The organism is Dyadobacter sp. (assembly GCF_017744695.1).
GTDB lineage: Bacteria > Bacteroidota > Bacteroidia > Cytophagales > Spirosomataceae > Dyadobacter.
The window spans coordinates 461374-519044 of the sequence record NZ_JAGIAS010000003.1; the positions used below are offsets into that span (position 1 = coordinate 461374).

Here is a 57671-nt window from a genome sequence, read left to right on the forward strand (position 1 = left end):
ACCTCTTTGCGGTAAATGATCGGGATTTCGTTCGTCATCACATCGCGAATCACGCCGCCCATGGTAGCGGTAAAAACGCCCATTATCACAGCAATCTCCGGTCGTACGCCCAAATGCAAGGCCTTTTCAGTCCCTACCAATGTAAATAGCGCTATTCCGAAGGTATCGAACAGGAACAGCGTTTTTCGCAGCCTGAGCAGGAATTTGTAAAAAACAAATGTGACAATTATACCCAGGATAATGGCGTGGATGATCGTGATATCACTGATCCACACCAGCGGGTAACTATCCAGCAGCACGTCGCGTAGCGTACCGCCCCCAATGGACGAAATAAAGGCTGTGAAGCTCGCACCAAACCAATCCTGATGCTTTTGATCCTTCACAGCCAATGCGCCGGAGATCGCGAATGCGAACGTCCCGACGATTTCTAATATGTATTGAATACTCATCCCGCGACGAATATTACACCGCTACCGGGGCCTTGATACCCGGCCATGGGTTGTAATTCCGGAGTTCGAAATCCTCAAAACGGAAATCCAGCACATTCTTCACTTCCGGGTTCAGTACCATTTGTGGCAATTCGCGCGGCTCGCGACTGAGCTGCGTTTCTACCTGCTCCAAATGGTTCAGGTAAATATGGGTATCACCACCGGTCCAGACGAAATCGCCCAGATCGAAGTCGCATTCGCGGGCGATCATCATCGTCAGCAATGCATAGCTGGCAATATTGAATGGCACGCCGAGGAAAACATCCGCGCTACGCTGGTAGAGCTGGCAGGAAAGTTTGCCTTTCGTTTCACCAGCCTCCGTATCGGGCGGCGCCACATAAAACTGGAACAATGCATGACAGGGATGCAGCTTCATTTGCGGCAACTCCGCCGGGTTCCACGCCGAAACGATGATACGGCGTGAGTCGGGCGAGGTTTTGAGTTGTTTCAAAACTTCCTGCAACTGGTCCACCGATTTTCCGTCCGGGCCTGCCCAGCTCCGCCATTGCTTGCCATAAACCGGTCCCAGGTCGCCATTCTCGTCGGCCCACTCGTCCCAGATCGACACGCCGTGTTCCTTGAGGTAACCGATGTTGGTATCCCCCTGCAAAAACCACAACAGCTCATGGATGATCGATTTGGTATGCACCTTCTTGGTCGTCACCAGCGGGAACCCTTTTTTGAGGTCGAAACGCATCTGGTAGCCGAACACGCTGATGGTGCCGGTGCCCGTCCGGTCGGTTTTCCTGACACCCTCTTTCAGTATGTGGCGCAGCAGGTCTTGATATTGTCGCATATTATTTAAGCTGAGGCGATTTCAACGTCGTAAGTAATGGTCGCCAGCGCTTCCAGTTGAGCGGTTGCGGAGCAGTATTTCTCCATCGAAAGGCCGATTGCACGCTGGATCTTAGCCTCGTCGAGGTTGACGCCCGCAAATTTGAATGTAAGGTGTATCTTCCGGAACGGCTTGCGCTGGGTATCCGGCTCCTGTTCGCGGTCGCCATCGGCAACGATGCGAAAATCGGTAATCTCCTGGCGCTGTTTTTTGAGGATCAGCACCACATCGATGGCGCTGCAACTTGCCAGGCCCATCAGCAACAGCTCCATCGGCCTCACGCCGAGGTTCTGGCCACCGATTTCAGGCGAGCCGTCGGTATGCACTTTTACTTCGGAGGAACCTGTGCCTTCGAAATGGAAGGCGTCATCTACGCGGACTAGTTCTACTTTCATAATGGTTGCCTCTTTCGGAGGCTGTCTTTAATTAAATGAATGGCGCGAAGCTCCCGCTTCGTGCCCGCTATGCGGAGGCCTCTGGCCGACCAGCTCATCCGCCGCACACAATCCCTAACGCCTTTGCTACCGGCCAAAGTTCAAATATACTCGATCGGTATGGAATCGGCCAGATTAACATTATATTCGTTTCCGGAAACCAGTTGGTAGAACATGGTTGGCATAAGTATTTTGGCAAAAAACAGCACATCAAAATAACAGAAACCATGTGGCAGGAAGAAGACAATAAACTCAAAAAAAGCTTTTCGTTCAAGGATTTCCGTACAGCTTTTGCTTTTATGAACAAAGTGGCCGATGTTGTGAACGAAATGGACCATCATCCGTACTGGACCAATATGTATAACAAGGTCAGTTTTGAATTGAATACCCACGATGCCGGCGACACCGTAACCGAAAAGGACCATAAGCTGGCCGCGGCGATCGACCGGATTTATAACGCATGAAACTTTACATAGTACCCACGCCGATCGGCAACCTCGAAGACATTACATTAAGGGCTATCAACGTGCTGAAAAGCGTTGATGCGGTCCTGGCGGAAGATACCCGTACATCGGGGAACCTCCTCAAACACCTGGGCATTTCCAAGCCTTTGCAAAGCTATCACATTCATAACGAGCACCAGACCGTCGCGCGCGTGGTGGAGCGCATCCGCAAGGGCGAGACGATGGCGCTCGTATCCGACGCCGGCACACCCGCCGTGTCCGACCCGGGCTTCCTGCTCGTGCGCGCCTGCATTCGCGAGGGCGTACCCGTAGAATGCCTGCCCGGGCCTACCGCATTCGTGCCCGCGTTGGTCAATTCCGGCCTGCCGAGCGACCGGTTTACGTTCGAGGGTTTTTTACCCCATAAAAAAGGAAGGCAAACACGCCTGCAAAACCTGGCCGGCGAAGAACGCACAATGGTTTTCTACGAATCGCCGCACCGTCTGGTGAAAGCGTTGCAGCAATTCGCCGAGCATTTCGGGCCCGACAGGCAGGTCTCCGTGTCGAGGGAATTAAGCAAAATGTTTGAAGAAAATGTACGCGGGACTATCACGGAAGCCATTGCGCATTTTGGCGACAAGCCTGTAAAAGGCGAAATTGTGATCGTGGTGGCTGGCAAGGCCGACGAAAAGAAAAAATCCAACGACGAAGATGAGGATTGAACATTTAAGATTAGCCCTATTAATCTGCCTTTTCTGGCTTACCATGCCGTTCGCTTCCTCGGCGCAGTTTGGAACCCTAAGCCCTTCCGCCAAAATCAGTCTGGTAACCGTGGCCCCGGGAACGGAGCTCTATTCCGGTTTCGGGCATAGCGTACTTTGGGTTTACGACCCCATGACAGGTGTCGACCGGGCATTCAATTACGGTACATTCAGTTTTCAGGAGGGTAATTTTTACATTAAATTCCTGAGAGGTACATTGCCTTACAGCCTCTCTGTATCACCACTCTCCTATCAGGTTGCGCACTATCAGGAAGAAAACCGCTCTATTTCCGAGCAGGTTTTGAATCTTTCGGTCCCCCAAAAGCAAAGACTTTACAATTTTCTCGAGAACAACTACCTACCGGAGAACCGCGAATATCAGTATAAATTCTTTTACGACAATTGTGCTACCCGCATGACCGTCGCATTGAAAGCGGCTATGGGCGACAGCCTGATTTACAATGGTTATACCAAAGAGAAACGGAGCTTCCGCCAGTGGATTGATCTGTATGCATTTAAGCAAAACCCCTGGGCCGATTTTGGCATGGACCTGGCCATAGGCGCACCGTCCGACGAAATTGCGACACCCGAACAAGCCACTTTCCTGCCCGATAACCTCGCCGCCGCATTTGCCGATGCGAAAGTAAAAACCGCTACCGGTACCGCGCCGCTTGTTTCATCTACCCGTCCCATATTTACTGCTACCCCATTTCCGCCGCCAAGCCCCCTAACGCCTACCGAGGTATTCTGGTCGCTGGCGATCCTGACACTGGCATTTACCTACTGGCAAATCAAGGCCAACAACATCAATTTTGTATTCGACAAGGTGTTGTTCGGTATTGCGGGTATTGCAGGCTGGATTTTGCTATTGCTATGGTTCGGTACCAACCACGGCGTGACGAGTTGGAATTATGATGTACTGTGGGCATTTCCGCTTTGGATGCCGCTCATTTTCTCGCTTTCAAGAAAACGAAAACCCAGCTGGTTTCAATTTCTGTTGATTTTTTATGCATTCCTCTTACTTTGCGCGACGGGTAATCTCGCAAAGCATAATCTGGTGTTAATTCCCATCCTGGCGATGCTGATCATCAGGGTTTACTATATTAACAATTCACTTTCAAAAATTCCCCAAAAGGAAATTGCGTATGGATCTGGAGTTGCTGACACAAAAAACCATTGAAATAGTAAGGCAGGCGTCCTCATTTATCCAGCAGGAAGCTGCCCTTTTTTCTCGTGACAAAATCGAGTACAAAGACCTCAACAATCTCGTTTCCTATGTGGACAAGGAAGCCGAAAAGCTCCTTGTAGCCGGCTTGCAGGAAATTTTGCCGGAAGCCAGCTTTATTACCGAGGAAGGCACCACCGGCCAGGAGCCCGATCCTGCCGCATTGAACTGGATCATCGACCCGCTGGACGGCACGACCAACTTCATCCACGGCATTCCTGTCTACTGCGTAAGCGTGGGCCTCGCGCGCGGAAAAGAGCTGCTGCTGGGCGTGATCCACGAACCCAGTCTGAATGAAATGTTTTACGGATGGCAAGGCGGCGGCGCATGGTGCAATGGAAAGAACATCAAAATATCGACAGTGCCGCAACTGGCCGACGCTCTGGTAGCCACAGGCTTCCCGTATTACCGCTTCGAGAAACAGAAACGCTACATGTATATCCTCGAACTGCTGATGCAAAAAACGCACGGCATCCGTCGTATGGGGGCAGCCGCAGTTGATCTCGCCTATGTGGCAGCAGGCCGCTTCGACGGTTTTTACGAATACAATCTGAATTCCTGGGATATGGCCGCTGGAACATTGCTCATCAAGGAAGCAGGCGGTATTGTAACGGATTTCAATGGCGGCGACAATTACCTTTTCGGAGGTGACATTATCGCTGCAGCACCCGGCGCGCACCCCGAGCTCGTTCAGGTCATAAGCGAAAACTTCTGAACGCCGGCAAGGCAGGAAGTTAGGAAGTAGTCAGGAGGTCAAGAATAGTCAGGAAGTAGTCAGAAGATCCAGAAATAGTCAGAAGGTCGATGACGGAATATTGGCATACAATACATGACCCATTCTGACCACACTTGACTATCCCCATTCACTCATTCACTCATTCAATCATTCAATCATTCAATCATTCAATCATTCAACATCCCCCGCACCATGGACCTAAACGAACTCCGCTTCCCCATCGGTAAATATCGATCGCAAGAAAGCTACACACCCGCTGAAGTCAAATCAAATATTCAGATTATCAGCGCATTGCCTTCAAAGTTTATCAACCTGCTCGGCAATTGGGATGACCATCGCCTCGATACCCCCTACCGGCCTGATGGCTGGACGGTGCGCCAGTTAATCCACCATGTGGCCGACAGCCATATTAATGCCTATACCCGTTGCAGGCTGGCATTGACAGAAGATAATCCGACGATCAAGCCTTACGAGGAACATTTATGGGCAGAATTGCCGGATGCCAAAACTGCACAGGTCGAATTATCGCTGCAACTGTTGCGTTACGTGCATTTACGCTGGGTGTTGCTTCTCAATTCCCTCGATGAAAACGATCTGGCGCGGACCTATTTCCATCCGGGCTCTCAAAAGTCGTTCCGCCTGGACGAGGTAATCGCCAACTACGCGTGGCATAGCGAGCATCATTATCAACACGCATTCAGGCTGGCCCAGCGGAACAATTGGCAGTAAAATACGGTTAAACAACCATGGAGCAGCAAATCATTATTTGGGCATTATTTCTGATCGCGGCGGGCTATATGGGCTGGCGGATCTGGAAAGCATTCGACCGGCGTAACAGCGGCGGATGCGCCAAAGGTTGTGGCTGCGCTGCGGATAAAGTGCATTCGGTTAAAATCAAATAACGTTTGTTTTAAAATGGACGAAGGTCTGTTTTGAAACGCAGGAGGCCCCGCTGGGGCCTTTTTTATTCGCCATTCCGCTGATGCTACAAACAGGGAACCGCTCGGCGGTTGTGTCTGCGCATACCAATTGAGGGGACTGCGGGAACGTCACGCGATCAAACACTATCCCAAAAACGATGCCGGAGGCATCTCCTGTTTCTAGAAACTGAGGCGTCCTAAAACAACAAAAGGCCCCAGCGGGGCCTCCTGTCAAACATCAAATATCGAAAATCCTATAATGCACCTGACTTGATCTCCTCCACAACCGCAGGATCGAGCAAAGTCGAAGTATCGCCCAGGTTGCTCACATCCCCTTCCGAAATCTTTCTCAGAATACGGCGCATGATCTTGCCCGAACGTGTTTTTGGCAAACCGGATACGAACTGAACCTTATCGGGCTTCGCGATCGGCCCAATGATACGGGAAACAGTCGCCGAAATGTCTTTACGGAACATTTCAGGATCCTCAGGCGTGTGCTCCGTGATCACGTAAGCGTAAATACCCTGGCCTTTGATATCGTGCGGATAACCCACAACTGCGGATTCCACCACACCGAGGTGCATATTGATCGCATTCTCCACTTCCGCGGTTCCGATACGGTGTCCGGAAACATTCAGCACGTCGTCGACGCGGCCGGTAATGCGGTAATATCCATCCTCGTCACGCAAGCAGCCGTCGCCGGTGAAATACTTTCCGGGATAGGTCGAGAAGTAGGTCTGGCGGCAGCGCTCGTGGTCGCCGTAGGTGGTACGGATAATGCCCGGCCACGGGAATTTGATACAAAGGTTACCGCTTACGCCGTTCCCTTCGATTTCATTGCCGCTTTCATCCACCAGCACAGGCTGGATACCCGGCAATGGCAATGTAGCGAATGTTGGCTTCTCAGGCGTGACGCCTGCCAGCGGGGAAATCATGATACCGCCGTTTTCGGTCTGCCACCAGGTGTCAACGAGCGGACAGCGATCACCGCCAATATTGGTTTTGTACCAATGCCATGCTTCCTCGTTGATCGGCTCCCCTACGGAACCCAGTTTTTTCAAAGAAGAGAAATCATGTCCTTTTACATAATCCAGACCGAAGCCCATCAGCGAGCGGATGGCCGTCGGGGCTGTGTAAAGGATATTCACTTTATGTCTTTCAACGATTTTCCAGAAACGGCTTGCATCCGGGTAGGTAGGAACACCTTCGAATACCACGGAAGTAGCTCCGTAGCACAGCGGGCCGTATACGATGTAGCTGTGACCGGTGATCCAACCGATATCGGCGGTACAGAAATGTACCTCGCCTTGCTCATATTGGAATACATTCGCGAATGTGTACGTCGCGTACACCATGTAACCGCCGCAAGTATGCACCACGCCTTTGGGCTTGCCAGTCGAACCGGAAGTGTAAAGAATGAATAGCATATCCTCGGCGTCCATCGGTTCGGCGGGGCACACTGAATTTACCTGTTTCACCTCATCTTCCCACCACAGGTCACGGCCTTTGAGCATATGCACCGGGGTGCGTGTACGCGTAAGTACGATCACCTTCTGCACGGTCGAGCATTGTACCAGCGCCTCGTCCACGGTATCCTTCATCGGGATCACCTTCGAGCCGCGGAATGCGCCGTCGGAAGTGATCACCATCGAACATTCGGCGTCGTTGATGCGATCCGCAATGGATTTGGCAGAGAACCCACCGAAAACCACCGAATGAACTGCTCCGATGCGTGCGCAGGCGAGCACGGCAATAGCCAGCTCGGGCACCATCGGCAGATATATACAAATGCGGTCCCCTTTTTTCACGCCATGCTTTTTAAGCACATTGGCGAAACGGCAAACCTGTTCAAACAATACATGGTAAGTAAGCGTCACCGCCTGATCTTCGGGGTTGTTAGGCTCCCAGATAATCGCAGGCTGATCGCCGCGCTCGGCAAGGTGACGGTCGAGGGCATTCTCGGTGATGTTCATTACACCGCCTTCGAACCATTTTGTACGCGCTTCCTGAAAGTCCCAGCTAAGCACTTTCTTCCACGGTTTACGCCATTGAAATTGTTGGGCTACTTCCGCCCAGAAACCTTCGGGATCGTCTACACTTTGTTGGTAAGCAACCTTGTACTCTTCAAAGGTCTTAATTCTCATGATAAATAAAGGTTTTAACAGGAAATTTAGGATTGGGCTGTGAAGTTATAATTTTCATTTGGTTAGTCCTACTTGCGCAGAAACTGTATTGCGGACACTTGAAGACCATTTTATTGATAATCAACCGATAGCAGAAAATCGGCAATTGTTATCATCTAATAATATTTCAAATTCCGTCCCAAAAGCGCAACTATTGCCCTCGCTGGTCAAAAAGATGTACTTTCGGGCTTCGAACTAATTGAACAAATGAGCAAAGGGCAAGAAATGGCTGCGGAAGGTAACGAACACAATGGATTAACGGAGACTGAGATCGCATTTATCCGCGAACATTTGCACCACAATCCCGGTGAGCTGATCCTGAAAGCCGGCAAATTCAAAGGCCTGGATGTAAAAAAGCTCGCGGCACAGATTCAGTCACGGCAGAAAGCGCTGAAAAAACTGCCGGAATGGTCGGCTAATGAAAACCTGATCTTCCCGCCCGCCCTGTCGGTCGAACAATGCTCATCAGAAGCCACTGCGCATTACAAGGCCGGCATTGTTTCCGGAAACACGCTGATCGATATCACCGGCGGGATGGGCATCGATTGTTATTACATGAGTCGCCGCTTCGGGGAAACCCATTATTTTGAACAGCAACTCGCAGTCGCTGCCGCTGCTGCGTACAACTTCGCGCAGCTGGGCGCGTCGCGGATACACGTACACGAAGGCGAGTCGTTGCATGCATTGCAGGATGGTTTAAAGGCCGACTGGCTCTACGCAGACCCAGCCCGCCGCGACGCCAACAAGGAAAAAGTAGTGCGGTTGGCCGATTGCACACCGGACGTCGCCGGAAATATGGGGTTGCTTCTAAATGCAGCCCCTCATATTCTCATCAAAACTTCTCCCCTGCTCGACATCGATCTCGCTTCAAAAGAGCTTCAAAAGCTCAAAGAAGTACACGTCATAGGTTACGAGCAGGAATGCAAGGAACTGCTTTTCGTACTCGACCGCGAAATGCCGGAGCAGGATTTCGAGATTAAAGTCCGCATTATCGACGCGGCCGGACAGCCCATTCACCAGCTTGATTTCGACCGCGAAGAAGAGCGGAATGCATTAGTGCGTTATTCCAAACCGCTGGGCTATTTGTATGAACCCCATGCCGCGGTACTGAAAGCCGGCGCATTCAAAACACTCTGTACGCGGTTCGACGTACAGAAACTGGCGATGCATAGCCAGCTTTATACTTCGGAAGATTACGTAGGTGAGTTCCCCGGCCGCAGTTTTAAAATCCTGGCTGTCTGCAAGCCCGATATCCGGGAGATTTTGCAACACCTTCCCGGCGATAAGGCCAACATTACCGCCCGCAATTTCCCTGCCAAACCGGAAGAATTAAGGAAGAAGTGGAAAATCAAAGATGGTGGCGATCATTACCTGTTCGCCACCACCCTTGCCGATCAATCGAAAGTTGTGATCGTTTGTGTGAAACCTATTTGAGATAGGTCTCTTCGTAGATTTTTTCATTGTACCCCAACGTCAGCGCCTTGCCGTTTTCGTCTTCGATCACCGGGCGTTTAATAGCAGTAGGGTTTGACGACAGCAATTTTGCGGCCGATTGGGCATCGGTTACCGTCGCTTTTTCTTCTTCGCTAAGCTCTTTCCAGGTGGTGGAAGCCTTATTCAGGACCTTATCCCACGGGAATTCGCTGAACCAACTGCTCACTTTTTCCGGACTGATCCCGTCTTTTCTGTAATCGTAAAACTGGTAAGCCACCTTATTTTTATCGAGCCAGGTGCGGGCTTTCTTAATGGTATCGCAATTCGGGATTCCGTAAAGGGTCAACATAAAAATTTACTCTGAAAAAGACTGGATACTAAACTTCGCTGGTTGCGGGTTCTTCCACAACCTTGTCCGAATTGTGCATTTTCTCATCATCGAGCTCGCCTTCCCAGCGGGCAATAACCGCAGTCGCAAGACAGTTACCGGTCACGTTCACCGAGGTACGTGCCATATCCATCAGCTCGTCGATCCCCATGATCAGCAATACAGGCCATTCGGGCATGCCAAAGTTAGCGATCGCGCCCAACAATATCACCAGGGTAGCCCGTGGGATACCGGCCACACCCTTACTCGTGAGCATTAACAGCAATACCATTGTAAACTGCTGCCCGATCGACATTTCAGTGCCCGTTGCCTGTGCGACGAACACCGTCGCGAGCGCGAGGTACAAGGTTGAGCCATCGAGGTTAAAACTGTAACCCGTTGGCATAACAAATGATACGATCTGACGCGGCACACCGAATTTCTCCATTTTCTCCATCGCCTTGGGCAATGCGGATTCCGAGCTGGTGGTGGCGAAGGCAATGGAAACCGGTTCGAAAATAGCTTTGGCGAATTTGATCACCGGGATTTTCGCGATCATCGCTACCGGCACGAATACCACGAGGATAAACACGATCAATGCACAATACAAGGTGGCCAGCAGCAATGCGAGGTTTTTCAAAACATCGATCCCCATGTGGCCTACCGTTTCGGCAATGGCCGCTCCCACACCGATCGGTGCGAAATACATGATGATTTTGGTGAATTTGAACATCACCTCGGCCAGCAACTCCACGCCATGCACGAATTTCTCCTTCTTCGCAGAAGGCAGCAATGCAAGGCTAATGCCGAAAAGCACGCTGAAAACCACGATTTGCAACACTTCTCCGTGGTAAATGGATTTGGCAACGTTCTCCGGAAATGAATGCAGCACGATTTCCTGCCAGGTTTGCTGGTTCACTTTCGGCAAGGTCGCATTCAGGCTCTCCGGCGGTACGATACCGACACCAGGCTTAAACCAGTTGGCAAATACCAGACCGATAACCAACGCAAATGTAGTAACTACCTCGAAATATAACAGTGATTTCCAGCCCATACGGCCCACCTGTTTCAAGTCGGAATGCCCGGCGATACCGGTTACGAGTGTCGCGAAAAGTAACGGCGCGATCACCGTTTTGATCATTTGAAGGAATATCTGCCGCAGGAAGTGCAGCTCGGTGCCCATCTTCGGAAAATCATAGCCGATCTCCGTTCCCACGAGCATCGAGATCAGGATCGAGGTAGTGAGGTTCTTTTTCAGGATCGCGTACACGACCAGGCTCGCCAGCGCCAGCCAGCGGAGGCCAATGAGCACACTATCAGATAACGGCAGGAGACCGTAAGCACTTAAAACGGAGGCTATCGCGGCAATGGTAACCAGCACGATATTGATAATGGTAATCTTGCTCTTCATACAGGGAATTTGGTATCCTAGATTAGTTTGTAACGGTAAACTTATAAAAAATCAAATTAATGATTGTCAACACAACCAATGCATTTTCAGCAAAACACAGAATTTAATTTATGTCTTGAACAATAAGAATGATTGTTTGTACTAAACAGAAGAGAAAAATTAAAATAAACAATCGTTTACTTCAAGACAGCAAAGCTATTGGACAAATGCAAAATTGAATGACGGAACCTGCGGACCGACCGCCGACCATCGACCGCGGACCGCCGAGGGCTGTTATGAAAGATCAAGTGTGGGTGGCGGATTTGGATACAATTTGGCACAAAATTTGAAACCTCCAATATTACCCCGGCATTAAATCTTTCCAAACCGCGCCGGGTGCCGCCTGATACTACGCCCGGAATTCCGCAGGAAGCCGTCGTGATCCCGTTTGGGACCAAAAGATGACCAAAGTCCTTGATTCAGGTTGCTAAAATCGATATGTTAGGACAATCCATACCCAAAACATAACTCAACCAGACATGAGAAGTATCCTGATTGCCATCGATTTTTCAGAAAATGCCGAGCGTGCATTGGCGGCTGCAAAACTGATCGCAGAAAAAGACGCGACCGAATTGCTGATCCTGCACGCCTATCAGCCCTATATAGCCGATGTAAACGTTACACCCGGTAATGTAATGCCCGGCATCGGCGGCGCCGATTTTCTGGCAATGACCTCTGAGCTGGAAGAAGAATTTCATAAACGGCTCGACGAATATGCCGCCAAGCTGGTTGCCGAAGGCTACAATGCGAAGGCAATATGGACGCTCGGGACCGTGCAGTCGGCCATTGAGGAGGCGATCAACGACCACGTACCGGATATGATCGTGATCGGTCGGACCGGCACCGGCGGTTTCCTCGACAAGCTCATCGGCAGCTCGGCAACGCATATCGCGCTCAACTCGCCTTGCCCTGTATTGGTTGTACCTCCCCAAACCGAGCCTACGACGTTCAAAAAAGTGGTGTATGCCACCCAGTTTGAGTACGAAGAGAACAATATTCTGCGCGAGGTATTTGTGCTGATGAACCACCTCGGCGCCGACCTCACATTATTAAAAATCAATTCGGATACGCAACCGGACATTCAACCCGATAACCAATATATTACCGAAATCAAGTCACATTTCACGATCCGCGAGGGCCAGATCGTGATCCGGGAAGCGAAGCACGTTCTGGACGGCATCGAAGCCTATTGCGACGAAGTGCACGCCGACTTGCTGATCATGTCCACCCGCGAACGATCATTTATTGAAGAATATCTGATCAATCCGAGCATTACACGCAAGCTCGTTGTGGATACACACGTACCTTTGCTGGTGTTTCACCTCAAATAACCAAACGATTTGAACGGGACAGAAAGCGGCAAAACCACCGGAGGCAGCAGCCACCGGAATGGCAGCAGAAAATCCAGAAAGTACCGTAAGCGTGGCCTGCTCACTTCGCCGGGCACGCTTACCTATATTGGTCCGGATATTGGCCTGAAAACCAAAATCCGCAGGATCAGGTACAGCGAGCATATGTACAAGGAAGAAGCCGTGAAGTCGCTGGATGAATGCAGGTCCGCAGAAAATGGTGAAAACTTCACTACCTGGCTGAACATCGACGGTATTCATGAGATTCCGCTCATTGAAAAGCTGGGCAAGTTATATCATTTGCACCCGCTGCTGCTCGAAGACGTCGTAAATACCGAGCATAAGCCAAAGCTGGAATTATACGACACCGGTCATCTGTTCCTGACCCTGAAAATGCTCCACGTCGATTCGGAATCGCCGATCAGCATTTCTTCCGAGCACGTGAGTTTTGTATTAGGTAAAAATTATGTGCTGTCGTTCCAGGAGGAACTTACGTCAGACATTTTCACCACCGTCGAGAACCGGCTGGAAGCGTCCGTTGGGAAAACCCGCCGAAACGGGCCCGACTACCTGCTGTTTGCATTGATGGACGTGGTGGTGGACAACTATTTTATCGTCCTCGAAAAACTAGGCGATGCGCTCGATGCTACCGAAGACCAGGTAATCCGCGGAGTGGACGAGCTTTCACTTAAAGACATGTATGCTTTGAAACGCGAGCTTACCCTCGCGCGCAGGCAGATATGGCCGCTCCGGGATATGGTAAATCAGTTGATCCGCGAGGACAACATGCAGATCGGCAAGGAGGTAATACCCTACTACCGTGACCTCTACGACCACATTATGCAGGTACTCGATACCATCGATTCCTACCGGGAATTGGTCGCCAGCTTGGTGGATGTCCATTTGTCGACGATCAGCAACCGTATGAACCAGGTGATGAAAACGCTGACGATATTCTCGGCTGTTTTCATGCCACTGACGTTTATCGTGGGCATTTACGGTATGAATTTCGAGTTCATGCCCGAGCTGAAAGAACCCTACGGTTATTACTATGTCTGGGGGCTGATGGTCGCCGTTACGGTGGGGATGATATTTTATTTCAAATCTAAAAAATGGATGTAGGATTGATACCTTTGTGCTCTGATTAACGAGCATTGGAATGAGTCTTACCGTCAATACATCCCCCATTGTAACCACACAAGCCCAGTACATCCTGACCGACAGCCGTCAGGTTTCTTTCCCCGGCCAGAGTATCTTTTTTGCTATCAAAGGCGAGCGCCACGACGGCCACCGCTTCCTGCCCGAGCTGTATGCAGCGGGCGTGCGGGAGTTTGTGGTAGAAGAAGCCGCATTTACCGGCGAACTGCGCGAAACCGCCGCCACGTGGGACGACGCGCAAATCTGGGTAGTAGCGTCAAGCATTCGTGCATTGCAGCAACTGGTGACTTCGAAAAGAAAGCAATTCGATATTCCGGTAGTGGGCATTGCGGGAAGTAACGGCAAGACGATCGTCAAAGAATGGCTTGTGCAGCTTCTGTCGCCCGGCCGGAGCATTGTAGCCAGCCCTAAAAGCTATAATTCGCAGATCGGCGTACCACTGTCGGTCTGGAACCTGAGCCAGGAGCATTCACTAGCGATTTTCGAAGCCGGCATTTCCAAAGCACATGAAATGGAATACCTGCAACCGGTCATGCAGCCTACGATCGGTATTTTCACCAACATCGGGCCCGCACATGACGACGGCTTCCGAAGCCGCAAGCAAAAGATCACCGAGAAGCTGCGCCTTTTTACGAAGGTCAAAAAGCTGATTTACCGGAAAGACTACCACGAAATAGACGAGGAGATCAGCCTGATCCTGAAACCGGTGAATGCGTTCCTCGAAACGCTGAGCTGGGGGAGCAATTATTCCGGCTCGCATGTGCAGGTGACATATACTCCGCAAAAGGACAAAACCGTGATTTCCCTCACCGGCAAGCTTGGCAGCTATACTTTCGAAACCGGTTTCCGCGACGACGCTTCGCTCGAAAACCTGACGCATTGCATTGTTTTCCTGCTCGATTTCGGGCTTGAACCGACGGTGATCCAGGAAAGGGTACTGTTGCTCAAACCGGTTTCCATGCGTTTGGAGCTCAAAGAGGGCATTAACCATTCCTATATTATCGACGACGCCTACAATAATGATTTGCAAGGCTTGTCGATGGCGCTGAACTTTCTCGCTCAACAGGAGCAACGCAACCGCAAGACGGTTATCCTCTCGGACGTGCTTCAAACCGGCCAGACGCCGACCGAGCTGTATAAAATGGTATCCCGCCTGCTAAGCGAGAAAAGCATTGACCGGTTAATTGGTATTGGAAAACAAATCAGCAGCCAGGCCTCGCTATTCGACATTCCCGAGCAGGAGTTTTACGACGACACGGATACGTTTCTCAAAACATTCGCTTTCCACACGCTCGCGGACACGCTCGTGCTCGTGAAGGGCGCGCGACCATTTTCGTTCGAGAAAATCGTGCACCGCATTCAGCAGAAAGCGCATGGTACCGTGCTCGAAATTAACCTTGACGCGTTGGTACACAACCTGAATTACTACCGTGCAAAAGCCGGGCAGGGCACGAAGATCATGGCTATGGTGAAAGCCTTCGCTTACGGCAGCGGCAGCTCAGAAGTAGCGGCATTGCTGCAATACCACCGCGTAGATTACCTCGGCGTGGCCTACACCGACGAGGGCGTCATGCTCCGCCAAAGCGGCGTTACATTGCCTATTATGGTCATGAATCCGACGCTACCGACGTTCGACCTGCTGTGGCAGTACAAACTGGAACCTGAAATTTACAGCCGCCGCATCCTCACCGACTGGCTCGAATACATTTCCAGGAAAGGTGAACCGGCGAATACCCCTTCCGTGCATCTAAAACTCGATACAGGTATGCACCGCCTGGGTTTTGTAAAAGATGACTACGAATGGCTCGTCGCGCAGCTTCGCGAGAACCCCGCATTGAAAGTGGCAAGCATTTTCACCCATTTGGTAGGCGCCGACGAGGGGGTTCACAATGAGTTTTCGAGAAAGCAATATGCCCAGTTTATAGAAGGCGCCGAGCTGATCGAGCAGACGTTGGGTTACAAAACCATCAAACACATCCTCAACTCCGCGGGCATCGTACGCTTCCCGGAATATCGCCTGGATATGGTACGGCTGGGCATTGGCCTATATGGCGTAGAAGCGACCGGACAGGATCAACGGGCCTTGCAGTCGGTTGGCACATTGAAAACCATTGTTTCTCAAGTTAAATACCTCGCATCGGGCGAAACGGTGGGATACAGCCGCAAAGGTGTCGTCGACCACGATTCGGCCATTGCTACGCTCGCGATCGGTTATGCCGATGGTTACGACCGGGGTCTGGGCAACGGCGTAGGCAAAGTGTGGGTAAATGGCACATTATGCCCTACCATCGGCAATGTATGCATGGATATGACCATGATCGACGTCACACATGCACAGGTAGAAGAAGGGGATGAAGTGATCGTTTTCGGCAAGGAGGTTCCGATTACGGAACTCGCGAAAACCATCAACACCATCCCCTATGAGATACTGACGGGCATTGGCGACCGCGTCAAGCGTGTATTTTTCAAAGAATAAACCTTATTGGCCGGCTTCGGCTTGCGGCGCTACTTCGGCATCTGCATCGTCAGATTCGGGAGTAGCGCTTTTTTCTTTCCCGCTATTTTCCACACGGAGATCCTCTGCCTCAAACAGGTGCGTAGCCATTACCTGGTCGAGCGTCACATCGTAGAATGCCTGGTGCACGTTCAATGGTTCGCTACCTTCCTCGATCTCACATTTGATGTAATTACCGTCTTCCTGCAATTCATAGGCATTTACATTGTCTTTCAAACTGTAATACAGAATGTGGATCGCCTCCTGGCGCACGCGTGGGTCGACGAGCTTGAACAACGACTCAATGCGTTTATCGAAACTGCGCACCATGGCGTCGGCACTTCCGCCGTAAACCAGCGAGTTACCATTCTGATGGAAATAGAAAATGCGTGAATGCTCCAAGAAGTCGCCCACCAGCGAACGGACCGTGATGTTTTCACTTAACCCTTTACGCTGTGGCCGCAAGCAACACATGCCGCGAACGATCAGCTTAATAGGTACACCTGCCTCGGAAGCCTTGTACAGCTCATAAATGGTGTCGCGGTCTTCCAGGGAGTTTATTTTAATACAAATACCACTTTTCAACCCTGCTTTCGCATTCTCGGCTTCCTGCTGGATCAGCTCGATCAGCTTCGCACGCATGTAACGCGGGGCCGTGATCAGGTTCTGGTATTCCGACGGGATCGAATGCCCCGTGATGACATTGAAGAACTCCGAAATATCGTGGGTGTATTCCTCGTTGGAGGTCAAAAGCCCGGTATCGGTGTATAACCTCGAAGTGTCCTCATTATAGTTACCGCTCGACAAGTGCGCGTAACGCAATACCCGGTTACCCTCATTACGAACGATCAGCAACAACTTGGTGTGCGTTTTGAGCAGGCCAATGCCATAAATCACGAAACAACCGGCTTTCTGCAAGCGTTGCGCTTCTTTAATATTGTTTTCCTCGTCAAACCGCGCCTTTACTTCAAACAGTACAGCCACGTGCTTGCCATTCTCGGCCGCGTGCAGAAGCGCTTCCGTCACGCGCGAATTTTTCGCGAGACGATAAATAGTCAATTTGATAGATAACACTTTCGGGTCTTCCGCCGCTTGTTCCAGCAGCTGCAATACCGGTTCGAAATTGTTGTAAGGATGGTGCAAAAGAATATCGCGCTCCCGCATTACCTCGAAAATATCGGGGATACGTTCACGTTCGAGCCCCAGCGGCGGCACCGGCGGGCGGGTTGGAGGAATCTGGTCTTTGAATTCCGGATGTTTGATGATACCCCAAAGTGCCGTGAAATCGATCAGCGCGTCGGTCATAAACACATTATGGTCGTCAATTTCCCAACGCTTCTTGATCAGGTTTAGCAAATCCGGGTTCACATCGGGCTCGATCGAAACCTGCACTACTCTTCCCAAACGACGGCTTTTAATCTTCTGCTTGATTTCGTCGATGAAATCCGCTTCAATATCGTCGCTTTCTTCCAGGGTAAAGTCCCCATTACGGATAATGCGGAACAGGTTCGCCGATACGATATCGACATTCCGGTACAGCTTGTTGATATGCGCTTTGGCGATGTTTTCAATAGGCAAAAACAACAATTCCTCTTCCCGCTCGATCACATAGAAACGTGGCAGGTTGGGAGGCAACTGCACAAATGACAGCTTTCTGTCTTCCTCGCCGGTGGTGCCTTTCACCTGCGTGATCACCCCCAGGATAAGGACTTTCGCCAGCAAAACAGGAAATGCGTGTGTATAATCGAAGAGCATGGGGGTCAGCATCGGGTATACCGTGCGGTCGAAGTACTCCTCCACGGCGACGTGCTCCTCGCGGGTAACCTCGTCCATCCCGATAATGCGAAATCCATGATTCGCGAAAAGCGGCACCAGCTGGTCCTTGTAGCATTCGTTCTGCCGACGCACGAAATCATGCACTTCTTTCATCAACACCTTGCGAAAAGGGATCTCACGCAAGCCTGAGTAGTCGAGGCGTTCCTTTCCGAAGTCGAGGTAGTTATAAAGGCTTCCTACACGTATCGTGAAGAATTCGTCCAGGTTGGACGACGTAATGGCCAGGAATTTGAGCCGATCGAACAGGTTACGCTCTTCGTTGGTCGCCTGATCGAGTACCCGGTCGTTGAATTTCATCCAGCTGAGGTCCCTGCTGATCAGGTCGCTTTGCTGCATTTGGGTATTGGCCTTCTCCGACGAACTGACCGCCTTGGCATCTTCTGCCGCAGCCGGTTCCTTCGGGCTTTTGAACAATGCGAACAAATTGGTCAGCTTACTTCGTTTTTCATTGCTATATATATTGTCGGATGAGCCGGACATAACGTTATGCTATTAAAAAGGTGTATCAGGATGGCAATAAAAATTCAACGAATCTAAACAATCTATTGTTTTCGGGCTGATGAAGTTTGTGTTAAATTTTCGTTCCAAAAAGAAACGGATGACCGTGTTTCACAGCCATCCGTTTCAATATTGCGGTTTAAGCTAATGACTACACGTCGACGCGGGCATATTTCGCGTTTTTCTCGATGAAATCGCGGCGCGGAGCTACTTCGTCCCCCATCAACATCGAGAACAGGTGATCGGCCTCGGCAGCAGATTCCACAGAAACCTGTTTCAAACTTCTGCGCTCGGGGTTCATCGTCGTTTCCCAAAGCTGTTCGGCGTTCATTTCACCAAGCCCTTTGTATCGCTGCACGTTTACCGAATCTTCTTTACCACCACCAATCTCGCGTACCGCTTCTTCGCGTTGCTGCTCGGTCCAGCAATAGCGCTCTTCCTTGCCTTTTTTCACGAGGTACAATGGCGGCTGGGCAATATAGATATAGCCGTTGTCGATCAGGATCTTCATATAACGGAAGAAGAACGTCAGGATCAGCGTGCGGATGTGGCTACCATCGATATCGGCATCGGTCATGATGACGATCTTGTGGTAACGCAGCTTATCGATATTCAATGCACGCTCATCGCCGTCCTTCCCGATCTGCACACCCATCGCGGTGAACATGTTCTTGATCTCTTCGTTTTCGTAGATCTTGTACTCCTGGGCTTTCTCCACGTTCAGGATTTTACCACGAAGCGGAAGGATCGCCTGGAATGCGCGGTTACGGCCTTGCTTGGCAGTTCCACCCGCCGAGTCCCCTTCCACGAGGTATAGTTCGCAGACGTTCGGGTCGGTTTCGGAGCAGTCGGAAAGCTTTCCGGGCAAGCCGGTACCGGTGAGGATATTTTTCCGCTGCACCATTTCACGTGCCTTTTTCGCGGCGATGCGGGCTTTGGCGGCAAGGATCACCTTGTCGATGATCACCCGGGCTTCTTTCGGATGCTCTTCGAGGTAGCTTTCAAGCATTTCGGCCACCACCTGGCTCACTGCCCCGGTTACTTCGCCATTACCGAGTTTGGTTTTGGTCTGACCTTCGAACTGCGGCTCGGCCACTTTAATGGAGATAACCGCTGTAAGTCCTTCACGGAAGTCGTCACCACTGATTTCCACTTTTTCTTTGGCCAGAATACCCGATTTCTCGGCGTAGTTCTTCAAAGTACGCGTCAACGCCGCGCGGAAACCGGAAACGTGGGTACCACCTTCGATGGTGTTGATATTGTTCACATAAGAGAACACATTCTCGCTGTACGACGTGTTGTACATCATCGCCACTTCCACGGGGATCGCGCCCTTGTCGCTCTCCATATGGATTGGCTCGGGGATCAACGGCTGGCGGGTCGCGTCCAGGTAAGTCACGAACTCATTCAGACCTACTTCGGAATAGAACTCCTCGCCGCGGAACTTGCCATTCTCGTCCTCTTCACGTTTATCTTCCAGGGTAATGCGGATACCCTTGTTCAGGTAAGAAAGCTCGCGTAAGCGGGTTGCGATGGTTTCGTATTTGTACTCCGTTACAGAGAATATGGTCGCATCGGGCAGGAAGTGGATGATCGTTCCGGTATCTTCTGCCTCGCCGATTACACGGGTCGGGTAAAGCGGCTTGCCTTCGCTGAACTCCTGCTCGAATATCTTGCCTTCGCGGTGCACCTCCGCACGCAAGTGCGTGGAAAGCGCGTTCACGCAGGATACCCCTACCCCGTGCAAACCGCCGGAAACCTTATATGTGTCTTTATCGAACTTACCTCCGGCGTGCAATACCGTCAATACCACCTCCAAAGCGGATTTCTTCTCTTTGGGGTGCATTCCGGTGGGGATACCACGACCGTTATCTTTTACAGTGATTGAGTTATTGGGCTCGACCGTGACGTTGATCGTATCACAGTAACCTGCCATCGCCTCATCGATAGAGTTATCGACAACCTCCCAAATCAAATGGTGAACGCCTTTGAAGCCAGTGTCACCGATATACATGGCCGGACGCTTACGAACGGCCTCTAAACCTTCAAGAACCTGGATATTTTCAGCCGAATAGCTGTTTACTTCTAGCACTGCTTCGTTTGACATATAGTTTGTTTTACACTTGGATAAAAAGAACCATTATCTGGCTTTTTAAGCACGTAAAGATACGAATTTTTTATGGTTTTACCTAGCAAAACCTATCGCAAACCTGCCATCCGGTACGCCCTTGGGAGCGAATGCCGGCCAGGGAGCGCGGCACGCCGAAATATGATATTTCTGTGTTAGACAATAATGGTAGAAGCCGGGCCGCGTCTATTCTCCAGCGCCCCGGCCGGATTAGTTTCCGGCGCGCGAAAGTCAGCGCAGTGAGTACCCGTCGCCCGTGCAGACGAGTGTCTTGTCGAGCCGGTAGAACGTCTTCTTGCCGTCCCCGGATACGTCCAGAATGCCGAGCGCGTATGTACCGGCTCCAAGATCGTCTTCGCGGAGCACCGCGTTGAAACCGCTTTTGTAGTAGTGCCCTTCCATGATAATGTTTTTCCGTGCTTCTACTTTGGGATTTGCATTGATCAGGTAAGTCGAGTCGGTATCGGTATTTTTCATAACCAGGTAACGGTCGTCCCAAAACCGCTTCCGCTGGGGCGAAACATTGCTCGACACAAAATAGTTGGTAAGTTCTTCTACACCTTGCCGCACCACACGATGGATATCCCACGTCTCGATGTAGAGTTCATTATCCTTTACCGGCCCTTTTTCGGCGAACATCGCGTCGAGTTCATGTTTTTCTACCGCCGGTTTGGGAAGCCGGAAAAAACCTTTTTCATATCCGGGAATCAGATAAAAGCTTCCGTTATTGACAATGGATTTCTCCACGGAGAACATATTCCGATTGTTTTTCCAGTTATAAACATCGGCGAGCAATGCTGTTCTTTTAGCCGCCACAATCCCGGTAAATTTGTAGTAGGAATAAGCCCAATAAAAAACACTGAGTCCAAGAACCGTCGTCAAAACCCACTTTTTCCGAAACAGGTCAGTATAGAATAGCAGAAAAATATAAAAAACAGCCGTCGAAAGCGCGGAGTACATCTGGAAACGGCTTGCAATGGTAGTTCCTGCCCACGATCGGAACAGCGCGACAACGGTGCTTGAAATAAAAATGAATGCAAAAAACGAAAGCAATTCAATTGTACCCGGCTTGACTTGCACCGGCTTTTTGAAATAAACACTCGCAACACGGATCGTGACGAGTATCATACACACGACAATCAGAAAGCCCCAGATTGCCGACAGCAACTCCGGCATAGCCCAGAGCGACATCGAAGCGCCCACAAACCCAAAAAGCGATAAAAAGAACTGCGAGGCGCTTTTAGGCAGGTTCACCGCCTGGCCCGACTCGTACCCTCCCATGTAAACGCCCAGACAGATGAACATGAAAACGGTCGTCAGAATCGCGTTGCGGAAGTCTTTATGGCACAAATAGAAGAAGATGATCGCAGGAAAGGTCAGTATGCCGTTACCGTGCGTAAAAGTGGCCAGAAAACAGCATAGTATGGCCCCGTAAACGGCGGGTTTGGTTCCACGGGCAGCGAGCAGGATAGCCGCAGCCAGAAAGGCTGTCAGGAACGGATGCTGCAAACACGTAAGCGCCCAGTTTGAAACCTCATAATACATGGGCTGAAAGAGCACAAGCGGAACCGGAATAAAATAGTAGAGTGGCAGCCCAGCTTTACGAAAACTGAGGTAAAGAAAATAGCAAATATAACTCACGGCTAATGTTCCCAGCGCAACGTAAAATCGGAAATGCAAATAGCCCGTAAGTTTATAATCAATTAAAGAAACAAATCGCGGTACTGCTGCTTTATGATCATTAAATGTGCGGAACATTTCCTCAATCACTTTGGCAAAACTTTTATCGTCGCCTGTGATTGCTTCAATGAATTGAATAAACAAAAAATCGTCCTGATAGGGAAAATCGACCGAGAAATGGATATTATAAAGAAAAAATAACAGGATAACGGTAATAATGACGACAATTGGTAAAAATCGAAGCATGGGTAAAGCCGTAACGTGTGTTATGTGATAGATTCGGATGAGTTCTAGCAAATCTAAATGTTTATCGCCCCGATTCGTAACATAGTTTGCTTTTCTTAGTAACCGAAAATCGACGAATAAATTGCGACAAAAACAGAGAGAGCGGAGAAAAAATCCCCGCTCTCAAAAATTATAGCAATTATCGTACCAGCCTTGTTATTTTTCCATAGGATGGTCTTTTAAAAGTTGCTCCGGAGAGTAAAAGTCCTTTTTGGCCTCAGTAGCAGCGCGTACCTGCTTCACCTTTTCGGGCGAGATAGCCGGTCCCTTGTTTCCAAATGAATTGCGGACATAGGTCAACACCGCCGCTACTTCATCATCTTTCAACAAGCCTGCGAAAGGCGTCATAGGAACCTGGCCGGGATATTTTTTACCATTCACTTCAATCGGTCCGAGCAGTCCTTTCAACGCGATCTTGATCAATCGTTCGTCGCTACCGGTAACCCATGCCCCGGAAAGCGGTGGAAAGCCCGATGCTTCCAAACCTTTGCCGTCGGGTTGGTGGCAAGTGCCGCAATATCCCTCTTTGGCGTAAATTTGCCGGCCCTGATTGAACAGGACCAGATCATTGCCTTTCAGACTGGTCGTAGCCACTCTCTGTTTTTCCTGTTTCACATTTTCCCCTTTCAGGTGTGCCTCGGCAGCTTCCTGCGCGTGGATCATCCAGTCGTCGAGCGGCTTTTTCCTGGCTTCTGCCAAAATAGGCAGGCCTTTCTCCTTACCAATCCACGAAGCCGCCACGATACCCATCAGGCGCACACGGCTGTTTTCGTCACGTACCGCCTGCATGAGCAGATCCGCCTGGTCGGGGACCTGATGGCCTGTGTACCGTACCACCTGCACCGCCGCTGCACGTGCGTGATAGTCCTTCGCCTTCAATACCTGTTTCAAAAGCTTTTGATCCACTTTATCCATTCCCCAGCTTACCCACAAGCCTTCCAGCAAATGATGCTCATAGCGCGGGTCGTTTTTATCGAGGTTAGCCACCCAGGTATTCAGTTTAGCCAAAACCTGAGAAGCATCCCTGCCGCGCAACTCACGACGGGTGCGGTAGCGTGTCCGGTATTCGGGCAATTTAAGGTTATCGAGTAGTTCTTCAATGCTCGCTCCGTCCACTTTTGCAGGCGTCACCAGCGGGCGCGATGGGTAGGTAATGCGGTAAATGCGTCCGTGCGAGTGGTCACGCAACGGGTCACGCGCATTGTGCTGCATGTGCCCGATGAGAATGTTATGCCAGTCGATCACATACAATGAACCATCCGGGGCAAACTCCATGTCCACAGGACGGAAGTTGCGGTCCTCGCTCACCACGAGGTCCTGACGGTGGTGGCTTTTGTAACCGGTACCATCGTCGGTCAGCGTATGCTCTTTGGTCCCAAGAAAACCAATGGTATTGTTGATCAGGAAATCACCCTGAATATCATCCGGAAAATGCCGGCTCGATACGAATTCGAGGCCCGAAGTGGGGCGCACGCGATGCTTGTCCTCCACCAGTTGTACCGATTTATGCGTTGCTTCCCCGTAACGAGGCAAAACGCTTCCAGGCAACATCCAGCGCACATCGGGGCTCGATGTTTCAGCAAAAAATGGCTGCCCCCAATCGTCGAATGCGATACCCCACGGGTTAGGGATCGAAAGCTGGGCGGTACGTTCCAGTTTTTTCAATTGAGGTGCATAACGATAGAAACCGCCATTCGTAGCCCGAACAGGGCCATACGACGTTTCCACATTAGTATGCAGAAATACCCCCTCACCTGAATAAATAGCGCCGGACGGGTCTACTGTAAATGCATGGCTGTTGTGGTGCGTGTCGTGGTCGTCGAAGCCGCTCAGCAGGATTTCTTCTTTATCAGCTTTACCGTCGCCGTTGGTGTCTGTCAGCAATTTCAGGTTGGTACCTTGCGAAACATAAACACCCTCTTTGGCAATTTCAAAGCCCAGCGGCAAATGCAGGCCATCGGCGAAAACGCTTTGCTTGTCTGCTTTGCCGTCGTTGTTGGTATCTTCAAAAATAATGATCTTGTCGTTCGGCTTCGAATCACCAGGCTTGTAATGCGGATAGCTCGGCATTGTGGCTACCCAAAGGCGCCCTTTATTGTCGAAGGACATCTGCATAGGTTTTGCGAGATCCGGGAATTCCTGCTCCGAGGCAAAAAGCTCAATTTTATAGCCAGCCGGCACTTTCAGCTTCGCCAATGCGTCGTTTCCGTACAGGTAGGTGAGGCTCCCGTTTTTGTCTGGGTTAAAATTGGTTTTTACCTGCGGCAATGTGCGCGTGGTCTTGTCAGCCGCAGCCAGATCCATCTTCTCGCCTTTGGAAGCTGCAAGCCAGATTGCCTGGTCACGAATGTCGGTCAGCTGACGGATTTTCTCGATTTCGGCAGGATAGTTGTCCGGGCCGAAGGGATTGTAACGACGACCATAAACGTGTACCCCGTTTGGAATTTTGAAGTCGTTATGCCACATCCAGTTCTTTTCGCTTACGGCCGCATGCACCAGCTCCCGGTTTTTAGCTTTCTCCGGAGCCTTTCCAAAAATTTTGTCTACCAGTAAAACGCCCAGTTTTTTATAACCCTCGGCATTCAGCTGCGATCCGTCGATCGTCAGGTCCTCCTTCGTTTCGGCGTACCACTTTTGCGAAGGTGTGAATGCATCCACAAAGAGCACTTTGTTCTGGTCGGCTACTTCCTTCATCGCTTTGGTATACAGCAAGAGGTTTTCATTCTCCTTCTTGCCATTCGGCAGGTCATATTTCGCCGAAAGATCTTCAAAAGCGATCGGAGAAACGATCACCAGCTGCGGTGCCGACGTACCGTTGTACTTCTGCTGTAATGTCCATTTGATGAATGCATCCAGTTCCGCCTTGTAGTTGGCCAGACCGGCTTTGCCTTCAAATGACTCATTATAACCAAAAAAAGAAACGATGACGTCGGTTTTCAAACGAGTGAGCCATTGGTCGGGCGTTTCGAAATGTCCTTCGCTTTCGGAAGGATTGGCCAGCTCAGTCTGAAACTTCTCGGCACCAGGGAAAGCCCAGGGCGTGTTGCGGCTTGCATGCGGCCGGAAGCCGGGTGTATCGCCGCCGTCGCACATGTTTCGGATAATGAGGTTGTCGTCCGGGTAACGCATGTACAACTCCGTTTCAAAATTGTCGTAGTTCATCATCCGCGATCCGAGGTTATTACCGATCAGGGAGATGTGCGTACCCTTACCGATCTTGACCGGTACAGGTTGGTTCAACTGGAACGCGCTGAAGGCAATGACTGCCAGTCCAAATGCAATAAGCGATGAATAAACGCTGATTTTTTTGGGTTTAGACATTTGAAAGGATTTTAGATTGGGTTTTAGGTAGCGTTATGTGAAAGTTACTTGGCTTCGCGGTAGGGCACCTGGATGTCCATTTTGCCCTTCCATTCTTTCGGGATTTTCAAGCCCAGTTCGTAATGGATGGCATTGATCACTAGCCTCTGAAAAGGTTCCAGTCTGAAATCTTCCGGGTGACCAAGCGTGGTCATGAACACCTTCCCTCCGAATGAGTTGGTCCCTGTCCAGGCCACCGGGTTTTCAATCGCCTCCTTATCCGGGTTCACCGATTTCCCCATCAGCAACCAGGTAGAGCCTTTGGTTGGATAATCGGGTAGCACGCGGTACAGCCACGAACGCGCATGGAACGGGCCCTTCACACCAGTCAGGATCGGATTTTTGGCCTGTTCGGCAATCACCGTCACATCAGTACTGCTGTTATGGCCATAATGCGTGTGCTTGGCCGCACCGCCCCATCCCGGAGGCGCATTCAACGCAAATTCACCGAAAGCGTTCCATTTTTCACTTTCATGCCCTTTGGGAAAATTGAATGCGTGCGTGGTGGTACGAAAACCCATCACCGGCTTGCCCGTTTTCAGGTAAGCTTCGATCAACGCGAGCTGATCGGGCGGCAGCTGACGCCAGCGCAGATAAAAAACCGCCAGGTCGGCGTCCTTCAATGCTTCCAGGCCGGGGATATTCTTTTCACTATTGTGATCGGGATAGGCTTTGAGGACGATCGTGCGCATGCCGTAGTTCTTTTCCAGTTCCGCGGCAACGATCGGCAGCGTTTCCTCGCCGCTGTACTCATGGTCGCCTGTGACGAACACGACCAGCGGAGCCTGGCCCGGAGACTTTTTGTCTTTTTTAGAGGATTGCGCCGTCGCGACACATACAACGGTCATCACTGCAAATGCCGCAAAAAGGAAGCAAATGCAGAACTGTTTCAATTTCATGATGAAAGGATTATGGTTCAAGCTCTGTGAGTAAAGGGGTATATTAGGAAGACTGTTTAATGCAATTTTTCCCCTAGTTAATTATAAACGAAATATAGTGCATCCTGTGTTGTCCTGTTCTGAGCGTGTATGCGGGGGATTCGCGGCCGTCCAGGCTAGCGAACTACTTGACCATCACAAAAACCGGAAACCCAACGTCAGTGAAAATCTTGACAGATCCACACTATCGTCCTTAGACAAATGTAATGTTTCTGTACTGAATTCGGTTTTACGACGGAGGCGATAGATGGCGCCCATCATAGCAGTGCCAGTGAGGTTGAGGGCGAATTTGGGACCAATTGGCTGTTCGATACCCACACTGACGCCCCAGTTCATGGTTTTGCCCGAAAAAGTGAATTGCTGTTTTCCTACGACACTTTTATTCTCGTAGGGCTGATAGCCCAGCAGCAAGGAGGTAAGAATGGCGGTTTTGCCATTTTTCAAAAAGGAACGATGGATCAACGCGCCGCTCAAATGCTGGATCGTCACTTTTTCACTTTGCAGGCTATCCAGGTTGGCTTTACCTTTATAAATTTCATAGCGCAAGCCAAAGCCGACATGCTTCCAGGGAAAGTAAGCAATGTCACCGCCCAAAGCGATACCGGATTTAAGGTCTTTGATATACTCCTGCTCGTCGTGACTATATACCCTGCCTGCACGAAACAACCGGTAAGCATAGCCACCATTCAGGCCCGCACTCCAGCGCGGGAGACTGGACTCATTTGCTTTTTTTTCGCGTGGCGAGGGATCTGAAGGTTGATCGAACGCCTCTTCGCGGTCCTTCCTCCATTCCGTGATGGAAGCTTCCTGGGCGCTGGCATTGTGCCCAAGCATACCCAAAAACATTAACAAAGCGGCAAACGATCTGACCATTATCTGCGGAACGCGCGAGTTTTTAAGAACTCAAAACTACTATTTTCAGGCCATATTCAGCTTCCGGCCTTTCAGAAATTGTCAGATTGCGGCTTTGACACCCGCTTTTTTGAGTTTTTCAACAATAAAATTCCCTAATGCCTTACCCTGCGCCTGCCCGTTTTCGATGGCGTCGCGGTAGTGGATTCCGCCGTAAAGCCGCGAAATAGCAGCCTCTTCCGAAGCCTGGCGAAACGACTGAAAATCCCTCGTCGGCAATTCGAATATCACTTCGGTATCGTCGCGGAATGCGAAGTTATCGCCGAGCAAAAAGGTTAATGTTTCGGCTACGGCTGTCGAAACAACACTATGCCCGCTGGTATATTCAGGAAAAGGGGGTGTTTGCAAGAGCGGCTGCCATTGGGGATCAATGATCCGGTTGATCACCGTTTCCGGCCTCACACGGCTGCTGCGGTACTTTTCGTCCCAGCAGCTGATGAATGCGTCCATAAGCGTAGCGGCAACCAGCGAATGCACCATAATGCCTTTGTCGAGGTCGAGATTGGCTTTGGCAGTGGCAATGCCGGTGATGTTCATCCAATGCCCTCCCGGACTGATTTTCTTGAAACCAATATTCATATGTCCCGAAGTGTTGATCGCAAACGGGTTACAATCCCAGTAAGAAGCGATGAAACGTTGCTGTTTGGTCAGATTTTGGCTCACGTCATAAACCTCTCTCGCCAGTTTGAAAAAAGCACTCGTACTGTCCTTGCTGAACTCCACCGGTGGTTTGGGTACAAACTGGCCGCATGAGTCGATCAGCACCGGGCGGATCGTTTTCCAATGCGGCTCTACGCCTTCCATATAGCCGGGTGGGGTTGGGTACCAGTAAGCATCCCCTTTTTTAGGTCGGTACCGCAAACGCGTGCTGAGTTTGAGATAGCCGTCGGTGGAAGCGTCGGTGGCAATTTTCCTAGCGACATCCTGCGCCACGGCAACTGACTGATCGATCGCCGCCTGCGAGTGCCCTTCCCGCAATAATGCGATGATCAGCTTTTTCTGGTCTTCTTCCAGCATGTAACCCGATGGGATAATGAGCCTCCCTGTTTCCAGAATGCAATACAATGCGGCAATCTGGTAATCGTAACCTTTGGCGTCTATGGTAACCGGGTTAATGCTTTGGGTAAAAACCGTCGGCGCGACGATTTGTTTGTTGTTCCTCGCTACAATCTCATGTGCACCCAGGAGGCAATAAGCGTAAAACCGGCTGGCCGCGGGTGGGTTTACCACGTCGTGGATCATCACCATGGTTACTGCAAAAACAGCAGGCTGCAAATGCTTCCGCAATTCCTCTTTGCCAGGCTTTGCAAAAACCGATTGGGTAAAAATCAAAAAGAGAAGAAGGATCCGGCGCATTACTTTCTGGAATTTTTATAAAACTGTAATGGCTCATTGAATGCGCCAATCACTAAAAAAGGTTGGTTACCGATATTGACCTGCACGGCTGATTTCACGTCGCCCGTTACCGACAATCCGGCTTCCGGCTGTTCCACGAAACGAAATCCACCCTTGCCGTCGCCGACAAAAAGGCTACCATAATTCGCATCCATGCTACCCAGTTTGAGGCGGTTGTCCGTTTTGTTCCCTAGCAGCAACAGGTCTTTATGCCCATCGTGGTTATAGTCGCCCGTCAGGATCGTGCATACGGGCGAGAACTGCGCCCGTGAAGGCAGCGGAAGCTTCTGAAACCGGCCATTTCGATTCATAAAACAGACGCTGCGCAGTTCCTTCGCTTCGAGCTTCCCGCCCTTGGCAAGCTCGGCTGCCGGGATAATCTCGGGCATCGTCGCATTGGCGTAGTCGCGGTAATAGGCAAACTTTTTGCGCATGGGGTAAATCTGGTCATTGAGCTCATCGCGACTAACGAACGGATAGGATTTACCCTGTATATAAAAGTTGAAGAACGAGTCGATCGAGCCATTCTTGTCAAAATCGGCGAAATACAGCTCCGCGGGCTCTTTTTCAGAGGCCTTGATTTGGGAGTTCTGCCCCAGATTACCAGCAACAATATCCGGCTTGCCGTCGCCGTCCAGGTCTTCTATTTGAATGGTGTTCCAAAAGCCGCTCTCTTCATTTTGGAAGAAATCGGATGTTTTGTCGTCAAAATCTTTCCCGTTATAGCTAAAAACTTTCACCGGCATCATTTCTCCCGCTATGACCAACTCCGGCTTGCTGTCGCCATTCAAATCTGCCCACTGAGCATCTGTAACCATGCCAATTTTGAAAAACGGCGATTCGCGTATTTGGAAACGCCCCTTCCCGTCATTAACCAGCAGGAACGACGCCGGTGCCTCCGGATACCGGCCGGGAATAATGCGGCCGCCTACGAACAGATCAAGATCACCGTCTTTGTCGAAATCAAATGGGCGCACGCACGACTTACTGCTGGCCTTCAAATTCGGAACGGATAGTACCGACAAGCTCAGCCCGCCCTTTCCGTCGCTCAGATAAATTTCGTCTTGCAGTGCAACCGTATTAGGTTCAAAAAGTGAATAACCACCTTTGGCAATGTACAGATCGTCGTAACCATCGCCATTCGCATCAAAAAAGACGGCTGCTGAAATGGCGGATGTATTTTCATCTCCGACAGCGAAGCCGGGCATTTCGCGGAGCGCTCCGTCTTTTTGCTGTAACCATATTTTAGCCTGCTTATTCTGATCGCCGCTCACGAAAATATCGTCGAACCCGTCCTTGTTCACATCGCCTTTCGCCACTACCGGGCCGGTCTGCGAGTACATCGAGAGCATCAGCGGCTGGCGCTTGAAATCATTTTCGCTGAACCCCTCGTGCTGGTAAGCGATCGCCGGGGCCTGTTTTTGGAATAGCGTGTTGAGAATATCTCGCTTTCCGGATTTATCAGCTTTTTCACCCGATTTTTCAATGACCAGCAACTGGTTAGCCTTCACATTTTCGACGATCTGCCCCGTACCGTCCGGCCACAGGATTTTCACCGTATCCACCGCCGTCGCTTCACCAAGCCCGAAATGCAGGCGCAATGGCGTACATGAAAGATACCCCCGGTTAGGATTCACCTCCTGATACTGGAGTGAACCCTTGCTTTTGAGATAAACCCTGGCCCCTATTCCGCCGGCATTTCCGTCGTTTTGTTTCAGTTTCAATTGCAACCAGTTCACATTTTTGGACTCGCTGGCCGTGTTTTGGTATACAAATGCCGGTTCATTGATATTGTTGACGACCAGGTCCAGGTCTCCGTCATTATCCAGGTCCGCGTATACCGCCCCGCTGGAAACCGACGCATGTTCGAGGCCCCAGGGCTGCTGCATGTTTGAAAATGTGAGGTCGCGGTTATTTTTGAAAATATAGTTGGCCAACGCCGTGGAAGGCATCGCTTTCACAAGGTCCATGAGCTGGAAGGGCTCTTTATCAACTGCCCTTTTGATCTTGTAGTCGCCCCAGTATTTCAGAAAGTCTTTGTTGGTATAGTCCCTGAGATAGCCGTTTGAAACGAACAGGTCCTTGAAACCATCGTTGTCAAAATCTGCAAAGAGCGGTGTCCAGCTCCAGTCGGTATTGGAAACGCCTGCAAACTGGGCGATTTCGCTGAATGTGCCGTCGCCGTTGTTGAGCTGCAACATATTACGCATGTATTGCTTTTGCAGGTCCTGCCGCACCATCAGCTCGAAAGCTTCATAGTTTTCCTGCAATTGCAGCAACTTCTGCCGCTGGTTGTCTTCCGGCAGCATGTCGAGCGATATGATATCCGGCAGACCGTCGTTGTTGAAATCCGCAACATCGATCCCCATCGAAAACTGGGCCAGATGCCTGAAATACTGGCGTGTCACGTCTTTGAACGTGCCGTCGTGGTTGTTGATATAGAGGTAATCCGGCTCGTTGTAGTCGTTGGTGACGTAAATGTCCTGCCAGCCATCCTGGTTCACATCCGCGATCGCGATACCCAGCCCGAACGTGAGCGGATACTGGTGAATGCCTGCCTTTTGGGTAACCTCGACAAAATGGTTTTTCTGATTCTCAAAAAGCTTGTTCCCCGCGAGCTCGTCCGTCTGCGTACGAAACTTCGCGAGCTCCATGTTGTCGATCTTCTTGGTCGTATGATTGAGCAACATCACATCCAGATCGCCATCATTGTCATAATCAAAAAAAGCAGCCTGGGTGCTGTAACTGATATTGTCGAGCCCGTACTCCTTCGCCTGTTCGATGAATTTGAGGTTGCCCTGGTTGATAAAAAGCTGATTCTTGCGGTCCTCGTCCTTCACCTTGCCGGAATAGCAAATGTGGATATCGAGCAACCCGTCGCCATTCACGTCGGCCATCGTCACACCCGTTTTCCAGCCGCCCTTCCGGCCTTCGAGCCCCTTCCCCGCCGACACGGTAATGTCTTTGAACTTCATTTTCGCCCCTTTTGCGCCCAGGTTCAGATAGAGCTTGTTCGAACCCATGTTGGATGTAAAGAAAAGATCGTCGAAACCGTCGTTGTTAATATCGCCCACCGCTACGCCGCCGCCATTGTAGTAGTATTCATAGGACATCACATTCTGGCTCTCGGTTTCGCTGACAGGGTTCACGAAATCGATCCCTGTTTGTTTGCCTTCCAGGAAACGGAACAAAGTGTTCTGCGCCCTGATGTCGGCAAAATGGAATGCCAGCAGGAAAATCGCAGGCAGGTAAAAGAAGCGACCTTGGTGATTCATTGAAAGTGCAATACCGATTTAGAAAGGAAGATCTACTACTAAAAATAAAAAACTTCAACCAAAAGTTGAAGTTAAAACTAAGTGCAGTGCTTTGAGAAGAAAGCGCCCGGAAAATTAATATTTTCTGATGTTTTTGTATTATTTACTTATCAGGAATCAAATGCTCCTTACTCGTATTTCCGCCACGCGCCCAAAATAGCGCCCGTGAGTGCGTATACGATCACACTCACGCCCCCGTTGATCAGCGAGAGCGCCAGCGCACGCATCGAAAACATGTCTTTGACGATGGTTTCGAACAAGACAAAGACAATACCGAACAGCAGCCCGATAAGGAAACCCATTACGACAGATTTGACGGGGATTTTGGTGAACACCCAGGCCATGGTGTAGGCCATGAAGGAAGTGGAGACAATGCTGGCAAGGTAAGGGATCGGGCTCGTGGCTGACTTAATCTGCTCCATGGTGAAGCCATTCAAAGCCATCCATTGTTCTGAAAATGTGCTGTACCACAACGCTGGTACTATCTGACCTATCACTACGCATACTAGCACGGCCCAAAGATTGACAGATTGTTTTCTCATTGTATTGAGTGTTTTATTCAGTCATCGAAAGGAACTCCCCGGCCCAAATATAAGAGGTTTCGGATATAATTGTGCTTTTTACCCATCGGATATAACAAATTCGATATTTCGCTTTAAACCGGCGTATTTGGCCCTTTTTACGGGCGATCTTCGGAATATTTCGCGAAATACTTCCTCTGTGATTTCCTTCCAGTCGCTGTTTGAAAAGCCGGCAAGTTCATGTGGTAAATTGAATTCCGGCGTCGTGTGCGGGCGGGCGAACCGGTTCCACGGACAAACGTCCTGACAGATATCACAGCCGAATACCCAGTTGTTGAATTTCCCTCTGACTTCCTCCGGGATCGCATCCTTTAACTCGATGGTGTAGTAACTGATGCATTTGCTGCCATCGACCACGAATGGGCCGGTAATCGCGTCCGTGGGACAGGCGTCGATGCATTTGGTGCAGGTACCGCAATAATCGCCCGTGGCACTGTCGGGGGCCAGGTCCAGGTCGCAGATGATCTCCCCGATGAAGAAAAAGCTTCCCATTTCACGATTGAGTAAATTGGAATGCTTGCCAATCCATCCTAGCCCGCTTTTGGCAGCCCACACCTTATCCATTACCGGTGCAGAATCGACGAAAATACGGCCATTTACCTCGCCTACTTCTTCCTGAATAGCCGCAAGCAATGCGCCGAGCTTTTCCTTTAATACATAATGGTAATCGGTGCCATAAGCGTATTTGGAAAGCTTAAGATCGTCGTCGCCTTCCGGGAGGCGTTCTTCGGGGTAATAATTTAATAAAACAGAGATGACGCTCCTGGCGCCCTCCACCAGTTTGGCAGGATCCAGGCGTTTATCGAAGTGGTTGGCCATGTAGGCCATAGCGCCGTGGTGGTTGAGCGAAAGCCATTTTTCGAGGCGCGGAGCTTCACTTTCGAGGAACTCCGCCTTTGAAATACCGCAAAAATCGAACCCGTTTTCAATGGCCTTCGCCTTGATAAACCGACTCCTCTCCTGCTTTACGATATCTGCTGCCGTCATAGTGCAAAGTTACAAATTGATTGTAAAATGCCATCTTGTCAGTAATTTAGCCGTGGCAAAGTAATTTAGGAGAAAAATGGCTGTTGACAAAAGTCACATAACTGCCAAGAATTATGCCGGAAAATACAGAATTCAACATAGATCAAGACAAAAATTACGAAATGAACGAGGATAAAGCTTCATTGGAAACTGACAATCTGGTAAACGAAGAGAATTCCGAAATTTCCAACAATGTGCCGTTGGATAATGCAGGTCAGGAGATTTCCGGCGAGGCACCTGCCGGCGGGGCACCCAAGTTGGATCCGTTGGATGCAGCAAAGGCTGAAATCGCCGAGCTGAAAGACAAATACCTGCGCCTTTACGCCGATTTTGAGAACTTCCGCCGCCGTACAGCCAAGGAAAAGCTGGAAATGATCTCCGGAGCAAGCGCCGATACGGTAAAGCTTATTCTCCCGATTGTCGACGATTTCGAACGTGCCAAGGTTTCTTTTGATTCTTCTACCGATATCGAGGCACTGAAAGAAGGCGTTGACCTGATTTATAACAAGTTGTATAAAGCCCTTGAATCCAAAGGCCTGAAAGCCATGGAATCGAAAGGTGCCGACTTCGACGCTGAAATCCACGAATCCATCGCACAATTTCCTGCACCGTCGGAAGACCTGAAAGGAAAGGTGATCGATGAAATTGAAAAAGGATATTACCTGAACGACAAGGTCATTCGTTACGCCAAAGTAATCGTAGGCGCCTAATGCTCTCAACCTTCCTTACAGGATACATCAGTAATTAAAAATGGCAAAGAAAAGAGATTATTACGAAGTCCTTGGCGTGGATCGTGGCGCCTCCGCGGATGAAATCAAGAAAGCTTACCGCAAGCTCGCGATCAAGTTCCACCCGGATAAGAACCCTGACGATCCTACTGCTGAAGATAAGTTCAAAGAGGCGGCGGAGGCATACAGCATTCTGAGTGACGACAATAAACGCCAGCGTTACGACCAGTTCGGACATGCCGGTGTAGGCGGTGCTTCGGGCGGCGGTGCAGGCGGTTTCGGTGGTGGTTTCTCCATGGACGATATTTTCTCGCAGTTCGGGGATATTTTCGGGGATAGCAGCCCGTTCGGCGATATTTTCGGCCGTCAGGGCGGAAATGGCCGCAGGGTACGCAAAGGCTCCGACCTTCGGATCAAGCTGAAACTGAACCTTGAAGAGGTTGCAAACGGGGTTGAGAAGAAAATCAAGGTAAAAAGACATGTTACCTGTAATACCTGCGGCGGCAATGGGGCTAAAAATGGCACGTCGCTGACCAACTGTAACAGCTGTAACGGAACCGGTCAGGTGCGTAAGGTAGTGAGCACCATGCTCGGCCAGATGGTTTCGACCTCAACTTGCCCTACATGTAATGGTGATGGCAAAATCATCAGCGAACGTTGCGACTCCTGTGCAGGCGAGGGCCGCTTGCTGCAAGATGACCTGATTACGCTCAATATCCCGGGCGGTGTGGCCGAAGGCATGCAACTATCCATGTCGGGTAAAGGAAACGTTCCCGCGCGCGGAGGCGTCGCTGGCGACCTGCTGATCGTCATCGAGGAAGAAGAGGATGCATTGCTCAAAAGAGATGGTAATAACGTCGTATTCGACATGCACCTGAGCTTTATCGATGCAGCACTCGGCACTTCGGTTGAAATACCGACTATCGACGGCAAAGCGCGCATTAATATCGAATCGGGAACCCAGGCGGGTAAGATATTACGCCTCAAAGGCAAGGGTATCAAAGACCTGAACGGTTACGGAAAAGGCGACCAGCTTGTACATATTAATGTATGGACACCTCAGCAACTGACCTCTGACGAGCGTTCGACCCTTGAATCGCTCCGTCATTCGCCGAACTTTCAGCCGAAACCCGGCAAGAACGAGAAAGGCTTTTTTGATAAAATGAAAGATTTCTTTCATTGATCATGCCTGTTCAATGAATATTCCCAAAGAGCTGCTCCGTCACCGGAGCGGCTCTTTTTGCTTGACACCAACAGCGGCCTGCCGCAACTCATCATCGATCATTAAATAACCAAAAACATTTACTCAATGAAATCTCAGTTGCTTTCCGGTGCACTGCTTTGCCTGGGGCTCGCCAACCCGGGGCTGCTTGCTGCGCAAACCACGCCAGCAGAAATTACATTTGCCACTTACAATGTGAGTATGGAGGCCGAAAACTACTTTCCGCGCGGCACGCCCGGCAATTCTGAAAAAGTACTGATCAAAGAGCTTGCTTCCGGCTCCAATCAGCAGATTAAAAACATCGCGCAGATTATCAAAACGGTCCGGCCTGACGTGATTCTGCTCAACGAGTTCGACTATGTCAAAAACCCTACGGAAGGTGTCGGGCAGTTTATTAAGGGATATTTGAAAGAAGATTCGAATGGTGCGAAAGGCATCGACTATCCTTACTACTATTATTCCACCGTGAACACCGGCCAGCCGACTCCCTACGACCTCGACCGGAACGGCAAAAAGGAGCAATTCGGCTCCGATGCCTGGGGCTTCGGCAACTACCCGGGGCAATACGGAATGGTACTTTTATCCCGCTACCCGATCGATACCAAAGCCATACGCACATTCCAGCATTTCAAGTGGAAAGACATGCCAGGCGCATTAAAAACCACGACCGAAGATGGTTCCGACTGGTACGCCCCGGAGGCCTGGGCGCAATTCCCGCTCTCATCCAAATCGCACTGGGATATTCCCATCAAGGTAGGGAGCAAAACCATCCACGTCCTCGCCAGCCACCCTACCCCGCCCTCATTCGATGGCAAGGAAGATCGCAACGGCAAGCGCAACCACGACGAGATCCGCTTCTGGAACGACTATATTACCGTGGGCAAGGGCAGCTACATTTATGACGACAAAGGCAAAAAAGGCGGGCTCCCGGCAAACGCATCGTTCGTAATCCTGGGCGACCAGAATGCCTCCCCTGATGAAGGCAGTGCGATCGCCGACGGCATCCGGCAGCTTATCGGCAATCCGGCCGTAGACGGTACTACCGCTCCCGCAAGCAAAGGCGGCCCGGAGCATTCGCCCACCAATACATTTGCCAAAAACCACACCGCATTCTGGCGGATGCGCGCCGATTATGTGCTACCCTCGCGCAAGGGCTTCCAAATCCTCGACAGCGGTGTTTTCTGGCCCGCGAAGGGCGAGCCGATGGCAGAGTTGGTCGAGAAGCGTGAGTCGAGCTCCGATCACAGGTTGGTTTGGGTTAGGTTGAAGGTGGAGTAAAATATTTCCCTAAAAACCGAAAGCGGTCCCGGATATCCCCCGGATCGCTTCGTTTATGGTTCAAATCGATGCTACCTGTCAAGTAAATTATCTTTCCATTAACTTAGTAACCTCGCATTTAACGACCGTTCATTATGAATCCGATTGAAGAAGCGTTGCTTTTGAAGAATGAGTTGGATAACCTAAGGCCACTGCAACAAGAGCAGGAGCAGCGTATTATGCAAAAATTCCGGCTGGACTGGAATTACCACTCTAATCATATTGAAGGTAATTCACTCAGCTACGGCGAAACCAAAGCGTTGCTGCTCTTCGGCATAACGGCGCAAGGCAAGCCATTCGCCGATCACCTGGAAATGCGAGGTCATAATGAAGCGGTCAATTGGGTGCTGGATGTTGTGAAAGGCGATAGGCCACTAACCGAAACGTTTATCCGTGAGCTACACAAGCTTCTCCTACAAAAACCGTATCAAGTAAGTGCAGAGACGGCCGATGGCAAACCTACCAACAAAACCGTAAATATCGGGCAATACAAAAGGTTGCCCAACCATGTTCGTACAGTCACTGGCGAAACATTCTTTTTCGCGACGCCAGAGGAAACGCCTGCGATGATGCAAGGGTTGGTTGAATGGTATCGCGAAATGGACGGCAATCCGAAATCAAATCCGATACTGCTCGCCGCCGAATTCCATTACAGGTTTATCAGGATTCACCCGTTCGATGACGGGAATGGTCGCACTGCCCGGTTACTCATGAATTTTATTCTGCTGCGACATGGCTATCCTCCCGTGATCATCAAAACCGAGGACAAACGCAATTATCTTTCAGCATTGGAGCAAGCCGATGCCGGTATACTCTCCGCATTTCTGGATTATATCGGCAAGAACCTTGTGGATTCACTTAAATTAATGATCCGCGGCGCACAGGGAGAGAATATCGACGAGCCGGATGATGTCGATAAGAAGCTGGAATTCTTTGCGAAGATGCTTGAAGTAGATGAGCGCGCGGTCGCGAAATCTTCTAAAACGATCTCCTTTGTCGTTGAAAACTCACTTGTTCCACTTTTCGACGAGTTTCGCCAAGAAGGTTTTAAGTTTTCCAGGTTTTACTCCGAATGGCATTCATACGCAACAGAGACTACGAGTAGCCGCCCTAGTAGGGACATTGAAGCCTCACCTTCCCGTGATCAACTTTTTCATGCCTTGGATAAAAACCCGGCTGGCAACCTTTTTATCATCAACTCTTTCTATCGGTTCCGCCATCCTGACTTTACAAGCACAAATTACATGATGACAATTAACATCAAGTTGCTTGAATGGACATTTACAGTTGCTACCGGCAGCTTATCAATTACCAAAAAGTACTCTCAGATACTCAACGAAAACGAGATATCACGGTTAATTAAAGTCGTGAATGAAGAGCATACCACCTTAATTGAGTCTATTTACAATGCACAGTCCGGTGCCTAGACATTTACCTTAAAAAAAGTAAAGCCCGGACACGTCAATGCCCGGGCTTTACTTTTAGAGAATATTTTATTGCCCTCCACCATACATATTAAACGCAGCCAGATGCTTCTGGAAGATCGCTTCATATTTCTTGGCGGCGGCTTCCTGTTTCGCGTCGCGGCATTCCTGGACGATCACTTGCATGATGTAAAGGTACACATTGCTATCGCGGCGGCGTGTGGTGGAGTTGTTCTTCGCCCAGGTCAGTACTTCGTCGGCGCGGTGTGCCATTGTTTCGGCAATTTCAAGCGCTTTCTTGCTTTCGCCCAGGTCGAATAACGGGCCTATGAAATTGGCCGAGAACTGGTCGTACGGAATGCTCTTGTCGGGCATCGTGCTCAGCGAGCGCTCGATGGCCTTTTTCGCTTCTTGCTTGCGGCCGTCGGCAATAAGCTGGCCGGTAAGGCGCAGGAACGCGATGCGCGCCGTAGCTACCGGTGAGCCAAGATAGGTGTTGTCATAGTAAGTATTCGGGTTGTCGAGTTCGCGCCAGAACATCTTGTTCATCAGATTATTGTACATCACATCGGCATTCACATAACCGTCGCTGGCACCCGGCACTTTCACCGGCAACAGGCGGTATGCGTAGCCTTCAAGCTGCATGTACTCTTTCAGGTTCAGGTAGCTCGATCCCCCCAGGGTCGATGAGAAGTAGATAGGACGTTTCCAGTCGTTGGACGCGATGATATCGAGCATGATAAGATCTGATTTGTACAAATCCCCTTTACCGATCGTCCAGCTGATGGAGTCGCTCACAAATGGAACGAGGTCGCTTTTGATGATATTCATCTTTTTCACAGCCTCGGCATCCACCGGCAGGAACAATACCGACGACGGCAGGATGGACGTCATATCGCCGCTGGTTAACGGAACCTGAATAGCCTTGTTTTCCTGTTTTACCAATCCAAGATATTCTTTCAGGTTAATACCTGCCTTCACACTTGGTATTTCATAAAAAGGTACAATGTCGTTCTTTCCGAATGCATAGTTGTTTTTGTCGAGCGAGATCGGCAACGCCTCCGACAGGTAAGTCTTGCGCTTCATCTGGTCGATATACCAGTCGGTACCCAGGAGGCTCAGGTTACACACACGCACGTCTGTACGGAAGCCTTCCACTTCCTGCACGTACCATAAAGGGAAAGTATCGTTATCACCACCTGTAAAGAGGATCGCATTCGGTGCGCAGGAGTTCAGGAGGTTTTTAGCAAAATCAACCGAGTGGTAACGGTGATCGCGGTTGTGGTTATCCCAACCTTTGGCGCCCATAATGACAGGCACAACCAGACCAAACGCAGTAGCAACACCCGCACGGGCCGTACTCCCTTTTACAAACTTGCTGATCGCATCCGCAATGGCGATCACACCATAGCCGATCCAGATACAGAAAATGTAGAACGAACCCACATAAATATAGTCACGCTCACGCGGCTCGGTGGGTGGGGAGTTGAGGTAAATTACCAATGCGACGCCGGTCAGGAAGAACAGCAAACCCAACACAAGCAGGTCACGTTTCTGGCGGAAATAGCAAATTACAACCCCAAACAATCCAAGGAGGAACGGAAGCATAAAATAGTTATCATGCGCCTTGTTCTTCGCAATGGGTTCAGGGTATTTAGTGGAGACATCCCAAGGCGTCATGTTGCCGGCTCCTTCTTCATCGCTTTCACGTCCCACAAAATTCCAAAGGAAGTAACGCCAATACATGTGCCCGATCTGATAGCGGAACATGAAGCTGAGGTTCATCCCCATCGTCGGTTTTTGCCCCTCTGCTACACCCGTCCATTTCTGATATTCCTGAAAATGCCCTGGCTGTGTGCTGTACATACGCGGCAGCAACATATTCGCACCTGGCTCATACTCGTACTCCGGACGGTAGTCGTAAATCACGTATTTACCATCCTGCTTACGGTACATGGGTGCGCCACGCTTCTGGCTTACCGGCCGCGAAGCAAACGACGGCCCGTACAACAACGGACGGCTACCGTACTGCTCGCGTTTCAGGTAAGAAACGAAGCTCAATACGTCATTCGGGTTGTTCTCATTGATTGGCGGGTTATACTCTGCACGCACCAGTACCATCAGGTAGCTGGCGTATCCGATCAATACGAATGCAAGGGAAAGCAAGCTGGTATTGAGCAACACATTGCCTTTCTTCTGGGAAAAACGGATCCCCCAGATCAGCGCGCCGATGAACAATATAATAAAGAAGATTACCCCTGATTTGTAAGGCAATCCTAATGTATTCACAAAGAATATCTCAAATTTACCCGCAACGCTTGGCAGGCCCGGAATAATACCGGAGTTGATAATCCCTAAAACCACCAGACCGCCCACAAATGCCAAAACCCCTCCGAAAACGCTGACTTTCTGATACTTCTTGAAATAATAAACCAGAGCAAGCGCCGGGATCGTAACAAGGTTCAACAAGTGAACACCGATAGAAAGTCCGACGAGATAGGCGATCAGGATCAGCCAGCGGTTCTCCGCCGCGGGATCCTGGATACGCTCCCATTTGAACACAGCCCAGATTACGATGGCAGTAAAGAAAGACGACAATCCGTAAACCTCTGCTTCCACGGCCGAAAACCAGAAGGAATCGGACCAGGTATAAGCCAGGGCACCAACGATACCGGCTCCCATGACAAGAAGCGTATCAGCCTGGGTCAGCTCTTCGTCATTTTTGGCGACCAGCTTACGAACCAGCAGGGTAATGGTCCAGAAAAGGAACAGAATGGTAAATGCGCTGCTCAGCACCGATACCATATTGATCCAGTATGCCACTTGCAGCAGATCCCCCATTGCAAAAAGGGAGAAAATACGGCCGATCAACAGGAAGAAAGGCGCGCCGGGAGGGTGAGGAACCTGCAATTTGAATGCACAGGCAATAAACTCCCCGCAATCCCAAAAGCTGGCGGTACGTTCGACTGTTAGGGCGTATGTAATGAATGCAATAGCAAAGACAATCCAACCCGTAAGGTTGTTGGTACGGTTGAAACGGGTCATCTGAAAGACGGTAAATTTGAAAAAGTTATATGCACAATGCGCAAAGATGGCGACTCTTTTTGAGCAGTTCTATCAATGATCGGCCAAAATTAGCAAAATAACCACAACGGCAACGGTTTGGGAATCTTAAAAAAAGTTAACAAGGCTGTCGGCCGTCGGCTTTCGGCAATCGGCCGAATGGCCTGGAAGTGTAACCCTTGACGATAGAAAGCCAAAGTTCGACAGCCGAAAGCCGACAGCCGATGTCACTTATAAAATATCCACTTCACCAATTCCTTATAACTGACTTTCTTCCCGTACATGAGGATACCCACGCGGTAAATGCGGGCGGCGACCCAGGTGGTACCCATGAAACCTAATATCAGAAGCACCATCGATAATGCGATTTCCCAGGCCGGGACGCCGAACGGAATGCGGACCATCATGATGATCGGCGAAGTGAACGGAATGATGGATGTCCAGAATGCCAGTGTACCGTCGGGATCGCGGAGGACGAATTGGGCAAATACAAAGGAGAAAATAATGGGCAATGTAATGGGCAGCATGAATTGCTGGGTATCCGCGTCGTTGTCGACGGCCGCTCCAACGGCACCGAACAGCGCGCTATAAAGCAAATACCCGCCGAGGTAGTAAAACAGGAAGCAACCGATAATCAGCGGGATGTTCAGGCTCGATACCGCGCCGAGCACTTCCGCTACCGGATTATCCACATTGCCGCCGGGAATATTCTGGTTAGGCATTTGCGCCTTTTTCATTTCCTGCGCCATCTGCGCCGACTCCTTCGACATTTTGCTGGCAATTATAGCCGATGTGGCGCTTGTCAACGCGGTAGTCAGCAAAATCCAGAGAACAAACTGGGTTAGCCCTACCAATGCGACGCCGATAATCTTACCGAGCATCAACTGGAACGGTTTCACAGAGGAAATGATCACTTCGACGATCCGGCTGGTTTTTTCCTCGGTGATCCCACGCATGACCTGTGTTCCGTAGATGAAGACGGACATGTAAATCAGGAATGCGCAAATCCCTCCGATGACCGTGGCCGCGCCGGAGCTGCTGGTTTTCTCGCCTTCTTCACTCAGGCTGATCGTCTCAGAATTAACGTTGACGCGTGAATCTTCCAGAATCTTATGCGTGATACCCGCCTCAGCGAGTTTAATATCTTCAATTTCCTTCTCGATGACCTTTTCAATCTCCGATTTCAATTCCAGACTCACATTTTTGGCGGCGTAAATGCGGACGCTTTTCGGCGACTTGATCACGTTGGCCGGTATGTACACCAACGCATTGGCATCGCTGTTGGGGAATGCGGCTTTGGCGGAATCAATACTTTTATCGGTGAGCTCGAATTTCAAGGTTTCCGAGTCCTTGAATTTGTTCCGGAACAAACCGCTTTCATCCAGCACTTGCACAGTTTTGATATCCACCGAACTGACCGCCGCCCAGAATACCGTCCCATAAAAAGCCACAAAAAGCAGTGGCCCCAGTACGGTCATCACCAGAAACGACTTCTTTTTGACCCTTACCAGGTATTCTCTTCTAATAACCAGAAATATATTTCGCATGGGAATCGGATTAATCACTGTGAATGGAATGCGCCCGGCTATGCCTCGGGCACTTCATTGACCGCCTTCATAAAAATATCGCTCATCGTGGGGATGTTCTCTCCAAATGCCCGAATCTCCACCTTCGACAACAAATTGAGCAACAATGCATTGGAATTAGCCTCTCCATCCAGATGGATATTGGAGCGCAGGTAACCGTCTTCGAGTATCTTCTGGTCCAGGATCTGATAAATCGGGTCCAGTTCGTCGAGGTGGCCCTTATATTCGACAAAATAGGTATGCGTCTTAAACTGCTCTTTGATTTCCCTTTTGGCACCATCGAGCACCTTATGGGACTTGTGGATCAATGCAATATGATCGCAAAGTTCCTCTACGGTTTCCATCCGGTGGGTCGAGAAAATGATTGTACTCCCCTTTTGTTTCAGTTCGAGAATCTCATCACGGATCAGATTCGCATTGATCGGGTCGAAACCGGAGAATGGTTCATCGAGAATGATCAGGTCTGGTTCATGCAGAACGGTGGAAACGAATTGCACTTTCTGCTGCATTCCTTTCGAGAGGTCACCGATCGTTTTGTCCCACCAGGTTTTGATATCAAACTTAATGAACCAGCTTTTGAGCTTTTCCATTGCCTCCTTCTGCGAAAGCCCTTTAAGCTGCGCCAGATAAAGCAACTGCTCCCCTACTTTCATCTTCTTGTACAGCCCGCGCTCTTCCGGCAGATATCCTATTCGCGAAATGTGATTGGAATTAAGCGGTACGCCGTCGAACAATACTTCTCCGCTATCGGGACCGGTGATCTGGTTGATAATGCGGATCAGCGACGTCTTCCCCGCCCCATTCGGCCCCAACAACCCGAAAATGCAGCCCTTGGGAATGGATATACTCACATTATCCAGGGCGGTATGGCTGGAATATTCCTTCGTTACATTCCTTACCTCTATGATGTTCATAAATCTCTAAACGGTGTAAACGCAAATATGCGAAGTAATTTTCCTGGTCGCGGTAACCACAAGTATAAAAGCCTTATTTGACTGACCAATGGCAAAAATAAAAAGCGGGCGGAATAATCCGCCCGCTTTACACGGCACAGGCCGGGTAATATTTAAGCATATTTCTCGCGGATCTGGAAAAGCACCCAGAAACCGATGATCCCGCCGATGACAAAGCCGAGAATGCTCAACTGGATCAGGTTGCTGATCAGGCCGATCAACAGCGCGTAATAAAGCAGATTCCAGCCGGCTCGTTTGCGTGCTTTGAGCGGCGAAAACGCCATCAGGTACATCACGAGCGTGACAATGCCTAGCGCAATACCAACATAGGCGTTGAACCCAATGCCTGCTGTAAGCCCCCCAGCTCCCAAAACCGCACCACCAACGCCCAATGCTGTAAGCAAGCCCAATACCCCGAGAACGGAGAGTATCAGGATAATGTAAGGGCCGTACTGCACGAGAAATTCTTTGACACTCTCGGAGAATGGCGGAAATTTTTGAAGAAAAATGGGTTCGAGTTCTTTTTCAAGAAGTAGTTTAGATTCCATAGACGGGGGATTTTATAGCTGAATTTCAAACAATTAATTCTCTAAAACTAAAATAAAATTCAGGAACCCGATCCCCACGACCTAGTAAGCGTTCCAACTGTTTATTAAGCGGCCTTACACAACTTTCCAAACAACACCCACCCGCTAATCTTCGGGATATGGCACGTACACAAAACCCGAAAACTCGCCGATCAATGCGAACAGGCAGCAGAACTCCTCCGGATTCTTATAGTTTTCCGTAAAAAGCAGTACCGATTCCGGCCCGATCAGCTTACGATCGACAAACTCCTGCATGTACGACGCCTTGTAAATATAGTTATTTGTAAGTTCTCTCGCATCGATCAGCAACACGCCCAGATCCAGCTCGTTGTTGGTAACCGCGAAAATCGGGTATTCCGAAAAACCGCGTTTACGGATCTGGTATGAAGCTTCTTTCAACTGGTCGGCGACCTTGATAAAATCCTGCGATATATAACCCATCAATTTCTGATTCAAATCCGGAGAATTCGCATCGTCCATCAGGGTGTTTTCATTACTGTTGTTGATCATTTTTGTAATATGCTTTAAGCTATAAGCCATAGGCCATAAGCTGATTGCGCGCTAGCACAGGTAGTTCAATTGTCAAAAATATAAAAAGCTTACAGCCTAAGGCTTAAAGCTTATAGCCCCCCTACATCCTCGCCGCCAGCAGCAACGTCAAATCCTTATACCTCATGTTAAAGCTCCGGGCGATGTGAGAGTTCGTGAGCGTGCCTTTGTGGCAATACACTCCCTTCATAAACCAACGATTGGCATAAATCATTTCCTCAATGCCGCCTATTGTGCCGGTTTGGAGTAAAAAGGGCAAAAAGACATTGCTGAGCGCCGTACTCGCGGTGTGCGCCACGCGTGACGGGATGTTGGGCACACAGTAATGGATCACTTCATTGTATTTGAATGTCGGGTTTTTGTGCGTCGTCATCCGCGAAGTCTCAAACGACCCGCCCTGGTCGATGCTGACATCGATGATCACCGAACCCGGCTTCATTTTGGACACCATTTCGCGCGTTACCACCATTGGACTCAGGCCATTCTCGGCGCGCATGGTACCGATCACCACGTCCGCCCTTCCAATGGCCTCCGCCAGCGTTTCGGACTCGATAATGGATGTGTACAGGTTTTGTCCGATGGAGTATTTAAGCCTTTGCAATCGGTAAATGTGCTTATCGAACACCTTCACGTCCGCACCCACGCTAAGGGCTGCGCGCGTGGCATATTCCGACACGGTGCCTGCGCCGAGGATCACGATCTTGGTCGGCGGTACGCCGGTAATACCGCCCAGGATAATCCCCCGGCCGCCATTCGGCGTTGAAAGATATTCGGCGGCGATCAGCAGTACCGTGCTGCCGGCGATCTCGCCCATGGCACGGATAATCGGTTTCCCTCCTATCTTGTCCTCGATCAACTCATAGCCGATACCGGTTACTTTCAACTCATTCAGCTTCTCAAAATATTGTTTTTCCAGTGCAGGCAGGTTGAGCGCCGAGATGAGCGTCGTTCCAGCCTTCACGTAACGAAATTCTTCTTCCACCAGCGGCTCCACTTTCAGGATCACATTGGCTTGGTACACTTCCTCGGGACTGTGGACAATCTTCGCACCAGCTTCGCTGTATTCATGGTCCGACAAATTGGCACCTTTGCCGGCGTCCTTTTCTACCCATACTTCGTGCCCGTTCCTGACCAGGATCGCAACCGCGTCGGGCGTAAGCGCAATGCGGTTTTCCTGCAACGAAACCTCCTTCGGCAAGCCGATATGCAGCGAATTCTGGTCCTTCTTGACCGCCATTAACGACTCCTGGGGGTACAGCACCGACTGTTTGGCGAGCTCTTCAAAACCGGTAATCTGAGGTTGTGCCATTGACTAGCAAAATGAAAGTGAAACTGTAACTAACTAAATGTGACCTCTTATACCTTGGTGACTTCCAATATTCTCATGCCAGTTTCATCCGCTTCCAGATGCAGCTGCATATAATTTAGCGGCCAAAGGTTTTCCACCTTACCCGGCCATTCGACAAAACAGAGGTCCCCCGAATCGAAATATTCCTCCACGCCCATGTCCAGGGCTTCTGTTTCATCCTTAATCCTGTAAAAATCAAAGTGGTAGATTGTTCTGCCCCCCGCATCGTATTCATTCACCAGCGAGAAAGTGGGGCTCTGCACGTGGGTTGTAACCCCGAGATGGCTGCATAGTGCCTTAATGAGCGTCGTCTTACCTGCCCCCATCTGGCCTTCGAAGAGCCAGACGGGCGTTTCTGCACCAAGCCTCAGAAGTGCTTCGGATACATTTCCAAGCTCGTCGAGTTCTTTAAAACGAATAACCGTGGGCTGTCCAATCATGTTACAAAAATACACAATTTGGAAAAACCCGTGACAATTTTATGTGTCCGACAACATCAGACTTTCCATTCTTTCCGCATCGGCCTGCCCAGCAGTTGACTGGCCTTTTTATCCCCTTCAAAACCCTCCTTCAGCGGATCCCATTTCAACGAACGCCCCAAACCGTACGCGATATTCCCGATGTTACAAACAGACGCCGTCCGATGGCCCGTCTCTACGTCGCAAATAGGCGCCTTCCTGGTCCGGATCGCATTCAGGAAATCCTTATAGTGATTGGCACTGACGTAAACACCGGCGTCACCTGCATTGAAAACCTTGTCTTTTAGCGGCTCGGGGGTAGTCCTTAACTCGCCACGGGCCACAAAAACTTCACCGTCCGTACCCACGAAGTGGCAATGCTGTTTACCTTCCATTGGCCGGTGGATCACTTCCACGCCGTTGGCATATTTGAACACCAGGCCCTTGCCGGGCTCGGAATAGATCAGTTCGTTCGGCCCGCTGGCATCCATATTCAATCCCCATTGCGCAATATCGAACATATGTGCGCCCCAGTCGGTCATTCCTCCACCGCCAAACTCGGCGTAGTCGCGCCATTTCGGCCAGAATTTAGCATCCATAGCCGGTGCAAGTTCGTTATTGTAAGGTCTTTCGATGGTATTGGGGCCCATCCACAAGTCCCATTCCAGGCCCTCTGGTTTGGCTTCACTTTGCAAATCCCACACTTTCGGTGGCCCGCCTACATTAACATACACCTTTTTCACTGTTCCAATGGTCCCGCTTCGCACCAGCTGTACGGCTTTTGTAAATTCCGGCGCGGAGCGTTGCATACTTCCCGTTTGAAAAACCCGGTTATGCTTTCTGGTAGCATTCACCATGGCCCGCCCCTCCTTCACCGTCAATGAAAGCGGTTTTTCGCAGTAGATATCTTTTCCCGCTTCGGCAGCTCGTACGGCCATCGCAGCATGCCAGTGATCTGGCGCGGCGATCACCACGACATCAATATCCTTTCGTGAAAGCAATTCCCGGAAGTCCTTGATACCCGCCGCCGCTTTGTAAGTCCCTTGCCCGAGTTTTTCGGAATACCATTGATTGGTGGCATTCACGAACGCGTCCTGCTTGACCGCGTATACATCCGAAGCCGCGATAATGCGCGTCTCCTGAGTATCCAGAAAACGGTTTCTCAGGCCTCCGCTCTGGCGGCCGCAACCGATGAAACCCAATGCGATCAGATCGCTGGGCGCCCGGTACCCACGCCCGAGTACATGCCGGGGCACGATCATAAAGGAAGAGACAACGGCACCCGCTTTCAGAAAGTCACGACGGTTCAGACGCTTGGTATTCATATTTTTTCAGGAATTTATACTAATTGAATTTAAATTAAAGACCGGAGTCAGTGATTCTACTGGATATTGGAGTCTTATATCCGGTTACATTCAACTTCCTAAACCACAGCCGTTATGATCAGACTACTACTGGCATTTGCCCTGGCGATCGCGTCGTTCGGGCGCGTCCAGCTCGCAACCGCCCGGATCACTCAGCGTAACATTCTGGCAAAGAAATACAGCCAGACCGCATTCAACGAAGCCCTTATTCCTCTCGACAAATGGGCACCTTACCCCAAAACACCCGAAGAATGGCGCAGCAAGGCTGATCCCGACGAACTTACCAAGATCATTAAAGCAGGCGAAGAGGCCCTGGAAAAGCCGATCCCGATGGTTTCAGCAAGCCTGCTACTCGATTTTACCCGCAGCGGCGACCGCGAGCGGCACGCGACCGCTTCCTTTGGACGGCGAAATCAGTTGATGAACCTCGTACTCGCCGAAGCCGTGGAAGGTAAGGACCGGTTCATGGAAGCCATTCTGAACTCTGTATGGGCTATTTGCGAAGAAACTTATTGGGGTGTACCCGCGCATTTGAGTGTGCAAAAGGCTAAAAACGGATTACCCGACGTACAAGACCCGACCGTCGACCTCTTCGGTGCCGAAACCGCCGGAGTACTCGCGCTAACGGACTATTTTCTGGGCACAAAACTGGATAAAATATCCCCGCTGGTCAGGCCGCGTATCTATTTTGAAACCAATAAAAAGATCTTCGAACCGCTGAAAGAGGCCAAACGCTACGGATGGCTGAGCACCACGAATCCGGTCAATAACTGGAACCCCTGGATCGTGTCCAACCTGCTCATCGCTGATTTACTATTGGAAAAAGACGCTCAAAAACGGAGTGAGAACGCTTATCAATACATGGTGTTCCTCGACCGGTACTTCAACAGCCTGGGCGACGACGGCGGCTGCGACGAGGGGCCAAGCTACTGGTTTGCCGCGGGTGCGAGCGCCTATGACGCGCTCGCGATCCTGGAAAGCGCCACCAACGGGAAAGTCAACGTTTACGACCATGATCTGATCCGCAAAATGGCGGCCTACGTTTATAAAGTACACATTACCAATGACTATTTCGTCAACTTCGCCGACGCCGATCCCAAACTAAAACCGGATGGGTTAATGCTCTACCGGTTCGGAAAAGCGGTTCAGGATCCGACCCTTTCCGCATTCGGAGAATGGGCTTATGGCCAGTTTGGCGCGGTAACAGGTGGCAATGGCTATCAGCGTCCGAGAAAGGTCTGGAACCTGATCACCACCTCGGAGTTGAAGCAGGATCAGTCCAAAACTTATAAGCCCGTGGCGCAATCATGGCTTTCGGATATTGAAGTACTCACGGCCCGTTCCGACAACGGCCTGTACCTGGCTACCCATGCCGGCCACAATGCAGAAAGCCATAACCATAATGATGTAGGCGATTTCATTGTGTATGCCGACGGCGAACCAGTGATTGTCGATGCCGGCCGTGGCAACTATACTGCGCGGACATTCTCTTCGAAACGGTACGAGCTGTGGTTTACGCAATCCCAATACCATAACCTGCCGATCATCAACGGCCTCGGGCAACCTGCCGGGAAGCAGTTCAATGCAAGAAATGTCAAAAGCAATGTATCTGAAAAAGAAGTTTCGCTCGCTATGGACATCGCTCCTGCCTATCCGCAGGAGGCGGGTATACAAAACTGGAACCGGCTGGTAAAGCTCAATCGGAGCAAGAATGCGGTGGAAATCTCCGACGATTTTGTCCTGAAACAAAAACCCGACTCGTTGCAGCAGGTATTCATGACCGTATGCAAGGTCGACATCAGCACACCAGGCAAAATCGTTTTTACCACCTCCGGTAAAAAAGCCGTTTCGCTCACTTATGATCCGAAGAGCTGGACCGTTTCCACAGAGTTGCCTTCCACCGAAGGTATGGAATACAGCAGTTTCAAGACCAAATGGGACGGCGAACCGGTGACCCGTATTGTACTCACCAGCAAGGCATTGAAATCCAAAGGCAAACACAGTTTCGTTATCACCAAATCCTGATTATTCCTCATGAACTTATCCCGCAGAGATTTCCTCATTAATAGCGCCCTGGCCGGCAGCATTGTTCCTTCGTTGGCGCAAGAATCATTTGCCAGTCCGACCAACGGGGCGGCGGACGATCTGAAAGTCAATATTTTCTCCAAGCACCTCCAATTCCTGAACTACCAGGACATGGCGGAAGTGGCCAAAGAGTTGGGCTTCGACGGCATTGACCTCACAGTGCGCCCCAAAGGCCACGTACTGCCCGAAAAAGTGGAAACGGATCTCCCGCTGGCGGTAGAGGCAATGAAGAAGGTAGGCCTGGCGCCGCAAATGTTCTGTACCGCCGTGGAAGATGCCGCTAACCCCGTCGACAAAAAACTGCTCGAAACAGCAGCAAAGCTGGGTTTCAAATACTACCGTATGAACTGGTACCGCTACAATGAGCAAAAAGCGATTCCCGAACAACTCGGCGAGTTCAGTACCAAAATGGCGGGTTTGAGTCAGCTGAATGACAAGCTGGGAATCCACGGTTGCTACCAGAACCATTCGGGGCGCATGGTAGGTGCTTCGATGTTCGAAATCTGGCAGATTTTGCAAAAAGCGAATCCAAAAACAATGGGCGCGCAATACGATATCCGCCACGCCACCGTAGAAGGCGGCCTCTCGTGGCAAACGGGTTTTAACCTGATCCGCCCGCATATCAAGACGATCGTGATCAAGGACTTTTACTGGGAGAAAAACAGCAGCGGTAAATGGGCCGTGAAAAGCGTGCCGCTGGGCGAAGGAATGGTGGATTTCAAAACCTATTTCAAACTGCTGAAAGACCTGAAAGTGGATGTACCGATCTGCTTGCACCTGGAATATCCGCTGGGGGGTGCCGACCAGGGTGCATTTCAGATTACGGTTGATAAAAAAGTGGTTTTCGATGCCATGAAACGTGATTTGCAAAAGCTGAAAGAACTCTGGGCAGCCGCTTAACAACCGCCATTCCATGAAACTAACGCCCCTCCTCTTGTCGGCCTCATTTGCCGCGCTATGCGGTTTCGTGATCAGCAAGCAATCCACTGACCAGAACTGGCCGGAATATAATGGCGACGGCGCGCGTAGCCATTATTCCGCCCTGGATCAGATCACGAAGGATAATGTAACGCAACTCAAAGTCGCGTGGACGTACGCTTCCGGCGGTGCGGATACTGCACGCAACCGCACGCAGATGCAATGCAATCCCATCGTGATCGACGGCATCCTCTATGGAGTCTCAGCGGGGACGCAGGCGTTTGCATTGAACGCCTCGACAGGGCAGCCAATCTGGAAAACCGCTATCACAGACAATGGCGGTACCACAAGCCGCGGGGTAACTTATTGGTCGGACGGCAAGGAGAAACGTATTTTTTTCGGGGCCGGAAAATGGATTTATGCATTGAATGCGGTGGATGGCTCAATAATCAACACTTTTGGAGAAAACGGCCGGGTTAACCTCAAAGCCGGCATCGAACGTCCCGGCGCGGACGATTATCTTACCTCCAATACCCCCAATACGATTTACAAAAACCTGCTCATTACCGGAATGCGGGTCAATGAAACTGAAACCGCATTGCTCGGGGACGTGCGCGCATATGATGCGCGTACGGGCAAGCTGGTTTGGACATTTCGCACCATTCCTGCCAAAGGTGAATTCGGGGCGGAGACCTGGCCCGCTCATGCGCGGGAAAATTTCGGTGGCGCCAATGCGTGGGCAGGTATGGCTATCGACCGTGGGCGCGGAATTGTTTACATTCCAACAGGTTCCGCAGCCTACGACTTCTATGGCGGTAACCGGCCTGGTAACAACCTTTTTGCCAACTGCCTCATCGCCCTCGACGCCGCAACGGGCAAGCGCCTGTGGCATTACCAGCTCGTACATCACGACATCTGGGATCGCGACCCGCCTTGCCCTCCAAACCTGGTAACCGTCACGCACAAGGGCAAACGCGTAGACGCCGTCGTGCAGGTTACCAAGCAGGGCTACGTCTTTGTCCTCGACCGTGTTACCGGAAAGCCACTGTTTCCTATTCAGGAAACGGCATTTAACTTCCCGGCTATCGATGGTGAAAAGATCAGCGCAACCCAGCCCATTCCCACATTACCGGTCCCATTTACGCGCCAGACATTTAATGCCGGTGATTTCAACACATTCGTTGCTGGCCGCGATTCGCTCGTGGATTTGCTTTCGAAAGCCAAAACTGGCAGCGCCTACATTCCGATCACTTCCAGCACGACCATCTTCTACCCCGGTACCGACGGTGGTGCACAATGGGGCGGCGCAGCAACGGACCCAGGTGGCATCATGTACGTTCCGGCCAAGGAAATACCCGTTTACACCTCACTCATCAAAAAGGAAATCCCGCGGAACGCCGCGAGTGTAACGGGCGCACAATTGTACCGACTCAACTGCGCAGCCTGCCATGGAGCCGACAAGATGGGCAACCACGACGGCTCCTACCCGTCGCTCGCCAACCTCGAAAAACGTCTGAAACCGGCGCAAATCGAGCAAATACTGCAAAACGGCCGCGGTATGATGCCCTCGTTCACGCATATTTCGGACGCAGAGCGAAAGTTGATCATTGCTTTCCTGACCAATAAGGAAAGTCACGAGAGCATTAAAATCGACTCTAAAACGCAGGTTCCTTACCAGCACACAGGCTATAACCGTTGGTACGACCGGAATGGCTACCCTGTAAGCCAACCGCCATGGGGCACATTAACGGCGATCGACCTCAACACCGGTCAAAGGAAATGGCAGGTCCCACTCGGCGAATACAAGGAGTTAACGGCCAAAGGCATCCCGCCGACGGGCACCGACAACTACGGCGGCCCGCTGGTAACTGCCAGCGGATTGATATTCATCGCAGGAAGCCGCGACGAGCAATTCCGGGCATTTGATAAAGAGACCGGTAAGATATTGTGGCAAGCTGCATTGCCGGCTGCAGGTTACGCCTCAGCCAGCACCTATTCAGTGAATGGCCGGCAATATGTCGTCATTGCCTGTGGCGGCGGGAAGTTGAATACCAAGTCGGGGGATAAGTATGTGGCGTTTGCTTTGCCCTGAAAGTTTGCTTCTGCGGTCTATGCATTCAGAATTTGAACGGGGGAAGTCGTGACGGGAACAAAATGCCGTTAGGCATGCAATATTGGTAGCAAAAGCACGGCCCCGACGTTCAGAAATGCCCTTGGGCATGCAACTACAATGCATTGCTTGTGCGTGGCTGTTACATCCCTGGCGGGATTGGGCATGATATAAATTTGATATTGCTAACAATATTACATCGCTACGCGATTTCCAGTAAGAAGGCGGCGGGCGGTTATTCATTCAGGAAACCGGGAGATGTAAAGTCATCGAAATCGTCGGAGATCGCATTTATCATACCTTTTCCCCAGCCCGGTCTTCTTGCCTTGAGGGTAGCAATCTCTCCTTTCAGCAAATCATCAACCTTGTCGATCAGTTGCTCGTTTTCCAAGCTGACTATTTTCCTGATAATCTCAATTTTCTTTCCTTTCGTTGTCATGGCAAAACGTATTGATGCTAGTCAAATATAATGTTATCGAGTTAATTCCCTTTCAATCCTAAACATCCTGCAATGGTTTCTTGCCCATTTTTCGGGGAAGGTTACCTTTGTGCCAAAGCAAAATCTAAAACTATGCCTTCAAAAATTCTCAATGTCGGTTTAATCGGTTTCGGTTTGTCGGGGCGGTATTTTCATTCGCCGTTCCTGAGTACCAATCCCAATTTCAAGATCAAAACGGTGGTCGAAAGGACCAAAAATGAGGCGCAGGAATTTGACCCTACGATCGGCAATGCGCGGTCGGTGGAAGAGTTGCTCAGCGACGAAGAAATCGACCTGGTTTTCATATGCACGCCTAATGACACGCATTACGAGTATGCAATGGATGCGCTCCAGAATGGCAAGCACGTCGTGATCGAAAAGCCGTTTTCAGCTACCGAAGAAGAGGCCCGCGAGCTCGTGAAAGTGGCCAAAGAAAAAGGCCTGATATTGACCGCCTATCAAAACCGTCGCTGGGATTCCGACTTTCTGACCATACAAAAGCTGCTTGGTGAAGGGAAGTTGGGCGATATAATCGAATATGAATGCCGTTACGATCGCTACCGCGAGGCTGTGGCCGGTTCCTGGAAAGAACGTGCAGTACCGGTGGGCGGCAATGTGTACAACCTCGGCCCGCATTTGATCGACCAGGCATTGGTATTGTTCGGTGAACCGCAAACGGTAACCGCCGACATCCGGATCGTTCGCCCCAACAGCGAGATCGACGATTATTTCGACATCCGCCTGGGCTATGCCGACAAATCGGTGATCGTCAAATCGAGCCTGATGGTGTATGAAAACCATTTGCGGTATGTCCTGCACGGTACGAAAGGCTCATTTATAAAAGGGGGTCTGGATCCGCAGGAAGAGACGCTGCGCAAAAATGTACTGCCTACCGAAAAGCCATGGGGCGTGGAGCCCGAAGATCGCTGGGGCAAGCTGTACAGCGCGGCATTTACGGGAATTGTTGAAAGTGAGGCGGGCGACTATATGCCTTTTTACCAGAACGTTTACGATGCCATCGTTCATGGCGCGGAACTGGCGGTGAAGCCGGAAGAAGTATTGCGCACTTGCCGTGTCATCGATCTGGCGTTCCAAAGCAGCAATGAAAAGAAGGTAATGGCTTATTAATAGCCCCATACCAAAGCAAAAGGCAGTCCGGAATATCCGGACTGCCTTTTTTGCCTATTAGCAGGTCGTTACTTATTTGATAACTGCTGTTACCTGACGCTTTGTTTCAGTCGAGATCGCGAATGGCTTTGTAGAGATTTCACTGCCATTGTTGATAATGAAGCTGTAATTTCCGTCTGCCAGGTTCGACAGGTCGAAGATCTTAGTGTAGTTTTCAGACTTAGGGATCGATGTGCTGTAAACGATTGTTCCTGTGTAGTCTTTGATAACCAGTGAAGATCTTTCTTTTACGTTTTCAAGAGACAATTTGAATTTCAATTCTGCACCTGAAACCAGCTCGATAGAAGCGTTGTTTTCTTTTACTTTATCAGCAGCGATTGAAAAATTTGCAGTTGATACTCCCACCAATACTGCGATTGCCAAGATAGTCTTTTTCATTTTATTCTTAATGTTTAATGTCTGATTCAATGTTACCAATTTGTACTTTTCAGGCATTTCCCTGATCAAGTTCTCTGAGCGGCTATCCGTTGTAGGTTTTTGCTCTTTGGACATTACAAAGGTACCCAACATTGTGATTAAAAGTCAATAAGAGCGATTTAGACGAACCAAAGTTCTTTTTTCAATGATGCATAAATATTGGAATAATACTATGTTTCTAGAAAAAGTACAGCAAGTCGTTTGAAATTTGCCAGTTTTATTGGAATAGTGCAAATGGCACATATTGCACTATTTTAATATATTAAACTAGTATACCAAGCTACTAGGTTTTGCCACGAAGGCACGAATTTCCGCGAAGCGTCTGAATTCGTGCTACTCGCGGCAAAAAAACTGACACCAACTTAAAGTATTTCCGAAGCAAGCACGTCTGCCCATCTATAATAGCTTAAAAGTCCGTTTGTCGCAGAAAAAGCCAAATATCATCCAAACCGTCACATCCTATGGCAAGCAGTTGCTCGGGTTCATCCGGCAACGTGTGAATACCGACGAGGACGCCGAGGATATTTTGCAGGACGTTTGGTACCAGCTAAGCACAGTGCCGGAGATTGAGGCAATCGAGCAGATGAGCAGCTGGCTTTACCGCGTGGCCCGCAACCGGATCATCGATAAGTACCGCAAACAAAAGCCCGAATCCCTCGAAGATTTCGGCTACGAAGACGAAGATGGCGAGTTCCATTTCAAGGACATCCTGCTGGCTGACGACAATACACCTGAAACCGCTTATCTGAAAGATCTTTTCTGGGAGCAACTGAACATTGCCCTGGACGAACTTCCGGAAAACCAGCGACAGGTATTCATTTGGAATGAGCTGGAAGACCAGACGTTCCAGGAAATCGCCGATCGTACAGGAGAGAATATCAAAACCTTAATTTCCCGTAAGCGTTATGCGGTCCGTCACCTTCGTGAACGGCTGGAAAGCGTGTACAGGGAGTTTGTAAATTATTAAATTTGTTGACCATGATGAACCCGCAAAACAGAGGTAGGAGATTTCGGCTTGCGCTACCGGTTTTTATCCTGATCGCAGCCCTGGGTCTCGGAGCAGTCGTACAATGGCTTTGGAACGCCATTTTACCCGGCGCTGCCAATTTTAACACGATCAGTTACTGGCAGGCAGTAGGTTTGTTTGTTTTGTGCAAAATACTCTTCGGCGGCTTTCGTGGCGGACCAGGACACGACCGGCATCATCACAAATGGCAGAAATTCAACCGACGCTTCGGCCGCGGCGGTCGGGAGGAAATGCTGGCATGGAAGAATAAATGGATGCAAATGACCGACGAGGAACGACGACGCTTCCGTCAGGAAATGCGTAACCGATGGAGGAAACCGCCAGAGAATATGTAAATAAAACCCGGCCGACAGCCGGGTTTTATTTTGCCACACTTTAAAGTAATTTTTCCGGTTACCCGTCTGCATAGATGAAGGCGCAAGTGGCGCACAATTATTCATCGTAAACAGACAAGATCATGTTCATCGTCATTCTAAAATCAATAGGGGCAGCGGTCCTGGCAGGATTGTTCCTTTTTGCTCTGCCATTCCTGATCTTCAAAGCAATATTCTTCTTCCTGTTCTTCGGATTGATTTTCAGGTTTATAGCAAGAAGACGTTACCGCAGGTGGCGCCATTAT

The 57671-nt window shown here is 50.2% G+C and carries 47 protein-coding genes (2 of these 47 only partly in view); 21 read left to right on the forward strand and 26 right to left on the reverse strand.

The features are described from left to right. The 3 genes in view from J7619_RS14045 to J7619_RS14055 are tightly spaced (at most 13 nt apart) and all read right to left on the reverse strand, a layout consistent with a single transcriptional unit that may run on beyond the window. Positions 1-449: the 5' portion of a trimeric intracellular cation channel family protein gene (locus tag J7619_RS14045; RefSeq protein WP_291199235.1), read on the reverse strand. The gene continues 160 nt to the left of window position 1, outside the view; 449 of the gene's 609 nt are visible here — the first part of the coding sequence; its start codon is at positions 447-449; its stop codon lies beyond the left edge, outside the window. Between the two features lie 13 nt (positions 450-462). Beyond that, complete coding sequence (locus J7619_RS14050; protein ID WP_291199237.1) at positions 463-1284, reverse strand: thymidylate synthase; 822 nt, start codon at positions 1282-1284, stop codon at positions 463-465. Between the two features lie 5 nt (positions 1285-1289). Continuing rightward, entirely contained in the window at positions 1290-1718 is a 429-nt protein-coding gene (locus J7619_RS14055) for an OsmC family protein (RefSeq protein ID WP_291199239.1), read from the reverse strand. Between the two features lie 266 nt (positions 1719-1984). On the opposite strand from J7619_RS14055, the gene J7619_RS14060 reads away from it, so the two are divergent. The 6 genes from J7619_RS14060 to J7619_RS14085 all read left to right on the forward strand — a co-directional run bounded on the left by J7619_RS14060 (position 1985) and on the right by J7619_RS14085 (position 5824). Further along, positions 1985-2221, forward strand: a complete 237-nt coding sequence (locus J7619_RS14060) for a 4a-hydroxytetrahydrobiopterin dehydratase (RefSeq protein ID WP_291199241.1) — start codon at positions 1985-1987, stop codon at positions 2219-2221. Then, entirely contained in the window at positions 2218-2922 is a 705-nt protein-coding gene (rsmI, locus tag J7619_RS14065) for a 16S rRNA (cytidine(1402)-2'-O)-methyltransferase (protein WP_291199243.1), read from the forward strand. The genes J7619_RS14060 and rsmI overlap by 4 nt, the downstream gene beginning before the upstream one ends. Next, positions 2912-4141: a DUF4105 domain-containing protein gene (locus tag J7619_RS14070; RefSeq protein ID WP_291199245.1), complete on the forward strand. Its 1230-nt coding sequence runs from the start codon at positions 2912-2914 to the stop codon at positions 4139-4141. Before rsmI ends, J7619_RS14070 begins: the two co-directional genes overlap by 11 nt. Next, a complete protein-coding gene (locus tag J7619_RS14075; RefSeq protein WP_291199247.1) occupies positions 4107-4901 on the forward strand; it encodes an inositol monophosphatase family protein in 795 nt (264 codons plus the stop codon). Before J7619_RS14070 ends, J7619_RS14075 begins: the two co-directional genes overlap by 35 nt. A 213-nt stretch (positions 4902-5114) precedes the next feature. Beyond that, the gene (locus J7619_RS14080; RefSeq protein ID WP_291199249.1) at positions 5115-5651 is read left to right on the forward strand and encodes a YfiT family bacillithiol transferase; all 537 of its coding nucleotides are present in this window, start codon (positions 5115-5117) and stop codon (positions 5649-5651) included. Between the two features lie 17 nt (positions 5652-5668). Beyond that, positions 5669-5824 carry a FeoB-associated Cys-rich membrane protein gene (locus J7619_RS14085; RefSeq protein ID WP_291199251.1) on the forward strand — a complete coding sequence of 52 codons (156 nt, stop codon included), beginning with the start codon at positions 5669-5671 and terminating at the stop codon, positions 5822-5824. Positions 5825-6096: 272 nt separating this feature from the next. Here the strand turns inward: J7619_RS14085 and acs are convergent, their stop codons facing one another. Next, positions 6097-7986 carry an acetate--CoA ligase gene (gene acs, locus J7619_RS14090; protein ID WP_291199253.1) on the reverse strand — a complete coding sequence of 630 codons (1890 nt, stop codon included), beginning with the start codon at positions 7984-7986 and terminating at the stop codon, positions 6097-6099. Positions 7987-8232: 246 nt separating this feature from the next. Here acs and J7619_RS14095 point away from each other — a divergent pair, with 246 nt between their 5' ends. Continuing rightward, the gene (locus J7619_RS14095) at positions 8233-9459 is read left to right on the forward strand and encodes a THUMP-like domain-containing protein (protein ID WP_291199255.1); all 1227 of its coding nucleotides are present in this window, start codon (positions 8233-8235) and stop codon (positions 9457-9459) included. Here J7619_RS14095 and J7619_RS14100 read toward each other — a convergent pair. Both J7619_RS14100 and J7619_RS14105 read right to left on the reverse strand, forming a co-directional pair. Continuing rightward, on the reverse strand, positions 9452-9808 hold the full coding sequence (locus J7619_RS14100) for an ArsC family reductase (protein ID WP_291199257.1): 357 nt from the start codon (positions 9806-9808) through the stop codon (positions 9452-9454). The genes J7619_RS14095 and J7619_RS14100 overlap by 8 nt on opposite strands. 28 nt (positions 9809-9836) lie before the next feature. Beyond that, entirely contained in the window at positions 9837-11237 is a 1401-nt protein-coding gene (locus tag J7619_RS14105) for a dicarboxylate/amino acid:cation symporter (RefSeq protein WP_291199259.1), read from the reverse strand. Between the two features lie 518 nt (positions 11238-11755). Here J7619_RS14105 and J7619_RS14110 point away from each other — a divergent pair. Genes J7619_RS14110 through J7619_RS14120 form a run of 3 tightly spaced genes read left to right on the forward strand, consistent with a single transcriptional unit; the run spans position 11756 to position 16259 of the window. Beyond that, positions 11756-12607 (forward strand): universal stress protein, encoded by an 852-nt coding sequence (locus J7619_RS14110; protein ID WP_291199261.1) that lies wholly within the window; start codon positions 11756-11758, stop codon positions 12605-12607. A 9-nt stretch (positions 12608-12616) separates the two neighbouring features. After that, positions 12617-13747, forward strand: coding sequence for a magnesium/cobalt transporter CorA (gene corA / locus J7619_RS14115; protein ID WP_291199263.1), 1131 nt, complete (start codon positions 12617-12619; stop codon positions 13745-13747). Positions 13748-13784: 37 nt separating this feature from the next. Continuing rightward, positions 13785-16259, forward strand: a complete 2475-nt coding sequence (locus tag J7619_RS14120; protein ID WP_291199265.1) for a bifunctional UDP-N-acetylmuramoyl-tripeptide:D-alanyl-D-alanine ligase/alanine racemase — start codon at positions 13785-13787, stop codon at positions 16257-16259. A 3-nt stretch (positions 16260-16262) separates the two neighbouring features. Here the strand turns inward: J7619_RS14120 and ppk1 are convergent, their stop codons facing one another. The 10 genes from ppk1 to queG all read right to left on the reverse strand — a co-directional run bounded on the left by ppk1 (position 16263) and on the right by queG (position 34191). After that, complete coding sequence (gene ppk1, locus J7619_RS14125; RefSeq protein WP_291199267.1) at positions 16263-18593, reverse strand: polyphosphate kinase 1; 2331 nt, start codon at positions 18591-18593, stop codon at positions 16263-16265. Between the two features lie 169 nt (positions 18594-18762). Then, complete coding sequence (gene gyrB / locus J7619_RS14130; protein WP_291199269.1) at positions 18763-20718, reverse strand: DNA topoisomerase (ATP-hydrolyzing) subunit B; 1956 nt, start codon at positions 20716-20718, stop codon at positions 18763-18765. A 252-nt stretch (positions 20719-20970) separates the two neighbouring features. Further along, positions 20971-22419: a hypothetical protein gene (locus J7619_RS14135; protein WP_291199271.1), complete on the reverse strand. Its 1449-nt coding sequence runs from the start codon at positions 22417-22419 to the stop codon at positions 20971-20973. Positions 22420-22860: 441 nt separating this feature from the next. Beyond that, the gene (locus J7619_RS14140) at positions 22861-26025 is read right to left on the reverse strand and encodes a PVC-type heme-binding CxxCH protein (RefSeq protein WP_291199273.1); all 3165 of its coding nucleotides are present in this window, start codon (positions 26023-26025) and stop codon (positions 22861-22863) included. Positions 26026-26069: 44 nt separating this feature from the next. Further along, entirely contained in the window at positions 26070-26963 is an 894-nt protein-coding gene (locus J7619_RS14145) for a ThuA domain-containing protein (RefSeq protein WP_291199275.1), read from the reverse strand. Positions 26964-27137: 174 nt separating this feature from the next. After that, positions 27138-27836, reverse strand: a complete 699-nt coding sequence (locus J7619_RS14150; RefSeq protein WP_291199277.1) for a hypothetical protein — start codon at positions 27834-27836, stop codon at positions 27138-27140. A gap of 120 nt (positions 27837-27956) precedes the next feature. After that, complete coding sequence (locus J7619_RS14155) at positions 27957-29270, reverse strand: vanadium-dependent haloperoxidase (protein ID WP_291199279.1); 1314 nt, start codon at positions 29268-29270, stop codon at positions 27957-27959. Beyond that, positions 29270-32584, reverse strand: a complete 3315-nt coding sequence (locus J7619_RS14160; RefSeq protein WP_291199281.1) for a VCBS repeat-containing protein — start codon at positions 32582-32584, stop codon at positions 29270-29272. The genes J7619_RS14155 and J7619_RS14160 overlap by 1 nt, the downstream gene beginning before the upstream one ends. A 167-nt stretch (positions 32585-32751) precedes the next feature. Further along, positions 32752-33165, reverse strand: a complete 414-nt coding sequence (locus J7619_RS14165) for a DUF1761 domain-containing protein (protein ID WP_291199283.1) — start codon at positions 33163-33165, stop codon at positions 32752-32754. 78 nt (positions 33166-33243) lie between these two features. Beyond that, positions 33244-34191 carry a tRNA epoxyqueuosine(34) reductase QueG gene (gene queG, locus J7619_RS14170; RefSeq protein WP_291199285.1) on the reverse strand — a complete coding sequence of 316 codons (948 nt, stop codon included), beginning with the start codon at positions 34189-34191 and terminating at the stop codon, positions 33244-33246. 113 nt (positions 34192-34304) lie between these two features. Here queG and J7619_RS14175 point away from each other — a divergent pair, with 113 nt between their 5' ends. The 4 genes from J7619_RS14175 (at position 34305) to J7619_RS14190 (ending at position 38924) form a co-directional block, all read left to right on the forward strand. Continuing rightward, the gene (locus J7619_RS14175) at positions 34305-34940 is read left to right on the forward strand and encodes a nucleotide exchange factor GrpE (protein WP_291199287.1); all 636 of its coding nucleotides are present in this window, start codon (positions 34305-34307) and stop codon (positions 34938-34940) included. A gap of 40 nt (positions 34941-34980) precedes the next feature. Further along, complete coding sequence (gene dnaJ / locus J7619_RS14180; protein WP_291199289.1) at positions 34981-36141, forward strand: molecular chaperone DnaJ; 1161 nt, start codon at positions 34981-34983, stop codon at positions 36139-36141. 126 nt (positions 36142-36267) lie between these two features. Further along, positions 36268-37458 carry an endonuclease/exonuclease/phosphatase family protein gene (locus tag J7619_RS14185; RefSeq protein ID WP_291199291.1) on the forward strand — a complete coding sequence of 397 codons (1191 nt, stop codon included), beginning with the start codon at positions 36268-36270 and terminating at the stop codon, positions 37456-37458. A gap of 134 nt (positions 37459-37592) precedes the next feature. Next, positions 37593-38924 (forward strand): Fic family protein, encoded by a 1332-nt coding sequence (locus tag J7619_RS14190; RefSeq protein ID WP_291199293.1) that lies wholly within the window; start codon positions 37593-37595, stop codon positions 38922-38924. Between the two features lie 66 nt (positions 38925-38990). Here the strand turns inward: J7619_RS14190 and J7619_RS14195 are convergent, their stop codons facing one another. From J7619_RS14195 to J7619_RS14230, 8 genes are all read right to left on the reverse strand, one after another. Next, positions 38991-41966: a DUF2723 domain-containing protein gene (locus tag J7619_RS14195; RefSeq protein ID WP_291199295.1), complete on the reverse strand. Its 2976-nt coding sequence runs from the start codon at positions 41964-41966 to the stop codon at positions 38991-38993. 245 nt (positions 41967-42211) lie between these two features. After that, positions 42212-43531, reverse strand: coding sequence for an ABC transporter permease (locus J7619_RS14200; RefSeq protein WP_291199298.1), 1320 nt, complete (start codon positions 43529-43531; stop codon positions 42212-42214). A 38-nt stretch (positions 43532-43569) separates the two neighbouring features. Next, positions 43570-44484, reverse strand: a complete 915-nt coding sequence (locus J7619_RS14205; RefSeq protein ID WP_291199300.1) for an ABC transporter ATP-binding protein — start codon at positions 44482-44484, stop codon at positions 43570-43572. Between the two features lie 152 nt (positions 44485-44636). Further along, the gene (locus J7619_RS14210; protein WP_291199302.1) at positions 44637-45071 is read right to left on the reverse strand and encodes a hypothetical protein; all 435 of its coding nucleotides are present in this window, start codon (positions 45069-45071) and stop codon (positions 44637-44639) included. Positions 45072-45215: 144 nt separating this feature from the next. Then, positions 45216-45620 (reverse strand): hypothetical protein, encoded by a 405-nt coding sequence (locus tag J7619_RS14215; protein WP_291200362.1) that lies wholly within the window; start codon positions 45618-45620, stop codon positions 45216-45218. Between the two features lie 121 nt (positions 45621-45741). Continuing rightward, positions 45742-46968, reverse strand: a complete 1227-nt coding sequence (locus tag J7619_RS14220) for an alanine dehydrogenase (protein ID WP_291199304.1) — start codon at positions 46966-46968, stop codon at positions 45742-45744. A gap of 47 nt (positions 46969-47015) precedes the next feature. Further along, complete coding sequence (tsaE, locus tag J7619_RS14225; protein ID WP_291199306.1) at positions 47016-47447, reverse strand: tRNA (adenosine(37)-N6)-threonylcarbamoyltransferase complex ATPase subunit type 1 TsaE; 432 nt, start codon at positions 47445-47447, stop codon at positions 47016-47018. Between the two features lie 56 nt (positions 47448-47503). After that, the gene (locus J7619_RS14230; protein WP_291199308.1) at positions 47504-48790 is read right to left on the reverse strand and encodes a Gfo/Idh/MocA family protein; all 1287 of its coding nucleotides are present in this window, start codon (positions 48788-48790) and stop codon (positions 47504-47506) included. 114 nt (positions 48791-48904) lie between these two features. On the opposite strand from J7619_RS14230, the gene J7619_RS14235 reads away from it, so the two are divergent. Genes J7619_RS14235 through J7619_RS14245 form a run of 3 tightly spaced genes read left to right on the forward strand, consistent with a single transcriptional unit; the run spans position 48905 to position 53924 of the window. After that, entirely contained in the window at positions 48905-50854 is a 1950-nt protein-coding gene (locus J7619_RS14235; protein WP_291199310.1) for a heparinase II/III family protein, read from the forward strand. 9 nt (positions 50855-50863) lie between these two features. After that, on the forward strand, positions 50864-51814 hold the full coding sequence (locus J7619_RS14240; protein ID WP_291199312.1) for a sugar phosphate isomerase/epimerase: 951 nt from the start codon (positions 50864-50866) through the stop codon (positions 51812-51814). 13 nt (positions 51815-51827) lie between these two features. Then, positions 51828-53924: a PQQ-binding-like beta-propeller repeat protein gene (locus J7619_RS14245; RefSeq protein ID WP_291199314.1), complete on the forward strand. Its 2097-nt coding sequence runs from the start codon at positions 51828-51830 to the stop codon at positions 53922-53924. 253 nt (positions 53925-54177) lie between these two features. Here J7619_RS14245 and J7619_RS14250 read toward each other — a convergent pair whose 3' ends face one another. Continuing rightward, positions 54178-54381 carry a hypothetical protein gene (locus J7619_RS14250; RefSeq protein WP_291199316.1) on the reverse strand — a complete coding sequence of 68 codons (204 nt, stop codon included), beginning with the start codon at positions 54379-54381 and terminating at the stop codon, positions 54178-54180. 132 nt (positions 54382-54513) lie between these two features. Between J7619_RS14250 and J7619_RS14255 the strand changes: the two genes are divergently transcribed. After that, entirely contained in the window at positions 54514-55548 is a 1035-nt protein-coding gene (locus tag J7619_RS14255; protein WP_291199318.1) for a Gfo/Idh/MocA family oxidoreductase, read from the forward strand. 72 nt (positions 55549-55620) lie between these two features. Here the strand turns inward: J7619_RS14255 and J7619_RS14260 are convergent, their stop codons facing one another. Further along, positions 55621-55986 carry a hypothetical protein gene (locus tag J7619_RS14260; protein ID WP_291199320.1) on the reverse strand — a complete coding sequence of 122 codons (366 nt, stop codon included), beginning with the start codon at positions 55984-55986 and terminating at the stop codon, positions 55621-55623. 457 nt (positions 55987-56443) lie between these two features. Here J7619_RS14260 and J7619_RS14265 point away from each other — a divergent pair, with 457 nt between their 5' ends. The 3 genes from J7619_RS14265 to J7619_RS14275 all read left to right on the forward strand — a co-directional run. Beyond that, positions 56444-56992 carry an RNA polymerase sigma factor gene (locus tag J7619_RS14265; protein WP_291199322.1) on the forward strand — a complete coding sequence of 183 codons (549 nt, stop codon included), beginning with the start codon at positions 56444-56446 and terminating at the stop codon, positions 56990-56992. Between the two features lie 11 nt (positions 56993-57003). Continuing rightward, entirely contained in the window at positions 57004-57387 is a 384-nt protein-coding gene (locus J7619_RS14270) for a hypothetical protein (RefSeq protein ID WP_291199324.1), read from the forward strand. A 122-nt stretch (positions 57388-57509) separates the two neighbouring features. After that, on the forward strand, positions 57510-57671 hold the 5' portion of the coding sequence (locus J7619_RS14275; protein WP_291199326.1) for a hypothetical protein. The gene runs 96 nt beyond the window's last position; the window shows 162 of its 258 coding nt (coding positions 1-162); the start codon lies at positions 57510-57512; its stop codon lies beyond the right edge, outside the window.

What these genes read in the sequence shown, in the direction of transcription:
- J7619_RS14050 (WP_291199237.1), bottom strand. Translation starts at nt 1,284, where the DNA reads ATGCGACAATATCAAGACCTGCTGCGCCACATACTGAAAGAGGGTGTC.
- J7619_RS14055 (WP_291199239.1), bottom strand. Translation starts at nt 1,718, where the DNA reads ATGAAAGTAGAACTAGTCCGCGTAGATGACGCCTTCCATTTCGAAGGC.
- J7619_RS14060 (WP_291199241.1), top strand. Translation starts at nt 1,985, where the DNA reads ATGTGGCAGGAAGAAGACAATAAACTCAAAAAAAGCTTTTCGTTCAAG.
- rsmI (WP_291199243.1), top strand. Translation starts at nt 2,218, where the DNA reads ATGAAACTTTACATAGTACCCACGCCGATCGGCAACCTCGAAGACATT.
- J7619_RS14070 (WP_291199245.1), top strand. Translation starts at nt 2,912, where the DNA reads ATGAGGATTGAACATTTAAGATTAGCCCTATTAATCTGCCTTTTCTGG.
- J7619_RS14075 (WP_291199247.1), top strand. Translation starts at nt 4,107, where the DNA reads ATGGATCTGGAGTTGCTGACACAAAAAACCATTGAAATAGTAAGGCAG.
- J7619_RS14080 (WP_291199249.1), top strand. Translation starts at nt 5,115, where the DNA reads ATGGACCTAAACGAACTCCGCTTCCCCATCGGTAAATATCGATCGCAA.
- J7619_RS14085 (WP_291199251.1), top strand. Translation starts at nt 5,669, where the DNA reads ATGGAGCAGCAAATCATTATTTGGGCATTATTTCTGATCGCGGCGGGC.
- acs (WP_291199253.1), bottom strand. Translation starts at nt 7,986, where the DNA reads ATGAGAATTAAGACCTTTGAAGAGTACAAGGTTGCTTACCAACAAAGT.
- J7619_RS14095 (WP_291199255.1), top strand. Translation starts at nt 8,233, where the DNA reads ATGAGCAAAGGGCAAGAAATGGCTGCGGAAGGTAACGAACACAATGGA.
- J7619_RS14100 (WP_291199257.1), bottom strand. Translation starts at nt 9,808, where the DNA reads ATGTTGACCCTTTACGGAATCCCGAATTGCGATACCATTAAGAAAGCC.
- J7619_RS14105 (WP_291199259.1), bottom strand. Translation starts at nt 11,237, where the DNA reads ATGAAGAGCAAGATTACCATTATCAATATCGTGCTGGTTACCATTGCC.
- J7619_RS14110 (WP_291199261.1), top strand. Translation starts at nt 11,756, where the DNA reads ATGAGAAGTATCCTGATTGCCATCGATTTTTCAGAAAATGCCGAGCGT.
- J7619_RS14120 (WP_291199265.1), top strand. Translation starts at nt 13,785, where the DNA reads ATGAGTCTTACCGTCAATACATCCCCCATTGTAACCACACAAGCCCAG.
- ppk1 (WP_291199267.1), bottom strand. Translation starts at nt 18,593, where the DNA reads ATGTCCGGCTCATCCGACAATATATATAGCAATGAAAAACGAAGTAAG.
- gyrB (WP_291199269.1), bottom strand. Translation starts at nt 20,718, where the DNA reads ATGTCAAACGAAGCAGTGCTAGAAGTAAACAGCTATTCGGCTGAAAAT.
- J7619_RS14140 (WP_291199273.1), bottom strand. Translation starts at nt 26,025, where the DNA reads ATGTCTAAACCCAAAAAAATCAGCGTTTATTCATCGCTTATTGCATTT.
- J7619_RS14145 (WP_291199275.1), bottom strand. Translation starts at nt 26,963, where the DNA reads ATGAAATTGAAACAGTTCTGCATTTGCTTCCTTTTTGCGGCATTTGCA.
- J7619_RS14150 (WP_291199277.1), bottom strand. Translation starts at nt 27,836, where the DNA reads ATGCTTGGGCACAATGCCAGCGCCCAGGAAGCTTCCATCACGGAATGG.
- J7619_RS14155 (WP_291199279.1), bottom strand. Translation starts at nt 29,270, where the DNA reads ATGCGCCGGATCCTTCTTCTCTTTTTGATTTTTACCCAATCGGTTTTT.
- J7619_RS14160 (WP_291199281.1), bottom strand. Translation starts at nt 32,584, where the DNA reads ATGAATCACCAAGGTCGCTTCTTTTACCTGCCTGCGATTTTCCTGCTG.
- J7619_RS14165 (WP_291199283.1), bottom strand. Translation starts at nt 33,165, where the DNA reads ATGAGAAAACAATCTGTCAATCTTTGGGCCGTGCTAGTATGCGTAGTG.
- queG (WP_291199285.1), bottom strand. Translation starts at nt 34,191, where the DNA reads ATGACGGCAGCAGATATCGTAAAGCAGGAGAGGAGTCGGTTTATCAAG.
- J7619_RS14175 (WP_291199287.1), top strand. Translation starts at nt 34,305, where the DNA reads ATGCCGGAAAATACAGAATTCAACATAGATCAAGACAAAAATTACGAA.
- dnaJ (WP_291199289.1), top strand. Translation starts at nt 34,981, where the DNA reads ATGGCAAAGAAAAGAGATTATTACGAAGTCCTTGGCGTGGATCGTGGC.
- J7619_RS14185 (WP_291199291.1), top strand. Translation starts at nt 36,268, where the DNA reads ATGAAATCTCAGTTGCTTTCCGGTGCACTGCTTTGCCTGGGGCTCGCC.
- J7619_RS14190 (WP_291199293.1), top strand. Translation starts at nt 37,593, where the DNA reads ATGAATCCGATTGAAGAAGCGTTGCTTTTGAAGAATGAGTTGGATAAC.
- J7619_RS14195 (WP_291199295.1), bottom strand. Translation starts at nt 41,966, where the DNA reads ATGACCCGTTTCAACCGTACCAACAACCTTACGGGTTGGATTGTCTTT.
- J7619_RS14200 (WP_291199298.1), bottom strand. Translation starts at nt 43,531, where the DNA reads ATGCGAAATATATTTCTGGTTATTAGAAGAGAATACCTGGTAAGGGTC.
- J7619_RS14205 (WP_291199300.1), bottom strand. Translation starts at nt 44,484, where the DNA reads ATGAACATCATAGAGGTAAGGAATGTAACGAAGGAATATTCCAGCCAT.
- J7619_RS14210 (WP_291199302.1), bottom strand. Translation starts at nt 45,071, where the DNA reads ATGGAATCTAAACTACTTCTTGAAAAAGAACTCGAACCCATTTTTCTT.
- J7619_RS14215 (WP_291200362.1), bottom strand. Translation starts at nt 45,620, where the DNA reads ATGATCAACAACAGTAATGAAAACACCCTGATGGACGATGCGAATTCT.
- J7619_RS14220 (WP_291199304.1), bottom strand. Translation starts at nt 46,968, where the DNA reads ATGGCACAACCTCAGATTACCGGTTTTGAAGAGCTCGCCAAACAGTCG.
- tsaE (WP_291199306.1), bottom strand. Translation starts at nt 47,447, where the DNA reads ATGATTGGACAGCCCACGGTTATTCGTTTTAAAGAACTCGACGAGCTT.
- J7619_RS14230 (WP_291199308.1), bottom strand. Translation starts at nt 48,790, where the DNA reads ATGAATACCAAGCGTCTGAACCGTCGTGACTTTCTGAAAGCGGGTGCC.
- J7619_RS14235 (WP_291199310.1), top strand. Translation starts at nt 48,905, where the DNA reads ATGATCAGACTACTACTGGCATTTGCCCTGGCGATCGCGTCGTTCGGG.
- J7619_RS14240 (WP_291199312.1), top strand. Translation starts at nt 50,864, where the DNA reads ATGAACTTATCCCGCAGAGATTTCCTCATTAATAGCGCCCTGGCCGGC.
- J7619_RS14245 (WP_291199314.1), top strand. Translation starts at nt 51,828, where the DNA reads ATGAAACTAACGCCCCTCCTCTTGTCGGCCTCATTTGCCGCGCTATGC.
- J7619_RS14250 (WP_291199316.1), bottom strand. Translation starts at nt 54,381, where the DNA reads ATGACAACGAAAGGAAAGAAAATTGAGATTATCAGGAAAATAGTCAGC.
- J7619_RS14255 (WP_291199318.1), top strand. Translation starts at nt 54,514, where the DNA reads ATGCCTTCAAAAATTCTCAATGTCGGTTTAATCGGTTTCGGTTTGTCG.
- J7619_RS14260 (WP_291199320.1), bottom strand. Translation starts at nt 55,986, where the DNA reads ATGAAAAAGACTATCTTGGCAATCGCAGTATTGGTGGGAGTATCAACT.
- J7619_RS14270 (WP_291199324.1), top strand. Translation starts at nt 57,004, where the DNA reads ATGATGAACCCGCAAAACAGAGGTAGGAGATTTCGGCTTGCGCTACCG.